This window comes from Actinocorallia aurea (genome assembly GCF_054783995.1).
Map to the genome: position 1 here is coordinate 385,840 of NZ_BAAGPQ010000015.1, position 56,092 is coordinate 441,931.

Consider the following 56,092-nt stretch of genomic DNA (forward strand, 5'->3'; position numbering starts at 1 on the left):
TGCGGCCGTCGGGCGTGAAGGCGATCGAGGAAGGATAGGAGCCCATCTCAAGGGTGCGCTCCTCCCGAAGGTCCGCGGAGACGTCGAGGAGGACCACCTCATCGAGTTCGGCGACGGCGAGGCTCTCGCTGTCCGGGGTGAAGGCGGGGGCCTTCAGGTCGTGCCCGCGAGACCGTTCGCCACGCCGCTTCCACTCGGCGGGATCCCAGAGGAAGACGGCGTCCTCGGTGGCCGTGGCCAGGGACTCCCCGTCGGGGCTGAAGGCGACGGCCACGACCTCGGCGTCATGTCGCAGCGGCGGACCCAGCGGCTTTCCCGTGGCCGGATCCCAGGCCCGCGCGGTGGAGTCGGCGCCCCCGGTGACCAGGACCGCGCCGTCGGGACTGAAGGCCAGCGACTCCAGCGACTGTTCGACGGGCTCGCTCAGGTCCCTGAGGTGCTCGCGCCGGGCGACGTCCCAGAACTCGACGCCGTACGGGTAGTTCGTGCTGAGGGCGATGGTCCGGCCGTCGGGACTGAAGGCGAGGTCCAGGACCGTGCTCCCGACCTGGAGCACGCCCGCGGAGACACCCGTCGCGACGGTCCACAGGATGACCTTCTCATCCCAGCTCCCGGTGGCCAGGAGCCGGCCGTCCGGGCTGAACGCCGCTGAGGTGATCTTCTCGGTGTGCCCCTTGAGCTCGGCGGCCGGCTCCGGTACGCGCTGCCACTTCGGATGGTCCTCCTCCCATGGGAGGTCGCATGCGGCCGTCAGGCCGACCGCGCCCAGACCGGCAAGGAAGGTTCTGCGCGACGGCCCGCCCCGGCGGGAGTCCTCTGCGTTCATCGGCTTCACGACCTCTCGTTTCGGGAGAGGCCGCGCTCCGGCCACGTGAGTCGAGCCCCGCCCGCTCCCCCCAGCCGGGAACCTAAGGCCCGCGCCCGTCCTCTCCACAGGGTCCGGTGTCCCGCCGGGGCCGGGAAAGGCCGAGGGCCCCGGTCGGGTGACCGGGGCCCTCGGGTTTCCTGAGAGCGGAGGAGCCGTCAGGAGTCGGTGGAGGTGCGGCGGCGCGGGAGGAGGAACAGGAGGGCGGCGCCGGTGAGGACGAGGGCGGAGGCGGCCAGGGCGAAGGTGGGGATGCCGTCCGGGCTGCCGGTCTGCGGGAGGGTGCCGGTGCCGTCACCCGTGCCCGTGCCCGTGCCCGTGCCGTCACCCGTGCCGGTGCCGGTGCCGGTTCCCGTGCCGGAGCCCGAACCCGAGGAGCCGAAGGTGATGGCGACCTTGGTGATGATGTTGGACGGGTTCATGAGGCTGGTGACACCGATGATGCAGGTGCCGGCGACGGTGCAGTCCTTGCCGCCGACGGTCTTCACGATGGTGATCTTGTTGCCCTTGGCCGGCGGCACCCACTTGCCGCTCGCGTCGGCCTTGCCGAGCAGCGAGCCGGTGAGGTTGCAGTCGTTCGGGCCCTTCACCGCGGTGAGGCACTGGCCGACGGCGACCGAGGCCAGGTTCGGGGTGAGGCCGGTGAGGGAGTTGACGGTGACGACGTCTCCCGCGGCCAAGCCGCTGGTCTTGCTGATGCTCAACTGCGCCGCGGCGGCGGAGGCGCTCGGCGCGAAGAGGAGCACCGCCGCGCCGGTGAGGGCGGCGAGCCTGCTGATCTTCATTTGATCCTCCTGAGTGACTGGTTCCTGGCGGCGACGACGGTGACGGCCACGAGCGCGAGGAACGTGGCGGCCCAGAGGGGCACCGAGGGCCCGGCGACGCCGTCCGGGTCTGATGCGGCAGCGTCAGACGCGCCTGGCAGCGCCGCCTCGGTGGAAGTGGTCTTGGGGGTGAAGGTGGCGCCCTCGAACATGATCGGCACCTTCACGGAGTTGGCCTTGAACACGCTCGACGGCACCTGGTCGGGGATGGGCCCGGCTCCGATGACGCACTGCTGCTTCACGCAGTCGTACTCCTTGAACTGCGCGTGCAGCTCAAGGGTGATCTTCTCCAGGTCGCCCTTGTCGTCGGCGTTGACGAACTTGGCGCCGTGTTCGAGGTCGCAGTGGTCGAGGCCGTTGGTGTACTCCTCGATGCACGGCCCCACGGCGATCCCGGTCAGGCCCGGCTTGAAGCCGCTGCCTTCGACCGTGATGGTCTGGCCTTCGGTGAGGTTCTCGGTCGCGCTGACCGTCAGCTTGGCGCCCTCCGCCGCTTGGGCGGGTCCGATCGGGGGCAGCGCCAGCACGGCCACGAGCGCGAGGAGCGGGATCCTTCTCATGATCGTCCTTGGTCCAGGCTCGCGGTGAGCTCTTCTTCGGTCGGCCGGGCGAGTTCGGCGTCGACGCGGCCCTTCTTGAGCAGGTGGGCGCGGGCGCCGAGCCCCGCGGCGAGCGGCACCGGCGGTTCGGCGAGCACGACGACGGCGCCCTTGGCGGCGAGGCGCTCCAGCACGGGGCCGAGCGTCGGCGCGCAGTACTGGGCGTCGACGAGCAGGACCCGCGGTTCGCGCAGCAGCGCCTCGGCGAGGCCGAGCAGGAGCCCGGCCATGCCGTCGAGGCCGGAGACGGGTTCGTCGCGGCGTTCGGCGAGTGCGGGGAACACGTCGAGCACCTGGCGGGCCCGCCACGGCTCGGCCCGGTCCGCGAGCCGTTCGGCGACGGTCCTGGTGTCCCCTTCGGCGACGATCGGGGCCCGGTGGGCGAGCCCGAGGTCGGCGCGTCGGCTCGCGGGCAGCCGGGTCAGGTCGGCCCCGTCGGACAGCAGCCTTCCGCCGCCCGCGGGGACGGTCCCGGCGACGAGCCCGAGGACGGACCGGGAGCCCTTGCCGTAGAAGGCGAGGACGTCTCCGGGCCGGGCGGTGAGGCTGATGCCGTCGATGACGCGGTCCCGGTCGCTGAGCCGCCACATCAGCAGCGGCGGCCCGTCCTGTTCGGCGGGCGGGGTGAGGCGCAGTTCGACCAGCGCGAGCACGAGGACGGGCAGCGCCGCGAGGGTCAGCGCGGTGCCGGATCCGGCGAACGTGCGCAGCAGCGGGTCGGCTCCGTAGGCGAGGAGCCCGCCGAGCAGCGCGAACGAGGCGGTGAGCGCCGCGCCGCGTCCTGCGGTCTGCCGGTCGAGCCCGGCGAGCGCGGCGATGGAGGCGGCGAACGTGATGGTGACGCCGACGCCGAGCAGCACCGCGTTCGGGCCTGTCGCGGTGAGCACCAGCCCGCCCGCGGCGAGGATCAGCAGGGACGCGATGTCGCCGGCCCAGCGGATCAGCGGGTAGGCCAGGGCGCATCCGGCGACGACGGCGATCAGCAGCGCCACGATCTGGTCGCTGCCGAACAGCTCGAAGCGGAACATCCACAGCCGCAGCGCGGGCAGGATGATCGCGCCGAGCGTCCAGCCGACGGCGCTGTAGGCGGGCAGCATCCGCCGCACCGGCCGCGAGTCCGACGGCGCGGGCGGCGCGCCCGGCACGAAGATCCCGGCGACCAGGGCGAGCGCCCCCGCCACGACGAGGCCGTTCAGCGGGTCGCTCGCGAACACCGCGGCGATGACCGCGGCCGCGGCCACGCCGACGAGGCCCGTGTGCCCGGCGCGTCTGCCGGGCCCGCCGCGGGTGAGCGCGAGGAGCGTCGGCGTGCAGGCCGCGATGACCATGACGAAGGTGGAGAACACCGCGACGACCGGCAGCATGGCCATGATCAGCAGTGAGACGCCCGGCGCCAGCGCGACCCCGTGCCGGAACCCGGTGCGGTGCTTGGCCTTCAGCAGCAGCGGCGCGAGCGCCATGCCGAGCAGGAGGCCCATGGCGGCCATGTAGCCGACGACCTGGCCGGGGATGTTCACCTCGGCGCCGAGTCCGTCGCCGAGCAGGACGAGCGAGGCCAGGCTGAGCGGGGCGACGGCCGCCGAGCCGACGAGCCGGGAGCGGCGGTCAGCGCGGCTCATCGGGACCTCCTTCAGGGTGGGCGGAGCTGGGGTCCGGCAGCGGGAGGGGCGCGGTGGCGCCGTCGGCCGCCAGGAACGCGTCGAGCGCGGCGGTGTCGAGCAGCGGCGGCCCGTCCAGATAGGTGAGCAGCGCGGCGCGGTCGATCACGAGGGTGTCGCCGTCGCCGCCGCGGGCGGTGCCCTCCAGGTGGGCGAGCAGCGCCGTCCGTTCGAGGTGGCGCGGGGCCGCAGGGGCTGAGGCCGGGGACGGTACGACCGCGGCCCCGCGGGTTCTGGGCCGTCTGCGGCGGATCGCGGCGCGCACTCCGGCGAGGAGGGCGAGCAGCGCGAGGAGGTTCACGCCGAAGAGCAGGTAGGGATAGGTGGTGAAGGAGACCTGGAACTCGGTCTGCCCGGCGAACCGGCCGCCGACGACGAACGAGCCGTAGGAGGCGGGCGGCAGTTCGACCGGCACCCGGAAGGTCGCGGTCGCGCCGGGCGCGATCGTGCCGGTGGGCGGCGCGGTCAGCGGCATGTCCGCGGTCGCGTCCGCGCCCCAGCCGACGACGAGAGGCGCGTCGGCCACCGGGTCGGGCGCGTTGTTGCGGACGGTCAGCACGAGCGTCCGGCGGGTCTTCCAGCCGAACAGCTCGCTCCACGTCCCGCCGCCGGTGAGCCGGGCGTCGACGAGGTCCACGCGGGTCGGCTGGGCGTCCTTGACGACCTCGGACGTCGGATGCCCGAGGACGGTGAAGGGCACGTCGACGATCATCCGGTCGGCCTTGGACGGGGTGGCCATCCGGATGACGCAGGGGCAGTCCACGGGGGGCGCCCCGATGGTGAGGCCGCCCGTGACGACCCCGTCGGGGCCGACGGGCGCGGTGACGGCCCCCGCGGCGTCGCAGTCGACCGAGCCGTTGACCGCGAGCCGCCCGCACACCGACAGGTGCACCAACGTCCCGGCGGGCCAGCCCGCACCGGTCACCTGGACGATCGTGCCGGGCGCGCCCTCGCCCGGCGAGGCGCTGCCGCCGGGGTCTGCCGAGGCGGGGACGGCCCAGAGGGCGGTCAGCAGTGCGGCGCTCGCGGCCAGCGCGGCGAGCAGGCGGGGCCCGGTCATGCTCTTCTCCGAGCGGTGAGGCGGCGGCGCAGCCGGACGGCTCCGAACACTGCGAGCGCCAGGACGGAAACGGCGACGACGGTCTGCCAGGGCAGGGTGGAGTAGCCGGTGCGGACGACGGACTGGACGCCCGCGCGGGTGGACAGCTCGGCGGTGACCGTCACCTTGTCGGCCGGGGGCGCCCCGTCCCACGGCAGTTCCAGGTCGAGCTTCTGGCCGGGCAGCAGTTCGGGGAGCGTCCGGGTGGAGAAGTCGCGCAGCACCCGCCCGAACAGCCCGGTCGCCTTGAGGTGGATCGACGGGGTGAGCCGGACGTTGCCGACGTTGGCGACCGTGTACTTGATGACGGTCCCCTTCGGCCCGCCCCAGGGCAGTTCGGGCTTCGTGTTCTCCACCCGCAGCCCGTCCAGCCGGACGCCGGGCACGAGGGTGCCGGTGACGCGCAGATAGATGCGGGCGCCGACGGCGCGGCGCAGCCCGATGGTGGCCCCGCTCGCCTGCTCGGCCCGCTCGATCGCCTTGTTGGCGACGACGACGCCCCCGATGTGCTCGCCGGGGGTGGCGTTGGCGGGGATCGTCACGGTGAAGGGGACGTCCAGGGCGCGGCCGGCGGGGACGCTGATCTCGTCGCTGCCGGTCTTGGTCCACAGGCCGACGTCCTTCTGCGCGTCCTCGGGGGTGCGCAGCGCGAAGGCGCCGTCCCGAGGCGTGTTGTACCCGTCTGCGGGATACACCTGGAACGTCATCTTCTTGTCGGTCTGGTTCCACACCCGGACGGTGTCGCGGATGACGTCGCCGGGGCGGCCTTCCAGGGAGAAGTACAGCCTCGGCGTCAGCGTCTTGCTGGTGGTCGCGGGTCCGACGGCCCAGGAGCCGTTGCCGGTCGGGGCCGGCTCGGCGTGGGCGGGAGCTCCCGGGAGCAGCGCGGCGCACAGGCCGAGGACGGCGGCGATCACGCGTTTCATGGGCACTCCCTTCTTTTGGTTCGGACCCCGCCAGGCGGGCGCGTTCGCCCGGCGGGGGGTCTCGGGGACAGGGGCTCGGGTCTAGGAGAGGGTCAACGTGAGGATCGCGTCGTACTCGCCCGTCGCGGTCGCGGCCGGGACGTTCAGGGACAGGTCGGCGCCCGCCTCGTAGGTGCCGCCGACGGGTCCGGTGGTGCTGTCGGTCGTCGAGCAGAGCAGCGCCCCGCCTTCGCCGAGCGCCCCGGGGCTGCCGGTGACGACGGGGGTGGAGCCGGGCTGCGCGCCGCAGCGGGGGGTCCAGGTGAGGTTTCCCGCGGCGATGGTCGCCCCGGCCTGGCCGGTGAAGTCGGTGAGGGTGCCGACGAGGGTCCAGCCGGTGGAGGCGCCGCGCGCGTCGGCGATGGTGACGGCGCGCAGGGCTCCGGTCGCGGTCTTGTTGGTGCCGTCGAGGGTGACCGCGGTCAGCGTGACCTCGCCCTGCTCCTTGCTGAGGGTGAGCGGCCCGCCGGTGACGGTCACGTTCACGTCCTGGGTGGTGCACTGGTCGGGTTCCTTGCCCGCGCAAGGGTCGACGGGCGCTGCGGCGGCCTTCACCTGGATCGCGACGAACTTGGTCGTGCGGTCGCGGATGACCTTCAGCTTGTAGGTGCCGTCGGCGGTGCCCTGCTTGACGGTGGCCGAGCCGAGGAGGTCGCCGGCGTCGTCGATGGAGGCGGTGACGTTCTCCAGGTTCTCGCCCGAGCAGGCCTTGCCCTGCGCGTCGCACAGGTGGACCTCGACGGGGCCCTTCTTCCAGCCGGAGCCCTTGAGCGCGATCGGCGTGCCGGGCGCGACGGTGACGGGGTCGGCGAGCAGGGTCACCGGGGCGCTCTCGCCGCGGACCTTGAGGGTGTAGATGACCGCGGTCTTCTTCGGCGCGCAGTCGATGTCGACGCTGATGCCGAAGGACGTCGCGGTGATGACGAGCTTGCCGGGCTTGAACTTGACGGTGCCGCCCGCCGACAGGGGCACGTCGGCGGAGACCTCGCCGATGGGCAGCTTCTGGCCCTTGGGCACGGGGCCCTTCTTCTGGCCGCCCGTCATGTCGTAGGAGCCGGTCTGCGCGCCGGAGGCGAGGAGCTTGACCGAGGTGCTCCAGGTCTCGATGTCAAGGGGCGCGACGGCTGGCAGCGGGGAGAAGTCCGCCTCTATCCTTGCGGTGTCGCCGACCCCTGCGGGCGAGGGCGGGCCGCTCGCCTTGATCCGCGCGCTGTACGTGAACGCCTTGTTGAAGATCTTGCACTGGTAGGTGACGGTGCCGTCGGTCGCGAAGGCAGGCTCGCCCGCGACGGTCATCGCGGCGACGGCGGGCGCCGCGACAGCCGTCGCCCCGGCCATGACGGCTCGCAGGGCGGCCTGTCTCTTCATCACGACGTCGGACTCCGATGTTTCGCTGGGGGAAACGAAGTTTCGCAAGTGCGCCCTAGCGAACCGCTGTCAAGGGACCGATGTCAAGGCTGCGACCGAAGGCGAAACGCAAACGTTTCATTCAACGGATCGCCGTTTCCCAATCACCGGACGGAGGGGCTACCGTCCCTCGACATGCGCACCGTCGTACGCCTGGTCGCAGAGTTCTGCGTCACCGCCGGCCTGATCCTCGCCCTCTTCGTCGCCCACCTCGTCTGGGGTACCGACGACTACACGCGCAGGGCCCAGAAGGGCCTCAACGACGAGCTCGACGAGCTGTGGCGCAAGCAGACGACCGTCGCCGCCGCCCAGCAGCCGGGCAGGCCGAAGCTCGTGGAGCAGGCGCCCGACGTCGGCGACGCCTTCGCCGTCCTGCGCATCCCGCGTTTCCAGGGCTGGCGCTACGCCGCCGTCGAGGGCGTCTCCAACGCCGAGCTCGCCAAGGGCCCCGGGCACTACCCGGGCACGCCCATGCCCGGGGAGAAGGGCAACACCGTCTTCTCCGGCCACCGCACCACCTACGGCGCGCCGTTCAACCGGCTCGGCGAGCTGGTGCCGGGCGACCAGATCCTCATCGACACCGCGACCAAGACCTACGTATACCGCGTGACGGGGTCGAAGATCGTGCTGCCGACGGACCTGTCGGTCATCGCCTCGGTCCCCGGCAAGCCCGGCGCGAAGGCCAGCAAGGCCTATCTGACGATGACGACCTGCCACCCGAAGTACTCGGCCGCCTACCGCCTCGTCATCTTCGCCGAACTGGCCCGCAGCGAACCCCGCGCCGCCGCTTAGCGAAACCCCTACGAGACCTCGCCCACCTTCCGGAACCTGTTCCCCACCGTGTAACGTCGTTTCCATTCGAGGCACGGGGGCGCGCTCCCCGCGTCCACCCCGCCCCCGCGAAGGAGCCGACCGACAGTGCTGTGGAACGACCTGGCCGGCGCCACGGTCCTCGACCTGGCCCAGCCGATGAAGACGGGGATGCCGCAATCCCCCAACCATCCCCCGTTCCGCATGCTCCTGGAACGCCGGCACGGCGACATGGTCCGGGCCGACGGCGGCTCCGCCGCCAACGAGATCATCATCACCGGCGGGCACGTCGGCACCCACGTGGACGCGCTCGCGCACGTCTCCCAGGACGGGCTCGTGCACGGCGGCTCCCCCGCCGTCGCCGACCACCGGGGATTCGCCGAGGGCGGCATCGACTCCTTCACCCCCTACGTCGGCCGGGGCGTCCTGCTCGACGTCGCCGCCGTCCACGGCGTGCCGGTGCTGCCCGCGGGCTACGAGGTCACCGTCGACGACCTGGAGAAGGCCGCCTCCGGGCTGGACATCCACCCGGGTGACGTCGTGCTCATCGGCACCGGCTGGTCCCGGCACTGGGACGAGCCGGAGAGGTTCATCGGCGCCCGCGACGGCGTCCCCGGGCCGGGCGCCGCCGCGGGCGCGTGGCTCGCCGGGCTCGGCGTGCGCGCCGCGGGCGGCGAGACCATCGCCTTCGAGCACCTCGCGCCCGGCAAGGGCCACGCCCTGCTGCCGGTGCACCGCATCCTGCTGGTCGAGTCGGGCATCAACATCATCGAGACGATGCGGCTGCTGCCGCTGCTGGAGTCGGGCGTCCGCGAGTTCCTCCTCGTGCTGAACCCCCTCCCCATCGTCGGCGCGACGGGCGCGCCCGTCCGTCCGCTGGCCGTGCTCGCCAACGGCACCGCGGGCCCGGCGGTGGCCGGTGAGTGAGAACGCCAAGACCCATGTCCAGGCGCTCGCGGAGTTCGCGGCGGCCTGCCGGGACGAAGGCATCCCCGCCGAGGTCGCCAAGGACGTCTCCGAGCGCATCCTGGACGTCGCGGGCAACTGCCTCGCCGGACGCGCCGAGGAGACCGCCGAGACGGACCCGGGCAACGCGGTCCTGAAGACCGCCTCCCGATGGGGGACCGGCGGGGCGTCCGAGGTGCTCGGCACCGACGTCGTCCTGCCCGCCCCGAACGCCGCCCTGGTGAACGGCACCTACGCGCACGCGCTGGACTTCGACGACACCCACCTGCCGTCGGTGCTGCACCCGAGCGCGTCCGTCGTGCCCGCGGCCCTCGCCGTCGCCCAGGAGGTCGGCGCGAGCGGCAGGGACCTCCTCGCCGCGGTCGCGGCGGGCATCGAGATCTGCGACCGGCTCGGCATGGCCTCCTATGACAAGGGCATCCGCAACTCGGTGTTCTTCGAGCGCGGCCAGCACGCCACGTCGATCTGCGGCACGCTCGGCGCCGCCGCCGCGGCGGCCCTGCTCTACGGGCTGGACGCCGGAGGCGTCGCCGACGCCGTCGGGATCGCCGCGAGCATGGGCTCCGGTGTGCTGGAGGCCAACCGGACGGGCGGCACCGTCAAGCGGATCCACTGCGGATGGGCGGCTCACGGGGGCGTCGCCGCCGCGGGGTTCGCCGCGGCCGGGGTGACCGGCCCGCCGACCGTCATCGAAGGGCGGTTCGGGTTCTTCCAGGCGTGGCTGAGCGGCCAGTACGACGCCGCCCCTCTGCTGGAAGGGCTGGGCAAGCGGTGGGAGACCACCCGGACCGTCTACAAGCCCTACCCGACCAACCACTTCACCCACCCGGCGATCGACTGCGCCCTCGCACTGCGCGCCCAAGGGCTCGACCCCGCCGACGTCGTCTCGATCGAGGCGGGCTTCCCGGCGCCGACGCTGCGGACCGTCGCCGAGCCGCCCGAGGACAAGGCCCGGCCGCGCTCGCCCTACCACGGCAAGTTCTCCGGCCCGTTCACCATCGCGACGGCCCTGCTGGGCGGCGGCGGCCTCGGCGTCTACCTCGACGACTTCGCCGAGGGCGCGCACGAGGACCCGGCCCGGCTCGCGCTCGCCGCGAAGGTCACCTGCTTCGCCGACGAGCGGGCGAGCGAGATCTTCCCCAACGCCTTCGCGGCGGTCCTGCGGGTCACCACCCGGGGCGGCGCGGTGCTGGAGCACCGGGTCGACTCCTCGCGCGGAGGGCCGGGCCATCCCCTGCCCGCCGCGGACCTGCGCGCGAAGTTCCTGCTCAACGCCGCCCGCGCGGTCGGCGAGCCCGCCGCCGAGGCCCTCGCCGCGGCGGTCACCGGGCTCGGCGACGCGCCGCGCGTCGGCCCCCTCACCTCCGGAGACTGACCATGGGACCACATCCGTACGGCTGGTGGATCGTCCTGCACATCGTGCTGTTCGTGTTCTGGCTCGGCGGCGACCTCGGCGTGTACTACTCCAGCAGGTTCGTCCTCAAGCCCGAACTCGCCCCGGCGTCCCGGGCGACGGCGCTGAACATCATGAGCGGCCTCGACCTCGGGCCGAAGATCACGCTCGTGCTGTTCCTGCCGTCGGGCGTCACGCTGATGGCGATGGACCCGCACGGCGCGAACATCGGCGGACACGAGATCTTCACGTGGCCCCTGGTGCTGCTCACCTGGCTGTTCGCGTTCGGCTGGCTGGCCGCGACGATCATCGACCACCGCACGCACGGCAAGTACCCGTGGGTGCGCAGGGCCGACTGGACGATCCGGATCGGGCTGATCGCCACCCTGTTCGGCATGGCGGGCTACACGTTCTTCGCGGCCGAGCCGTTCGGCGTCACCACCGAGCCGAAGTGGCTGGCGGGCAAGGTGTTCTTCTACGCCCTGGCGATCGCCTGCGGCCTGGGCATCCGGATCATGCTGCGCCCGTTCGGCCCGGCCTTCGGCGCGCTCATGCAGCACGGCAGCACCCCGGAGACCGAGTCGGTGCTGAAGCGCTCCATCGACGGCTGCGTGCCGTTCGTGTTCGGGATCTGGGCGAGCGTGCTCATCGCCGCGGTCCTCGGCGTGCTCAAGCCCGGCGCGAACCTCTGACCGGTGGGCGGACGTGCAAGCGCGGCGGCGCGGGGGCTCCCGCCCGCCGCGCCGCCCGGCGCCCGCCGCTCAGTGCTCGGGGAAGCCCAGCTGGGCCGAGACCCGGGACGCCGCGGCGATGAGGATCGGCGCGTACTCCTTCATATGGCTCTTGAAGCGGGTCGCGGGGCCGGAGACGCTGAGCACGGCCAGCACCCGCCCGTCGTGGTCGAAGACCGGCGCGGCGATGGAGCCGGCGCCCTCCTGGCGCTCGCCGAGCGAGGTCGCGTAGCCGCGCCTGCGGATGCCCGCGAGCTCGGTGCGCAGCGCGTCCTCGGCGACGATGGTCTTGTCGGTGAGGGCGTTGAGGGGGTGGCGCGCGAGGTATCCGGAGACCTCGGCCTCGTCCAGGAAGGCGAGGAACGCCTTCGAGGAGCTGCCCGCGTGCAGCGGGTAGGGGATGCCGAGGCTGACCTCCATCCTCAGCTCCTGGTTGGGCACCGCCTGGTCGACGTACATCCGGGTGTCGCCGCGGCGCACCGACAGGGTCGCGGTCTCGCCCGTCTGGCGGGACAGCAGCCGCAGTTCCGGGCCGACCATCGCGCGCAGGTCCATCCGCGCCATGTAGGCGCGGCCGAGCGAGATGGCGGCGTGGCCCAGCGCGTAGCGCCGGGTCACCGGGTCGACGGTGATGAGCTCCTTGCTGCGCAACGCGGTGAGGATGCGGTGGACGGCGGCCTTGGTGAGCCCCAGCTCCGTCGCGATCTCGGTGACCCCGAGGTCCGGCCGCGTACTGCGGCCGAAGAGCAGCAGCACGTCCATCGCACGCTCCACGGCGGCGATCGATCGGCTCTGGCCCTCGGGCTCTTCGCCGGGCTTCGACGCGGTCCTCGGCACGGTTCAACTCCTCCTCAGATGATCCGACGGAGGCAGTGTAGGCCAGAACGTTTCCTTATGGGAAACATCACGGGAAACGCGTTGACACCCGCTCTTCGACGTTGTTACCTTCTGCGGGACAGTGTTTCCATAAGCGAAACGAGGGGGGCTCAGGTGGCGGTCGACGCCGAGACCTTCAGATCCGTGCTCGGCCAGTGGCCCACCGGCGTGGTCCTGGTGACCACCACCTCCGGTGAGACCTGGCACGGCATGACGGCCAGCTCGTTCTCCAGCGTGAGCCTCGATCCGCCGCTCGTCCTGGTGTGCCTGGACAAGAACCTGTACAGCCACCGGCTCATCTCCGAGAGCGGGCTGTTCGGGATCAGCATCCTCGGCCGCGACCAGGCGGACCTCGGGCAGGCTTTCGCCGGGAGACTCGCGCCCGAAGAGCGCTTCGCGGGCCACGACTGGGCCACCGCCGCCACCGGCGCCCCGGTCCTCGCCAACGCGCTCGGCTGGCTGGACTGCCGGGTCGTACACGCCTATCCGGGCGGCGACCACACCATCTTCGTGGGCGAGGTGCTGGCCGCCGAGACCCCGCGCGCGACAGGCCCGCTGCTGTTCCACTCCCGGTCCTGGGGCCAGCTCGCCGACCCGCTGCCCGCCGAGATCGGCCTCGCCGACACCGGTCTGGCCGCGGCGCTGGAGCGGCGCGGGCTGCCGTCGGAGGACCTGCTGCGGGCCGTCCAGAAGGCGGGCCTGCGCACCCGGATCGGCGCGGCGCCCTTCCCGGACGCCTCCTTGCACTCGGCCCTCGTGGACGGGCAGGACGACGTGCTCCCCGAGACCGGAACCGTCGAGTTCCGCTACCGGGACGCCGGCGGCGCGGACCGGCTGGTGAGCGCGGCGCGCGCCAAGGGCGCCCAGGCCGTCGGCCGCGTCCCGGACGCCTTCTCGCCGGGCAACCGCGACGCCTCCGTGGCGGCCGTGGCCGATCTCGTCGCCGCGGGCTGCGCCGAGATCGCCCTCGACGAGGGCGCGGAACCCGCCTCGCCGCTGCACCTGCGCGAGCTGCTCCGCGACGCCGTCGCCGTGGCTGGCGACGTGCCGCTGCGGGTGCGGCTCGCCGAGAACGCCGGGCTCGGCCTGGCCAACGCGCTCACCGCCATGAAGAGCGGTGTGCGCCACTTCGACGTCACTCTCGGAGGGCTCGACGACGGCCTGTGCGCCGTCGACGTGCTCTTCCTCGCGACCCGGCTGGACGTGGCCAGCGCCGCCGACCGGGACGCCCTGGTCGCGGCGGCGGCCGACCTGGAGACGGCATACGGGTCTCCCCTGCCCGGCCGTACCTATCGACTCGGAAGGACCTCGATATGACACTCATTGCCGAAAAGCTGCTGACCAAGCTCACCGACGCCGAGAAGGCGCGGATGGAGAAGGTCGAGAGCGTGCTTCCCGCGCTGCGCGAGGCTGCGGCCAAGGCCGACGAACTCGGCGAGTTCCCGATCGGGCACATCGCCCTCATGCGCGAGGCGGGCATCCTCGGGCTCATCGTGCCCGAGGAGTTCGGCGGCCTCGGCGGCGGCCTGCGCGACCTGGCCGGGGCCACCTTCACGCTCGGCTCGGCCTGCCCGTCGACGGCGCTCGCCTACTTCTTCCACAACACCAGCGCCTCGCGCGGCCTGCTCCCCTTGGAGGCGATCGAGGCAGGGCTGTTCTCCGAGGAGGAGAACCCGGTCGTCGAGGCGTTCGCCAAGAAGGTCCTCACCCTGATGGCCGGCGGCACCTGGCTGGCGAACTTCGCCAGCGAGGAGGTCAAGAGCTCCAGCGCCAACATCGCCATCGCGACGACGGCCGAGCCCGTCGAGGGCGGCTGGAAGCTCAACGGCGTCAAGTCCTTCGGCTGCGCCACCGGCGTCGCCGACATCTACCTCGTCACGGCCAAGGTCGCGGACACCACCGACGCGAACGGCCTGTCGCTGTTCCTGGTCAAGCGCGAGTCCCCCGGCGTCGCCTCCCGCGACAAGTGGAACGGCCTGGGCATGCGCGCCTCGGCCAACGACGGCATCACCCTCACCGACGTGTTCGTCGCCGAGGAGGACGCCCTCACCGTCCCCGGCTCGTTCGTGAAGATGCTCCAGATGAGCCGCGGCAGCTTCGTCGGCAACCAGCTCGCCATCATGGCGAACTACCTGGGCGCGGCCCAGGGCGTCTACGACTACGCGCTGGAGCGCCTCACCGGCAAGCGCTTCGCCGACACCGGCAAGTCCATCGCCAGCTCCCCCATGCACCAGGTGATCATCGGCGAGATGACCGAGCGCCTGGAGACCGGCTACCACTGGCTGCGCCGCCAGCTCGAACTGGAGACCTCCGAGCCGCCGCTGCTGCCGAAGGCCGACGTGTACCGTCAGTGGCGGCTGGCCAAGGGGAGCATCTCCGAGGCCTGCTTCGACGTCGTCGTCGGCGCGTTCAAGGCCTGCGGCACCTCCGCCGCCACCATGGACGGCGTGATCGGCCGCGGTCTGCGCGACCTGTCGATGGCGCTGGTCATGACGTTCCCGCCCGAGCGGGGCAGGCTGGAGGCCGCTTCGATGATCACCGACGACCGCGAGAACGAGCTGTTCGCGAGCGTGAACAAGTGACGCCGAACCCCTTGCGCGACCTCGTCGCCGGGCAGTGGCGCGACGCGGAGATCGAACTCGCCCTCGTCCGGGAGAACCCCCTCACCGGCGAGAGGCTCGGCCCGGCCCTGGCCACCTCCCCCGCGCGGGTCGAGGAGGCGCTCGCCGCCGCCGACGCCGTCCAGGACGCCTGGGCGGCGACCACGCCGGAAGAGCGCGCGACCGCCCTGGAGGCCGTCGCCGCCGCGCTGGAGCCGCGCGTCGCGGAGATCGCGGCGCTGGAGTCCTTCGCCACCGGCGTGCCGATCCGGCAGACCCTGCCGCTCGGCATGATCATCACCGGCTCGTTCCTGCTGGCCGCGGGCCAGCTCCGCGAGGGCTGGCTGACCCGCACCCTCCAGCGCGAGGACGGCCGCGACACCGAGGTGCTGCTGCTGCCCTGGGGCCCGGCCCTGTGCCTGACCCCGTGGAACGCGCCCGCGCCGATGGGCGCGCACAAGGTCGCCAACGCGCTCGCCGCGGGCTGCCCGGCGATCCTCAAGGCCAGCGAGTACGTGCCCTACGGCAGCCAGCTCATGGCCGAGGTCATCGACGGGGCCCTGCGCGAGGCGGGCGTCCCGGACGGGGTGTTCCAGTTCGTCCAGGGCGACGCCTCGGTCGGCGGGAAGCTCACCCTCGACGCCCGGGTCCGCGCGGTGTCGTTCACCGGCGGGGCCAAGGGCGGCGCGGCGGTCGCGGCGGCGTGCGGCGCGGGCGTGAAGCCGGTCCAGCTGGAGCTGGGCGGCAACAACCCGCTCGTCATCCTGCCGGGCACCGACACCGCGGTCGCCGCGCGCGCCGCGGTCGACCTCCTGACCACGCTGAACGGCCAGTGGTGCCGCGCGTTGGGCAGGCTCATCGTCCCGGCCGAGGACCACGACGCGATCGTCGCGGCCGTCCTCGACCGGCTCGCGACGCTGAAGCCGGGCGACCCGCTCGACGAGGCGACGGACTTCGGGCCGCTCGTCCACTCGGCGCACCGCACCCTCGTGGAGGCGCAGCGCGCGGAGCTGGGCGGCACGGTCCACACGTCGCTGAAGGTCGCCGAGGAAGGCAACTTCCTGTCTCCGGCGCTCGTCACCGGGGTGCCCGCGGACAAGGCGGTCGAGGAGATCTTCGGCCCGGTCGCGACGGTCCATCCCTACGGGACGGTCGAGGAGGCTCTCGCGCTCGCCAACGGCACCTCCTACGGGCTTGAGGCCTACGTGTTCGGGCCCGACGAGCAGGAGGCCCTCGCCGTCGCGCGGAAGGTGCGCGCGGGCGAGGTGAAGGTGAACGGCTCCAGCATCATGAGCCTCCACCTGTTCGCCCCCCGCCCCGCCTGGGGCCGCTCGGGCCTCGGCGAGGAGGGCACCGCCGAGACGCTGCGGTTCTTCACCAACCCCCGGGTCGTCGGCACCGAGGGCGGCTTCGCGCTGCACTCGCGGGAGGCGTGATGCGCGTCGTCATCGCCGGGGCCGGGCCCGTCGGACTGACCGCGGCCGTCGGGCTGGCCCGCCGCGGGTTCGCGGTGACCGTCCTGGAGGCCGGACCGGGCCTCGCGGCCGAGTCCCGCGCCTCGACCTACCACCCGCCGACGCTGGAGATGCTCGCCGACCTCGGCGCGCTCGACCGGCTGATGGCGCGGGGCCTGGTGTCGCACACGTTCCAGTACCGGGAGCGGAGCGGCGGCGTCGTCGCCGAACTGGACCTGCGGCTGCTCTCGCACGACACGCCGTACCCGTACCGGGTGCAGTGCGAGCAGAGCAAGCTGACGCCGATCCTCCTGGACATGCTCCGGGAAGAAGGCGGCGAGGTCGTCTTCGACGCTCCCGTCGTGGACGTCGTGCAGGATTCCGAGACCGCCACCGCGATCACCGAGGACGGCGCCCGCTACACGGGCGACTGGCTGATCGGCGCCGACGGGGCGAGTTCGCGCGTCCGCAAGGCCCTCAACGTCGAGTTCGAGGGGATCACCTACCCCGAGCGGTTCCTGGTCGCCTCCACCGAGGAGGACCTGGAGACGCTCATCCCGGGGATCGCCGCGGTGAACTACGTGTTCGACCCCGAGGAGTGGCTGGTCCTGCTGCGCACGCCGGACCACTGGCGGGTGCTGTTCCCCACGCCCGACGACACCCCCGACGAGGTGGAGCTGGCCCGGCTGCCCGAGCGGCTGCGCGGCGTCGCCGACACCGAGTGGAAGGTCGCCCACTCGACCCTCTACCGGGTGCACCAGCGGGTCGCGTCGGACTTCCGGACGGGGCGGGCCGTGCTCATCGGCGACGCCGCCCACGTCAACAACCCGCTGGGCGGGATGGGCCTCAACAGCGGCATCCACGACGCCGTGGCGATCACCGCCGCGCTCGGCGCGGTCGCGGCCGGCGAGGGCACCGGGCCGCTGGACGAGGCGTGCGCGAAGCGCCGCGACGTGGCCAAGTCGTTCGTGCAGAAGATCACCCACTCCAACTGGGAACAGCTGCGCGATCCGGACACCCACAAGGCGGGCCTGCGCGAGCTGGCGGCCGACCCCGTCCGCCAGCGGGCGCACCTCCTGCGCACCTCGATGATCGCCTCGCTGCGCTCCGTCGAAGGCGTGGCGTGAGCGGCTCGATCACGGTCGAGAACCCGAGCCGGATCGGCGAGACCGTCGGGGAGGTCGCCGTCTCCTCGGCGGCGGACGTCGACGCGGCGGTCCGCGCGGCCGACGCGGCGCAGCGCTCCTTCGCCGCGCTCCCGGTCGCCGAGCGGGTGGCGGTGCTGGAGCGGGTCGCGGGCTCCCTGGAGGACGATGAGGCGCTCGCCGGGCTGCTCGCCCGCGAGAGCGGCAAGCCCCTCGCGGACTGCCGCGGCGAGATCCGGTTCGCGGGCGTCTACCTGAGGTGGGTCGCCTCCCGGGCGCAAGGGGTGCTGGCCGACGCCGTCACCGACGATCCTTCCGGGCGGCTGCTGCTGCGGCGGCGGCCGTTCGGGGTCGTCGGCGCGATCACCCCGTGGAACGCGCCGGTCATCCTCACCCTGCTCAAGGTCGGCCCGGCGCTCGCGGCGGGCAACGCCATCGTGGTGAAGCCCTCTCCGCTGGCCCCGCTGGCGATCGCGCGGATCCTCGCGCGGTTCCCCGACGGGCTCGTGCACGCGGTGCACGGCGAGGCCGACGCGGGCGTCGCGCTGGTGTCGCATCCACTGGTCCGCAAGGTCGCCTTCACCGGTGGCGAGGCCGCCGGGCGCGCCATCGGGGCGCTGGCCGGCCGGGCGCTCAGCCCCGTCGTGCTGGAGCTCGGCGGCAACGACCCCGCGGTGTTCCTGGCCGACGCCGACCTCTCCGACGCGGCCATGGACCGGCTCGTCATGGGGTCGTTCCAGAGCGCGGGCCAGGTGTGCATGGCCGCCAAGCGGCTGTACGTGCCGGAGTCCCGGTTCGCCGAGTTCCGGGACGCCTACGTCGCGGCGGCGGCCCGGACCGTCGTCCTCGGCGACGCGCTCGGGCCGGACACCACGGTCGGCCCGGTCATCAGCGCGGCGGCGGCCGAGCGGCTGCGCGGCCTTGCGGCACTGGGCGAGCCCATCCCCCTCGGGCGGGTCGCGGTGGACCTCGACCGGGGCCACTACGTGCGCCCGACCCTGCTCACCGGACTCGACGACGCCTCCCCCGTCGTCGCCGACGAGCAGTTCGGGCCCGTAGTGCCCGTCCTGACCTACCGGGACGAAGAGGACGTCCTCGCCCGGGCCAACGCGGGCGAGCTCGGACTCGGCGCGTCGGTCTGGTCGGCCGACGAGGACCGCGCCTTCGCGTTCGCCCGGCGCTTCGAGGCCGGGTTCACCTTCGTCAACACCCACGGCCGGACCGGCATGGCCCTGCGCGCGCCCTTCGGCGGCGTGAAGCGCTCCGGCTTCGGCCGCGAGTACGGCGACGAGGGCATCGCCGAATACGCGCAGACGTGCGCGGTGCACCTCCCCGCGGCCTTCCGCGCGGGTGGGGCCGGCATGGGCGCCGCCGCCTATCCCGTCTGACCCTCCGAGACTCCCGGCCGTTCGAACGCGCCCGTTCGGCCGGGAACCCCGGTTGTGCCCTCACCAGGGCACACCGGGCAAGAGCCCCGGACACACGGCCTCATCGTGTGCCGGGGCTCGCCCCTTCCAGGCAGGAAGGCCGGGGCTACGCGCGCGTCAGCGTCACCGGAAGGGTCTTGAAACCGCGCAGGGCGAGGCCGGACGCGCGGACGGGGTCGCCGGCGGGCTCCAGGGACGGGTAGGCGGCGCTGTAGAGGCGCTCCAGGACCACCTGGGCCTCGACCCTGGCCAGGTGAGCCCCGAGGCAGAAGTGGACTCCCGAGGCGAACGAGAGGTGCACGGGGGCCTGCCTGCGGACGTCGAGGGCGTCGGGCCGCTCGGCGATCGCCGGATCGTGGTTCGCCGCGCCGATGACCGTCACGACGACCTCGCCGGGCCGCATCCGCGCGCCCGCGAAGTCGGTCTCCTCCAGCACCGCGCGCAGGTCGATCTGGACGGGCGAGTCGAACCGCAGGAACTCCTCGACCGCCGACGGGACGAGCCCCGGGTCGGCGCGCAGGATCGCCTCCTGGTCGGGCCGGGAGAACAGCGCCGAGGCCGCGTTCCCGAGCAGGTTCGTGGTGGTGACGAAGCCCGCGGTGAACAGCAGCAGCGCGGTGGAGATCATCTCGTCGCGGGTCAGCCGCTCGCCTTCGGGCGCGGTCGCGAGGCGGGACAGCAGATCGTCCCCGGGACGGGCGGCCTTGTCTTCGAGGAGGGCGCCGAAATAGTCGCCGAGGTCCTCGCGCGCCTTCATCGCGGCGCGGAACCCGTCGGCTCCCTCGTCGGCCTCCATGAGCGACAGCATCGTGCGCACCTGCGCGGTGAACGGCTCCCGGTTCTCCTCGGGCACCCCGAGCAGGTCGGAGATGACGTTGACGGGCAGCGGCAGCGCGAGCCCTTCGAGGAAGTCGGCGCCGGGCCGCTCCGCCAGCCCCGCGAGCAGCTCGTCGGCGCGCCGGGCGATCTGCGGCCGCAGCTCCTCCACGTGCCGGTTGGTGAAGGCGGCGCTGACCGCGCGCCGCAGCCGCGTGTGCTCGGGCGGGTTGGTGATGAGCATGGTCCGCCCGTACCTCTGGCGGGCCTTGCGGACCTCGTCGCCGATCTCGGCGGCCATCCCGAAGCCCAGCTGCTCGTCGCCCTTGCCGAACGCCCGGTGCCGCAGCGCCGCGTCGCAGTCGGCGAACCGGGACAGCACCAGCGCCCCGTCGCCGGAGCGCAGGACGGGCGCGGCCTCCCGCAGCCGCCGGTAGGCCGGATAGGGGTCTTCGGGAGGCGCGGTGAACACTCCCTTGAACAGCTCGTCGACTTCCGGATCGCTGATCGGCCCCGCCTGCGTCGTCATGCCTCCAGCGTTTCCATCCGATCACAGCGAGTCAACTAAGAGGAGGCCACCTAGACCCCAAGCCTCTCGCGACGCCTTGATCCCATCGTTACCGAACCGCGTTCCAGCCCCTGGTTGACCACCGGGTCACTTCGGGCGCTAATGAGGGCCAAGAAACGGCGACGTCGTTTCGCATCACGGAACGTTGGGAGTGTGCTCCATGCGCTTGGCCGCTCTTCTGTCCTCGGCCGCCCTCGCCGCCGCCGTCCTGGCCCCCGCCTCCTCCGCCTCGGCGGTCGCGGTCACCAGGGTCCAGACCACCGTCAAGATCAGCTGCGCCTTCACCACCCTCGACCAGCCGGCCGACTGGTACCTGCCGGCCGGGACCCCCAAGGGCCTCGTCTGGCTCCAGCACGGGTTCGCCCGCTCCAAGAACGCGGTCGCCGACCTCGCGGGCAAGTACGCCGCCCAGGGCTACGTCGCGTTCGCGCCGAGCCTGCCCATCGCCAACCTCTTCGGCTGCACGCTCCAGAACCTCGGCAACAACACCGACTTCATGGCGAACATCGGCAAGCTGTTCGGCCAGGCCGCCAGCTCCGGCGGCCAACTCGCCACGAGCTTCGCCAAGGCCAAGGCCGCGGCGAACCGGCCCGAGCTGACCCTGCCGACCAAGCTGGTCTTCTCCGGCCACTCCGCGGGCGGCGAGGCCGTCACCTACGTGGCGAACCGGGTCCGCACCGACTACCCGGCGACCTTCGCGAACCTGCGCGGCCTGGTCCTGCTCGACCCGGTCAACGCGGTGATCGGCTCGAACCTCAAGACCGGCCTCCAGGGCCTCAACACCACCACCAAGCCGATCCTCACCGTCTCCGGCGCGGACGGCACCTGCAACAGCTCCGGGTCCGGCACCGACCTCGTCCAGGCCGAGCTGGACCGGCCGTTCGTCGGGGCCCGGCTGACCACGGGATCGCACGTCGACGCCGAAGGCGCGTCCACCGACGCGATCGGCACCCTCGCCTGCGGCACCTCGAACCCCGCCAACGTCGCCATCCTCCAGAGCCTGGCCGTCACCTGGCTGACCGACCAGTTCGAGGGCACGACCACCGCCGCCTACTACCCGGGCGGCTCCTACTACGACAGCAAGATCGCCTCCGGCGAGCTCCAGACGCTGGCCGGTTCCTGATCCCCGAGAACACCCGAAGGCCGCCGCGGGAAAACACCGCGGCGGCCTTCGCCTTGCCCGGACGCGCTCCCGCGGGGGTTCCCGCGGGAGGCGCCTCAGAAGTCGACGGTCGCGCGGGAGGCCAGGCGCGGCCGGAGCCAGCCCGCGACCTCCAGGTGCGCGGGGTGCTCCTGGTAGCCCTTGAGCTCGTCCAGGTCGGCGTGCTCGGTGAGCAGGACGAGGTCCCAGGAGACCGCGGCGCGCACCACGTCGATGCCGACGGTCAGCTTCCGGATCTGCGGTACACCGGGTACGAGACCCTCCAGCAGCTCCTTCGCCTTGGCCGCGTCGGCGGGGTCGGTGAACTTCATCAGGACGACATGGGTCAGCAAGGCGGCTCTCCAGCTCTCCGGAATCTCTTCCCAACGGGTGGCACTGATTGTATGTTTTGGAAACAGCGTTTCGCTAGAGGAACCAGGAGGGCTCACCATGTCGGCCAAGTTGCGGGTCGCGGCGGTCCAGTTCGCCGCCGGCGAGGACGTGGAGGCCAACCTCGCGGCCTGTCTCCGGATGATCGACGCCGCCGCCGCGGAGGGCGCGGAACTCATCGTGCTACCGGAGTTTTGCAATCATTTGTCCTGGTATGAAAGCCGAGTTACGGCTCACCGTAAAGCCTGCACGCTGGACGGCCCCTTCCTCCAGGCGATCGCCGAGCGCGCGGCCCGCCACGGCGCGTACGTCAAGCTCAACGTGACACTGGCCCGCGAGGGCGGCCGGACCACCGCGACCAGCCTCCTGTACAGCCCCGAAGGCGAACTGCTCGGCCAGTCCGACAAGCTCACCCTCATGGGCGCCGAAGGCGACCACCTCAATCCCGGCGAGGCCCCCGGCCCCATCGTCGAGACGCCCGTCGGCAGGATCGGCCTGTACGCCTGCATGGAGGGCGTCACCGCCGACGTCACCCGCGACCTGTCCGTGCGCGGCGCGCAGCTCCTGCTGAACAGCCTCAACTCCTTCGCCACCGACGAGGCGAGCCTGCACATCCCCGTCCGCGCCGCCGAGAACAAGGTGTGGGTGATCGCCGCCAACAAGGTCGGCTCCCTGCTGCCCGAGGCGCACCTGCCCGCGATCGCCGAGAAGCTCGGCGTCCCCGAGGAGTGGCTGCACGGCGCGGGCGAAAGCCAGATCGTCGCCCCCGACGGCACCGTCCTGGCCCGCGCGCCGCGCACCGGCGAGGCCGTGGCCGTCGCCGACATCGACGTCTCGGCCGCCGACCTGAAGGTGCGCGGCGACGGCACCGACATCCTCGCCCGCCGCCGCCCCGAGCTGTACGGGCCGATCGCCTCCGCGCCCGTCGCGCGCACCGCGCCGGCCGGGGCCGAGGCCGCCAAGGTCGCCGTGGTCGCCTCCGCCGACCCGCTCGCGAAGGCCGCCGAGGCCGCCGCCGCGGGCGCCGAGCTGATCGTGCTCCCGGAACTCGCCTTCGGCGACGCCGAGCGGGACGAGGTCGCCGCCGACCTCGCCAAGGCGCTGTCCGGAACCTCCGCCCACGCCGTCACCAGCGTCCGGGACGGCGACGCGCACGTCGGCCTCGTGGTGTCCGCCGAGGGCGAGGCCGGGGCCCAGCTCCAGCTGCACGCCTCGGCCCGCACCCCGTGGGCGACCCGGCTGGGCGAGGCCGTGGAGGTCTTCACGCTGCCGTTCGGCCGCCTCGCCGTCGTCGTCGGCGACGACGCGGTGACGCCCGAGACGTTCCGGCTCGCCGCGATCGCCGACGCCGACGTGGTGGCCGTGCCGCGCGCCTCGGGCGAGGCGTGGGAGACCGAGCTGGGCCTTCCCGAGCGGGCCGCGGAGAACCGGCTGAACGTCGTCTCGGCCTGGACCGAGGGCGGCCAGGTCCTCGACCTCACCGGCGACTTCACCCTCTGGACGGCCTGGGAGGGCCCGTTCACCGGCCGGATCAGCCACCCGATCATCACCGAGACGGGCCTGGGCGTCACCTACGCGGTCGTGCACCCCGCGCAGGCCGTCAACCGCTTCGTCTCCAAGAACACCGACCTCGTGAACGGCCGCGCCTGGCACTCCCTCGCCGGCCTGACCGCTCCGGTTTCATGAGCGGTCAGGCATTGAGCGGTCCAACCTGAGCGGCACGTCCCGATCGGCGCGGCCCGATCGGGACGGAAACCGCACCGTAACGCCGTGAGCGTTGACAGCTCACCCCTGCGGCTCAAGAATGGAAACAGTGTTTCCCCTAGCGAACCAAAACCCTCCGAACCAGGACGGACGATACAGATGAGCAGCGAGACCATCCAGTCCGTCGAGCAGATGCTCGACAGCCGGCCCGTCACCGACGTGACGGTCACGTTCGAGCGCTACCAGGCCCTGCTCCTGGAGCTCAAGGCCAAGATCGACGCGCGGTTCGAGACCACCCGCGACCCGTCGACCCTGGAGCTGGAGTCCTACGGGACCTACCCCGAGGGTCCCGGCGGACGCGTCTCGGCCTACTCCGGCCCCGAGATCGACTGGATGGTGCACTCCTGGCTCGGCAACCCCGCCGCCAGCTTCGCCAACCTCCACCTGACGGTCTGGCTCGGCCCGCACATCCGCGTCCCCCACCTCGGCATCGCCCTGCTCGTCTGGCCCGAGGGCTGGTTCTACGTCGACTCCGTCCCGCGCGTCTCCCTCGTCATCGACGGCGAGTACTACGACAAGTACTACGCGCCCGTCAACGAGCCGTGGCTGAAGTTCAAGGACGACAACCCCGAGTTCACCTGGTTCACCAGCCCCGCCGCCTTCATCCGCACCAGCCTCTCCCCCACCGCCAACTGCTACTCCTTCCCGCTGTCGGAGGACAACCTCCAGGCCGTCGAGAAGTGGGCGCGCGAGCACGTCGACCGCTGGCTCGCCTGGGTCGACGAGGCCGAGGAGGTCCCCGAGGACGAGCGGGCGGCGCTGCGCGAGACCGACCTGACGATCCGCCGCAACATCGCCGAGCGCGACCCCGCCAACTCCATGGGCGTCCGCTTCTTCGGCGAGGAGCTCACCGAGAAGCTCGTCCGCGCCCTGTGGGGCGGCGACCGGGAACTGCCCCGCCCGTGAGCACCCTCATCAGGTCCCTCTGGACGGCGGCCCGCACCCACGGCGAGCCGCCGTTCGACACCGCGCACCTCAAGGTCTACTACCCGGCCATCGCCGAGGGCACCGACGCCGAAAGGCTCAGCGGAGTCTTCCCGCCCGCGCCCGGCAAGTTCCCCGTCGTCGTCTTCATCTCCGGCGTCAACGTCGCCCAGGACTCCTACCGGACCCTCGCGATCGAGATCGCCAAGGCCGGCTACATCGTGGCCACCTTCGACCGGATCGCCGAACTGTTCGGCGGCCAGGTCGGACTGACCCCCGGCGTCGACCTGGAGGCCGCCAAGCCCGGCACGTACGGCACCCGGCCCACCTGCCCCGCCGTCCCCGCGATCCTCGACGCGCTCGCCGGGGTCGACCTGCTCAAGGACGCGATCGACCTCGACCGGGTCGCGCTCGGCGGCCACTCCGCGGGCGGCACCGTCGCCCTCCAGTCCGCCAGGTTCTTCCCCGGCATCAAGGCGGTGTTCGGCTACGGCACGCACACCATGGTCGCCACCATGCTCGGCTGGCCCGCCGGAACCGTGCTGCCCGCCCAGGTCGACACCCCCGTCTTCCTCGCCGTCGGCGACCGCGACGGCGTCATCCTCGGCAGCAGCGACCGCTACGGGCAGGACGGCAACGCCGACCCCGTCAGCCGGACCTTCACCGAGGCGCTCCCCGGCACCGGCCACTACCTGGCCGTCCTGGAGGGAGCCAACCACTTCACGGTCGCCGACCCCGTCGATCCGACCGCCGCGCGGGCCTTCCTCGACATGGAGCCCTCAAGGGACCCGGCCAAGAGCAGGCGCGACTACCTGGAAGTGCTCACCGCCTTCCTGGACGCCCTCCTCAAGGACGACCCAGAACCACTGGAGCGAGTGCGGAAGAACCCGCCGGGCTCCGTAGAACTGCTGGAGCGATAGATGCTGAAGAACTTTTGGTACGCGGTCGAGTTCTCGCACGAGATCACGACGAAGCCGAAGAAGATCACCTGCCTGGGCCAGGATTTCGTGATCTACCGGACGTCCAAGGGCCAGGTCGTCTGCCTGTCCGACCTGTGCGCCCACCGCGGCGCGGCCCTGTCGGGCGGCTGGATCAAGGACGACTGCGTGGTCTGCCCCTACCACGGCTGGGAGTTCGAGCCCGGCGGCGAGTGCACCAAGATCCCGGCCAACCTCGAAGGCCGCGGCATCCCCAAGAAGGCCCGCGTCGACTCCTACCCGACCGAGGAGCGCTACGGGCTCGTCTGGGCCTTCCTCGGCGACCTGCCCGAGGAGGAGCGCCCGCCGATCCCCGTCTGGCCCGAGTTCGACGACCTGAAGAAGGACGGCGGCCGGTGGAAGCCGGTCTACGGGGAGTACCTCTGGAACTCCAACTACGAGCGCATCCTTGAGAACGGCTGCGACATCTCCCACACCCCGTTCGTCCACGCGGGCGCGTTCGGCAACCCCGAGCGCCCCGAGGTGGAGGAGTACGAGGTGAACATGCCCGACGAGTGGTCGGCGTTCGCCACCGTCCGGCTGTACCCGCCCAAGCCCAAGGGCATCTGGGGCAAGATCACCGGCGGGAGCAACAAGAACCTCAAGGAGCGCCCGCCGGTCGAGACCAGCGCCGGCTGGATGCTGCCCAACATGATCAAGCTGCACGTGCGGCTGCCGATGGGCAACATCATCATCTACGACAGCAACGTGCCGATCAGCGAGACCCAGACCCTCGTGAAGTTCGTCGCCCTGCGCGACTTCTTCACCGCCGACTGGGCCGACGCCAACGCGCTCAAGCGCATCTACCGGATCTTCGAGCAGGACGCCCCCGTCGTCGACGGCACCCGCCCCGAGCTGCTGCCCGCCGACCTCGCCGCCGAACTGCACGTCAAGTCCGACCTCATCGCCGTGCACTACCGCCGCCGCCGCCAGGAACTCGCCGACAAGGGCTGGATGCTCGGCGACGAGGACCGCATCGTGGGCGACGTGCCGCGCCGCGAGGCCACCGTCATCGCCTCGCCCGCCCGCAAGAACAACCCCGCGCTCGCCCGTGCCTGGGTGCACAAGGCCCGCGGCGAGCACCCCCGCGTCGACGACTCCATCATCGCCGGCGAAGCCGAAGCCAAGGAAGGGCAGCAGTGACCTCTCTCCCCAAGGCCCTGTTCGACCGGACCCTCGCCAAGATCGAGGAGATCGACGACCTCAAGCTCGTCCTGGCCGAGGACCTGGCCGGATCGTTCGGGCCCGACCCCGTCGGACGGCTCGAGGTCCGGACGGGCACGAAGCTGGCCAAGGTCGTCTCGATCGGGCTCGTCGTGCCGCAGATCGGCATGGACAGCCACATGATCTTCGCGTTCCTGCCGTCGGACTCGCCCGTCCCGCACTTCACGCTCGACTCCGTCTCGGCCGGCGGGCAGCTCGCCTTCCACCTCGACCTCGTCCCGCGCGCCGACCTCGCCGCCCACCTCGACTACCTCGACGCCGCCTTCGAGCCGCTGACGCCCGCGTTCGACCGGTCGAAGGAGGTCTTCGGGGCCTCGCGCGCCGCGATCGGGCCGCGCCAGTACGCGATGATGTCGTCCTGGATGCTCGTGCACCGCGCCGACGAGGAGCAGTTCAAGGAGGTCGACACCTTCGTCGACGACTACTTCGGCCACTGGAAGTCCCTGGTCGAAGGCGGCTTCTCCGACGCGGTCCTCGCCACCCTCCACGACACCGACCTCGCCGCCCGCGACGCCCTCAACCGCTCCTACCTGTTCAGCCCCGAGGTCGACCCGGTGTGGGCGAACGTCACCCGGCTCGTCGGCCAGGAGGCCTCCGACCGGCTGCGCGCGCACCTCATCAGCAACGAGGTCGACCTGTGAGCGAACCCAGCGAGTGGCAGACCCGCATCGCCGGCGAGTGGCACGGACGGCCCTCGCTGTTCGACGGCCAGGGCGTCTGGTGCGGGTACGAGGACATCCGCCGCTCCTCGGTCTTCGAGGACGGCAAGACCATGTACTACATGGACGGCGGCCTCGAAGGCGGCGGGAAGCTCGCCGGGCAGTTCCGGCTCGGCGCGCCCTTCGCCTTCGGCGTCATCGACTCCGACGCCGACCGCGTCTACACCGGCCCCGACTTCTACGGCACCGGCCAGCCTTACGGCGGCTTCGTCGACGCCCACTACTACGGGCCCGGCTGGCAGGTCGACCTCAACACCTGGAACCACAACCTGCCCGACGGCGAGACCCAGGTCTACTCGTCGGTGCTGTACCAGGGCTGGACCGTCGTCGGCTGCTTCAACGGCGTGTACAAGCGGCCGTCGTCGCCCGACTACGACATCCCCGCCCACCTGGCGGCCGAGACCCGCAACGGGCCCGTCCCGTTCATCCTGCCGACGAAGCAGGCCGGCGGGTACGAGGGCGTCTGCGAGCTGTGGGGACCCGACCAGAAGCTCATCGGGGACGTCACCGTGACGCTGGAGCTGGAGCCGATCGACCTGCTGCGCACCCGCGCGCACGTCACCTGGTCCGGCGCGATCGAGCGGTCCTACACCGTCGAGCAGCGGCGCGACGGGACCAAGCTGTTCTACGAGGGCCCCGAGGCATGGGGGAACTCCCAGGCCTTCGGGCGGGCGAACTTCCCCAGCGTCCACTTCACCGACATCGTCAAGATCAAGGGCCGCGAGTTCATGATCGACGCGACGCCCGGGATGAGCGCGGGCCAGACCCTCGCCGTCAACTACGAGGTGTTCGAGGGCAACCGGCTGTCCGGCGTCATCCACGGAGTCCTGACATGGCGGTAGTCGTCGTCACCGGAGGCACCCGGGGCATCGGGCGCGGCATCGCCAAGGAGCTGATCGCACGCGGCGCGACCGTCGTCATCTGCGGACGCTCCGGCGTCGACGAGGCGGCGGCCGAACTCGGCGCGACCGGGGTCGTGTGCGACATGACCGACCGCGCCCAGGTCGAGGCCCTGTGGGAGAAGGCCGCCGCACTCGGCCCGGTCGCCCACTGGGTGAACAACGCGGGCGTCACCACCTCCCGCAAGCACCTCGCCGACCTGCCCGTGGCCGAACTGGAGACCGTCGTCTCCGCCAACCTGCTCGGCGTGATGAACGGCAGCGCCGTCGCCGTCAAGCACATGCTCGCGCAGGGCTCCGGCACCGTCTGGAACATGGAGGGCTTCGGCAGCGACGGCCGCACCATGCCCAACCTCACCGCCTACGGCGCCACCAAGCGCGCGGTCACCTACGTGACCGACAGCCTGGCCAAGGAGCTGAAGGACACCCCGGTGAAGGCCGCGCACCTGTCCCCCGGCATGGTCCTCACCGACCTGCTGACCAACGACTACACGCCCGAGGAACTGGAGAAGACCAAGAAGATCTTCAACATCCTCGCCGACAAGGTCGAGACCGTCACCCCGTTCCTCGCCGAGGGCATCCTCAAGGGCGTCAAGAACGGCGGCCGGGTCGCGTGGCTGACCGGCGGCAAGATCGCCTTCCGGTTCGCCACGGCGGGCTTCCGCAAGCGGGACCTGTTCTCATGAGCCAGATCGAGTACACCGTCCCCTTGGCGGCCGAGGACTTCGTGCCGGTGGCGCTCACCGTCACCGGCGTCCTGCTGCTGTCCAAACTGGACGACCTCGACACCCGCCTGGTCCGCACGGCGGCACTGCTGCTCGGACTGGGCGGGTTCGCCAAATGCGGCTGGAAACTCCTCATCGCCGCCACCGACATCGACCTCTGGGTGATGCCACTGCTGCTGTTCCCGCTGCTGTCGGCAGGGTTCCTCACCCTCGTCAAGGCACTGGAGCCGCGGCTGCCCATCGCCGCCGCTGCGGGCGTCTGGATGGCGGGCCTCGCCACCTCGTTCGCGATCGGCGACACGCTGCCGATGCTCGTCCTCACCATCGGCACCAGCACCGCGGCGGCGGTGTACCTGTTCCGGCGGCACAAGCTGTTCCTGCTGTGGATCGCCGGACAGTACGCGCTCGGCCCCCTCGGCGGCCAGGAGCACCAGACGATCACCCTCCAGTGGATCGAGCAGTCGATCAACACCGCGTCCCAGGCGGTCTTCGCCTTCGCCGCCTGGCGCGTGCTCACCCTCCAAGAGGCCAAGAAACAGGAGACCCCGGCATGACCGACGCACTCGGCTGGCGCCGCAAGTTCGGCGTCATCGCGCCCTCGACCAACACCATCGTCGAGCCCGACTTCTACCGGATGGGCGTCCCGGGCGTCACGTCCCACTTCTCCCGCATCCACATCCGCGACCAGAACATGGCCGGCGACGAGGGCATGGAACGGCTCCTCGACCAGATCCGCGACGAGATCGGCGCCTCCTGCGAACGCGTCATGACGTGCGAGCCCGACTACATGGTCATGGGCATGTCCGCCGAGACGTTCTGGGGCGGCGTCGAGGGCAACCGCCAGTTCGTCAAGCAGATCCACGACCTCACCGGCCTCCAGGTCGCGACCGGCGCGGAGGCCTGCGAGCGGGCCCTCAAGCTGTACGGGGCGCGCCGCATCGGCGTCGTCACCCCCTACCAGCCCGTCGGCGACGCCAACGTCAGGACCTTCTTCTCCGAACTCGGCTTCGAGGTCGACAAGATCATCGGCCTGAAGTGCCCGACCGCCGTGTCGATCGCCCACGTCACCGAGGACGAACTGCGCGCCGCCGTCAAGGAACTCGCCGCCGGCGAGGTCGACGCCGTCATCCAGTGCGGCACCAACCTCTCCATGGTCGGCCTCGCCGACGAGGCCGAACGCTGGCTCGGCCTGCCCGTCATCGCCATCAACGCCGCCACCTGGTGGATGGCCCTGCGCGAGAACGGCATCACCGACCGCGTCGAGGGCGCCGGCAGCCTCCTGCGCGACCACTGACCCACCCCGGCCTCACGCAGGCCGCCAGGCGGCCTTCCCGCGCCCCCTGACCGGCGGTGGGCCCCTCCACGCCCCCCGGAGGCCCACCGCCCCCCTCAAGCCCCCTCCCGGGGGCTTTTCCGCTTCCAGGCCTACCTCCAGGCGAGGCGCACCGCGTGAGGGCGCGCCGCAGGTCTCCCGCCGCGCCCGTGGTTCAGCGGCTCCAGAGTTCGGTGTGCTCGATCCCCAACTCGCGCAGCAGCCCCCCGAGCACCACGACCGACAACCCCAGCACGTTGTTGCTGTCGCCGTCCATCCCCTCGACGAACCAGGCCCCGATCCCGTCGATGGTGAACGCCCCCGCCACCGCCGAAGGCTCCCCCGAAGCAACATAAGCCCGGATCTCCGCCTCGGAGGGCTCCGCGAACCGCACCACGGTCGACCCCACCGCCGTGGCCTCCCGCCCCGTCGCCCCGTCGATCACACAGTGCCCGGTGCGCAGCACCCCGCTCTTCCCCCTCCGCTCCAACCACCACCCCACAGCCTCCTCATCACTCTTCGGCTTCCCCAGCCCCCGCCCCTCGAACTCCAGCAACGAATCGCACCCGATCACCACAGCATCCCCCACCTCCTTGGCAACCGCCCGAGCCTTGCTCACCGCCAACACCTCCACCAACTCCCCCACAGACCCAGCCCGCACCCCATCCTCATCCACCCCACTGACAAAAACCTCGACCCCCACCCCGGCCCGCTCCAAAATCCCCCGCCGAGTCTTAGAGGCCGACCCCAAAACCACCCTGCGCATACCCACACCCCTTCGTCGATTTTCCATCTCGAACCGGCACACCACTTTCCCGGCATGGACGCCGTGTCCCCCACATCCCTTATCACGGCGCGGAGCCCCGTCCAGGTGAAGCCGAGCATGCCACCGCGCTCCTCCGCCCGCATCCGCGCCCCAAGGGCTCGGTCACCGCCGCCGTGGCGACGTTTCAAGGCCATGCCGAAGCGCACCCACGCCACGGCGTCCACCGAACGGATCCTGGCCTCTCCCCATCGACGCCCTGCGGTCGCTCACACGTCCTGGAGCACGAGGAGGCGCCCGAGGCTGCCAAGTCCAGGCGAGCCCGCTGGCTGTGGTGACAGAACGGTATCGGTCGCGAGATTCTCCGCGGAATCATCTTTTTTCGTGTCCGTTCGGTCACCGGGGGCGACTATGTTGGGGACATGTCCCCCCGACAAGGTTCTTCCGGTGCCGGTGTGAGCGGTGAGCCGGATCTCGATGGTGGTGTCGAAGGCGGCGTGCGGAAGGCGGCTCCGCCCACGGCGGTGCAGTTCCGGCCGGCGGCCGAGGATGCGCGGGCCAGGGCGGAGGAGGGCGGGCCCGTGCCGCCCGCGCCGCTGCCGCTGCATCCGGCGGCCGCGCAGTACCTGCCCTACCGGGCGGCGCAGCCGTTCGCGCCGTGGCCCGCGGCGACGGCGGTGGCGCGGCGGCCCGCGTCCTGGGGTTCGCGGCGGGCCCGGATCGAGGAGCTGGAGGCCGAGAACGCGCACCTGCGCGCCTGGGTCGCCCACCTCGGCGGCGCCGAGCCGCTGCACCTGGTCATGGAGACCGACAGGCTGCGGCGCGAACTCAGCGCCCTGCACCACGCGGTGCACACCGCGCGGGCCGAGCTGACCGCCACGCACGCGGCGCTCACCCACAACACGGCGGCGCTCACCCGGAACACGTCCGCGCCGACCGCGCCGCCGACCCCGTCCGGCGACGCCTCCAGAACACCGAGCCCTTTCCGTCGCATCACCCTGCCGTCGCGGCGCAGGACGTCCCCCGACGCCACCTGACGCCGTCCGCGGCCTCGACCTCGGCGCGCCGCACCCCGCCGTCCGGGCCCGTCCGCACGGTCCCGGGCGACGCGGCGCGCCGCAGGAGGGGCGGCCGGGAAGCCAGCCTCAGCTCCCCGACCGCCCCGCACGCCGTCAGGGCGTCCGCGGCCCGGCCTCCTCCGCTTCACGGGCGGTGAGCGCGCGGTGGAACGGAGCGCAGAGCAGGGCCGTGCCGGCGAGGGCCGCGGCCGTCCACGCCGGACCGGTCGCCGCGGCGTCGAGCGTGCTCGCGGCGAGGACGGGACCCGCCGCCGCGCCGACGTTCAGGGACGCCGTGGCGTAGGACCCCGCCATGGTCGGCGCTCCGGCGGCCTCGTAGAGGACGCGGGCGATGAGCGTGCTCCCGACCGCGAAGGCGAGCCCGCCCTGCGCGAACATCAGCACGAGCAGGGCCGCCGGGTGCGGCGCGGCGAGCGCGAACGCCGCCCAACCGAGCGGCAGGAGCGGCCCGCAGACGGCGAGAACTGCCGTGGGACGGGTGTCAGACAGCCGTCCGGCGAAGGCGACGCCCGCGAACGAACCCGCCCCGAACAGCACGAACGCGCCGGGCACCCACAACGGCCCGAGTCCCGCCGCCTCCGTGACGACCGGCGCGAGGAACGTGAAGGCGCCGAACGTCCCCGCGGTGACCAGGGCCGTGGCCGTCAGGACGACGGCGAGGCCGGGCCGCCGCAGTTCGGCGAGTTCCCTGCCGAGCCGGGGCCCGGCGGGCGCGTCTGCCCTGCCGTCCGGGACGCCGCGCAGCACCCCTAGCGCGACCGGCGCGCACACCAGCGCGACCGCCCAGAACGCGGCCCGCCAGCCGAGCAGCGCCCCGAGCAGCGCCCCGCCCGGCACCCCCGCGACGGTCGCCGCAGTGGTGCCGCCCAGCAGCACCGCCAGGGCCCTGCCCTTCCGGTCGGCGGGGACGAGCGCGATCGCCGCCGTCAACGCGACCGCGAGGAACCCGGCGTTCGCGAGCGCCGCGACGACCCGGCTGAGCAGCAGCACGGAGAGGTCGTCCGCGACGGCCCCGACGACGTGGGCCGCGCAGAAGACGCCGAGAAGGGCCGGCAGGGCGATGCGGCGCGGCCACCGGCGGGCCAGGGCCGCCGTCAGGGGCGCGCCCGCCGCCATGCCGACGGCGAACGCCGAGGTGAGCAGGCCCGCGTCCGCGACGGGCACGTCCAGATCGGCGGCGATGTCCGGGAGCAGCCCGGCGAGCATGAACTCCGACGTGCCCATGGCGAACACCGCCACGGCGAGAAGGTAGAGCGAGAAAGGCATCGAGAGATCCCGAGGTGAGAAGAGACGTGGAAACGTCGTCTGGTCACCGCGGTCAGCGCCCTGTCCCGCGCCTCAGCGCCGGGACGAAAGGACACGCTTCACTGTTCTCAGGGGGCTGACGGGTGACCGAGAGCCCCCACCCTGGATGCCTCAGGACCGGCCATGCCGCCAAGCTAGCACGTGCTCAGACACCCTCGCGGTTGATGCTCTGGAGGGAGCTCACCCAGCCCTCGTTCACCAGGTCGCGGCGCAGGAGACGCAGCGAGCGCGGCAGGCGGCCCACCTCGGACGGCTGCCTGCCGAGCCGCAGCGCGCCGATGTACTCGACCTCCCAGACGTGGGGCACCGCCGCGCCGAGGGACTCCCGCAACTGGCGCAGGTCGCGTGGAAGGCGGCCCGGCGCCCACGAGTTGAGGACCAGGCCGAGAAGGTTGATCCCGTTCCTGAGGGCGGGATGCTCGGCGTGCTGGCGGGCCGCGACATGGACGGCCCGCATGCCCGGCGCGTCCGGATGGGCGACCAGCACCACGTTGGCGCGCCCCGTTTGGGGGACGGGCCAGCACCGGCCCGCGTCGCGCATCCCGAGCAGCGACGCGAGCGTCGTCGCCCCGGCCCCGCCGTGGCAACCGACGAGCCAGATCGCCTGGGCCCTGTCGTCGCGCACCTCCCGCGCCGGAAGCCCCGGATGCGGGCGTCGGACCGTTCCGCGTATCGGCACCTTCCCGCCTCTCCCGACCGCGCCCAGCATTTAAACGTCCACACGCATGAACGAACACTCCACTTTTTGCGTTAACGCCTTTTCGGCGGACCGGCGCATCGGCATCATGCGGCAAAGGCGAACTATCGCCCCCCATGCTTCCAAAGTTTCCCCCGGAAGAACATCCGGGAACCATGATCTTTCCGTCGGGACACCCCTTCCCGGACGACCTCCGGCCGCACCACTCCATCCATTTGCGCCGACGTCCATTCTGTCGCGCCCCTGACAAACCTGACCCGATCTGCAGAAACGCCGCGGCGCCGTACCGAAACCGCCCATCCCGTGCTCCACCGGGCCCGGTCCAGCGCCGACACGCCCGTCAGAACCGGTAATGCGGCAGACACAACGACACCCCGCCCACCGCCGCCCTCCCCCGCCGGCGACCCCATCCACCGCGCCGAAACCCCGCCGAGGCCCCGGACGACGGAATGGCGCTCCCCCGCGGACCCCGAACCGACCGCGTTCCCCGGAAAACGGCAACACCTTCCCAGGCGGCACCTTCTGCCGGAAAGAAGCGCCCGATAAGCGTGCCGACCGCCGTGCCGCCCGAACCCGCATCGTCGCCGTCGCAATACTTCCCGTGACGGCGTCGCGTTACCGCAGATAATTGCGCCGCGACCGGCGCCGCCGGGCACCGCCCGGCGCATTTCCGCCGCCCTCGCCCGACGCGCGATCCCTTTTTCGGACGGAAGAATCCGCCCAGGGCGAGGCGGCCGGAATGCGCGCTCCGCGCACCACCGCGCGCCAGGCGGCCCGCATGTCGCCGTTCCGGTTCCCGCCGCCCCCGCATCCGACCGTTCGCGCGCGAGCCGCCGCACGCCGCCGCGAAGCCTGCTAACGCAAAGAACCTCAAAGGGTTTTGTCGCTTTTCAAGCGATCATTCCGTTTTATTGGAGAAATTCCACGGCGCGACCCCCGCCCGCGAGGGGCGCGGTCAGGCGAAGAGCGGGCGGCGGGAGCGCAGCGAGTCGGCGATCTCGTGGCCCAGGGGACGCCCCGCGGCGTCGAGGAGTTCGGGGACGAGAAGGGTCCCGGCCTCGCGCGGGTCGGCGACGCCGTGGACGGTCGCGCCCGCCGCGACGGCGACCGTGCCGGAGACCGGCGCGCGGAAGTCGAGGTGAAAGTCCGAGGTGGCGACCGCCAGCTGGAACTCGGCGGGACCGTGCGCGCGCAGGAAGCCGCCTCCCGGGCCCTCGTGCGCGCCCACCACCGCGCCGCGCACGTCGAGCGCTCCCCGCACCGCCACCTCCGGCCCGCCGTGCAGCAGCACGTTGCGCGCCCGCAGCCGTCCGGTGACGAGGAAGAACACCCCGAACCCGTCGGTCGCCCAGTCGAGGTCGCCCCGGACGGACAGGTCGCCGTCCACGACGACGTGGTGGACGGGGTGGTCGACGAAGTCGGACACCAGGTCGTCGTCGATCTCCAGATCCCCGACGAAGCAGCGGATCTCCTCCGCGCGCCGCCCCGGATACGGGTAGCCGAAATCCGCGCTCAGCCGATACGCGTCCTCGGCGCTGCCCGCCGACATCACTTCGAACATGCGTGCGCCTCCCGGTGACCACCGTACCGGCCCCGGGCGGCCCCATGGGCCGCTTCCCCGCAGACGGCGCGGGCGCCTGCTCCGGGATGCCGCGGGCGCCTCGCCGCCTCAGCGGGCGAGGACCGCGACGCGGCGCGGCCCGGGTGCGTGCACGCGCTCGGGCAGCGGTGGACCTTCCAGGTGACGGGCCCGGTCCGGGCTCCTCCGCGGACCGGCCCGGACTCAGAGGCGTCCGGCCAGGGACACCTTGCGCAGGAAGTCGCGGGTGCGCTGCTCGCGGGGATCGTCGAAGATCTGGGCCGGCGGCCCCTGCTCCAGGATGCCGCCGCCGTGCAGGAAGCAGATCCGGGAGGAGATCTCGCGGGCGAACCCCATCTCGTGCGTGGTGAGCAGCATCGTCATCCCGCTTTCGGCGAGGTCGCGGACCATGTCCAGGACCTCGATGACCAGTTCCGGGTCGAGCGCGGAGGTGATCTCGTCGAGCAGGAGGATGCGGGGGCTCATCAGCATCGTGCGGGCGATCGCCGCGCGCTGCTGCTGGCCGCCGGACATCCGGTCGGGATAGGACCCCGCCTTGTCGGCGAGCCCGACCCTCCCCAGCATCGCCATGGCCCGCTCCTCGGCCTCGGCCTTCGTGCACAGGCCCGTCTTCACCGGCGCGAGGACGGCGTTCTGCAGGACGGTCATGTGCGGGAACAGGTTGAAGCTCTGGAAGACCATGCCGACCTGCCGCCGCAGCCGCACGAGATCCACCCCGGGGCCGGAGACGACGTCCCCGTCCACCGCGATCTCGCCGCCGTCGATCGCCTCCAGCCCGTTGACGCACCGCAGCAGCGTGGACTTGCCGCACCCGGACGCGCCGATCAGGCTGATCACCTCGTGCGCGGCGACGTCCAGGTCGACGCCGTGCAGCACGGTGTGGTCCCCGTAGGACTTGGTGACGCCGCGCAGTTCGATGAGCGGGCTCATGAGGACTTCCTTCCGCCGCGCGCCAGCAGGTAGTCGACGAACCGGGTCTGCGGGATGGTGATGACCACGAACAGCAGGCAGACGACGGTGACCGAGGACAGGTTGTAGTAGTTGGCGGAGTAGATCTTGGCCTGGGCGAACGCGTCGATGATGCCGACGACGTTCACCAGCGCGGTGTCCTTCTGCAGGGCGACGAACGCGCCGAGCAGCGGCGGGACGATCCGGCGGACGGCCTGCGGCAGGATCACGTACCGCAGGGTGTGCGCGCGGGACAGGCCGAGCGAGAGCGCCGCCGACTCCTGGCTGGGGTGGATCGACTCGATGGCCGACCGGTACAGCTCGGCGTTGTAGGCGCTGTAGGTGAGGGTGAGGGCGACGATCGCGTAGACGACGGGCGGCGCGTCGCTGAGCACCGGGATACCGGCCAGCGGGATGCCGAACGCCACGAGGTAGATCACCACGATGGCCGGCAGGCCGCGGAACAGGTCGATGTAGGCGACGGCGAGCAGGCGCAGCGGCCTGCCGCCCTTGCCGGGGGCGAGCCGGGCGAGCGCCAGCAGCAGGCCGAGCACCAGCACCAGCGCCTCGGCGACGACGGCGATGAGCACGTTGTACCAGAGCGCCTTGGCCGTCTCGGCGAAGCTGGTCCGCATCAGGTCCCAGCGCAGGAACGTCTCGCGGACGACCCCGTCGCTGACGGTGAGGAAGAAGACGAGCGCGAGGAGGCACAGGCAGAAGCCCGCGACGCCCAGCGCGGTCCACGACGAGTCCCGGGACCCGGCCGCGGCCTTGCGGGCCTCGCTGATCCGCCCGCCGGACAGCGCCTTCGCCGCCGCCGCCGAACCGCGCAGCCCCTGCCACGCCGGGATGCCGACGACGACCACGGCGACCACGGCCGCCGCCAGGACGACCACCGAGCCCGTCTCCAGCCGGTGCACCGCGCCGGCCGTCACCGCGACGGTCGCCGCGACGGTCAGGGCGGCGCCCGTCCAGGCCGCGATGTTGAGCGGCCGGGACCTGGGCGGCGGCACGGGCGCCTTCGCGCCCACGGGGATCTCGACGGAGGCCGTCACGACGCGGACCACACGGGCAGGTCGTCGGGGTTGCCGCCGAGGAACGACTCGAACTGCTCGGTGAAGATCCGGTCGAGCGTCCCGTCGGCCTTCATCTCACCGATGATCTCGTTGACGACCGAGGTGTTGGCCGACCCCTTCGGCAGCATCACCGCCGCGTCACCGCCGACCTCGTACTGGCCGACCACCTTGACCGAGTCGCCGATCTGCTGCGCGTTGAGCATCACGAGGGTGGTGTCGAGGATGACGGCGTCGATCTGCTTCGCGCGAAGGGCCGTCATCATGTCGTTGATCGACTGGTACTGGCTCGCCTTCTGCGCCGGCCGGAGCTCCTCGTTGACGAACGCGTCCTGGACGGAGCCGAGCAGGATGCCGATCTTGGCGTCCTTGATCGTCGTGGCGTCCAGGGTGCTGTCGGACCGGACGAGGACGCCGCTCTTGACGTTCAGGTACGGGTCGGTGAAGTCCGCGACCTTCTCGCGCTCCGGCGTCTTGTAGAGCTGGTAGATCGTCAGGTCGTAGTCCTTCGTGCGGCCGCTGACCAGGGCGTCGAAGGAGACGTTCTTCAGCTCGAGGCCGGGGACGCCGCCGCGGTTGGCGATCTCCGCGGCCAGGCAGTAGGAGTAGCCGCTCTTCACGCCCTGCGGGGTGTCTCCGTTGTAGTCGCCGGGCGCGGGCAGGGCGGCCTGGATGGTGAGGACGCCGTCGTCCACGGTGGTGAGCTTGTGCGAGCCGTACTCGCCGCTCACCTTGCACTCACCGTAGGACGGGGCGCCGTCGGCGGCCGTGCGGGAGTCCGATCCTCCGCAGGCGGTGAGCAGTCCGAGGCCCAGGGCAGTGACGCCGAGCAGGCCCGCGACCCGGGTGGTGATGACCGACATGGTTCTTCTCCTGTGGAACTAGGGGGACGGAGGAGGTCAGATGCTGCGGGAGCCGACGACCTGGCCGAGGTCGAAGTCGAACTCCTGGGTGTCCACGCGGGCGGCGAGGACGCGGATCTCACCGAGCGGGCCGAAGGGGTCACGGGGGCCGTCCGTGAGCGTGAGGGTACCTTCGGCCCGGAAGCTCGAGTGCAGGACGCTGTTGGGGTAGTCGACCCGGATGACCTGCGCGATCTCCGGCTTGGAGGCGTGGTCCCGGGCGAGGTTGCGCACCTGGAGGTTGCACACGCCCATGTCCGGCACGTTCAGCTCGGCGGGCCAGGCGCCGGCCTGCTCGGGGTGCACGGTGATCTCCGAGCGGATCAGGACGTCGCCGTGGCGGCGGCACTCCAGGTCGAAGCGCTCGGGGGTCTGCTCCCAGGTGAACTCGCCGCCCTTCTTGGGCCAGGGCCACATCTCGCGGCCCGCGGCGAGGCCCATGTCGATGTCGATGTACTCCAGCGAGCAGAACTTGCCGACGTGCTCCTCGAAGCGGCAGGGCACGTTGAACGCGACGTTGTGGGAGCCCTTGTAGCCGTCGACGTCGCCGATGAGCAGCCAGCTCACGACGACGAAGTCGCCGATGGGCTCCAGCGGCTCGGGCAGCAGGCGGCGGGTGACGCCCTCCTCGACGCCGCAGAGCAGCATCACGCGGGTGCAGTCGCGGAAGTGGTGCGGGGCGGGGTGGTACAGCGGGGTGGACCAGTCGGGGATGGTGATGGCGGTGGGGGACGACACGGGATCGGGCTCCAAAATCGAAATGGACTCTATTTTGATTTCGGGTAGTCTGGGGCATGGAAGCTCCCCGCGTCAAGAGGTGTCTTCGCAGGTGATCGTCCACATGGCCGCCCCGTGATCGCGAAGGGAGGAGCCGCAGATCGAGGCCGCTAAGGTGGTCCGGAGCCCGGAGGACATGACGTGAGCCACAGCCCGTTGATCGACCTCGCGGCGGCGATGCGCCGCCCGCCGACGCAGGAGCGCAGCAAGGCGAAGGTCCGCGCGATCCTCGACGCGGCCGACGAACTGCTCGGCGAGGTCGGCTACGAGGCGCTCGTGGCCACGCCGTGGCCGATCATCGAGCGGGCCGGCGTCACGACCGGCGTCTTCTACCACTACTTCGAGGGCGGCGAGGCGGTCCTGGAGGCGCTGGGGCTGCGCTACTTCCAGAGCGCGGGCGAACTGGTCGACGCGCTCGCCGGGCGCGCCTACCCCGACTGGGAGTCCGTGGTCGACGCCGTCGTCGACACCTACGCCGGGTTCTACGGGCGCCCGTCGGTCCGGGAGCTGTGGCTGAACAACCGCCTGACCACGGTGGCCAAGGAGGCCGGCCGGGAGGTCAACGACTACATCTACCGCACCATCACCGACCTGCTCCAGAGCGCCTCCGACGGCGCCCTCCGCCTCACCCCCATGGGCGCTCGCATCACCAACAGCATCGGCGACCAGCTCCTCCGCCTCGTGGACGACGAGTCCGAACCCGCCCGCACCGAGATGATCCGCGAAGTGAAGATCGCCATGCGCAGCTACTGCCGCAGCTTCCTCACCGGCCCCGACCGCCCCTGACCCCGCTCCCGGCCCGAGCCCCCGGGAACTCCGCCGCGAGGGCCGGGTCCAGCCGCGGGCGACGCGCCGCACCACAGCGGCCTGGAAGCGCGTCCCGCGCAGGCGAAGCCAGGCGAGCGGTCTTCGCAGCGACGGCGCGGGGTCAGGTGGGCTCGGGGGCGGGGGGCCGGGGGCGGCGAGGGGACTGCGCGGCGGCCGCGCGGGTGTCGCGGTCGGCGAGGATCGCCTCGAAGACGGCGGCGAGTTCGGCGGCGTCCTCGCCCGCGTGGTGGGTGTGCGGCAGCCCGGTGATCTTGAGCTTCTGCTTGATGACGCTCTTGCGGGTGCTCACCCACTCGTCGCCGGTGAGGCCCATCCAGTAGCTGCGCAGGTCGATTCCGGCTCCGCTGGCGTTGAACGGGCTGCGGCCCAGGAAGCGCACGAAGTACCAGTGCAGGTACATGCCGTCGAAGACCGCGGGGCCGGCGAGGAAGACGGGCCGGCCCTCGCGGCGCAGCCCGTGGATCCACGCGGCGGCCGCGGCCATCGCCTCCTTCGCGGGCGGCGCCTCGCGCAGCAGCCTGTCGCGGTCGAGCCCGCTGACCGCCAGGGCCGCGGGCTCGAACTCCGCCGAGATCGGCCGGATCTCGGTGTAGAACCGCAGATCGGGCCGGCCCACCACCGCCATGCCCAGCGACAGCATGCTGTACGGCCCTGGAATGGGCCCGTCGGCCTCGACGTCCACGGCCACATAGAACTCCGGCAACGACGACATCCCGCCAACCTAGATCGCACCTCCCCACCCCCGCAAAGCCTTTTCACCCCCCTGTCCGCCCCCGCTCCCGCACCTGCACGACCCGCACTCGCGAAGGCCCCACCTCACCGGGAAGCGCGGATCGCGCACCGCATCCGCCCCCCGGACTACGCGAACCCCGACGTACGTCCGCGCCTCGCGGAGCGGGTGAACCCCAGGGTGCGTCCGCGCCCCCTGGGGCACGGGGCCCGGCGTACTTCGCGCCTGGAGGAGGGAGGGAACGTCGGGGTGTGTCCGGGTCTCGGGGTGTGTCCGGGTCTTGGAGGGGCTCGGGGTGGGCGGGTGGGTCAGCGGACGCCGCGTGGGCGGAACTGGACGCTGATGCGGGGGCCTGTGGCGTGGGCGGATTTGGGGACGGCGTGCTCCCAGGTGCGCTGACAGGAGCCGCCCATGACGAGGAGGTCGCCGTGGGCCAGTTCGCGGCGCAGGGTGGGGCCACTGTGGTCGGCCGGACGCAGCAGCAGCGGGCGTGGGGCGCCCAGGACGAGCAGGGCGACCATGGTGTCCTCGGTCTTGCCGCGGCCGATGCGATCGCCGTGCCAGGCGACGCTGTCGCGGCCGTCGCGGTAGTAGCACAGCCCGACGGTGCGGAACGGCTCGCCCAGCTCCGCGGCGTAGTGCGCGCTGAGGCGATCGCGCAGATCGTCGAGGATCGGCAGGGGCAGCGGCTCGTGCTCGCCGTAGTAGCGGGTCAGCCTGGGGACGGCGACGACCTTCTCGTACATCACGCGCTCCTCGGCCTGCCATGGCACGGCCGACTCCAGCTCCTCGAAGAGCGTGGCCGAGCCCGACAGCCAGCCCGGCCGCATGTCGATCCAAGCCCCGTGGGACAGCTCGGTGCGCCGGACCGCGGGGCCCAGCTCGCCCGGACGGGGCTCATCCGCCAGGTCGAAAAGGGAACCCTGAAGCATCATGCGGCCCACTCTAAACCCCGAACACCCGTTCTAGCAAACATGTGTTCGATCCATCGTCGCAGCTCAGCGCGCTAGGCGGCCCTTCGAAGGCCACGGAACCGCACGCGGAACCCACACGTGAAACCCGGGCGCCGAGCGGCCGTCACCGCGGCGCGGCGAGACGGCGCTGCTCCTCGGCCACGACGGTGCGGGCGAGGTCGGCGTCGGAGAGGTCGACGGCCTCAGGTGCGGCGTCGGCGACGTCGCTGCGCCGGGCGTAGGCGTCGAAGACCCTGTCCTTGACCGCGAGCAGCGCCAGCATCCGCTCGTCCACGGAGTCGGGCGCGAGCAGCCGGTGCACCTGGACGGTGCGGACCTGGCCCATCCGGTGGGCCCGCGCGACGGCCTGCCTCTCCAGCGCGGGTTTGACCTGCGGCTCGCACAGGACCACGACGGAGGCGGCCTGGAGGTTGAGCCCGACCCCGCCCGCCTGGATCTGGGCGAGCAGGACCGCGTGGCCGTCCACCGCGGTGAACGCGTCGACGAACTCCTGGCGCCGCACGGCCGCGACGTCTCCGGAGATCGGGCCGAGCGCGCGCGGTACCGCCTCCCCGACCTTGGCGAGCACGTCCTTGAAGTAGGAGAAGACGACGACCTTGTGCCCGCTCTCGGCGGCCTCGGCGATGATCTCCTTGAGCCGCTCCAGCTTCGCCGACCTTCCCGGGTCCGCGTACGCGGCCCGTCGCATGGCCATGAAGTTCCCCGCCTGCACGGCCTCCCTGTAGGCGGCGAGGTCCGCGCGGCTGAACTCCTCCCATTCGTCGGTGTGCACGAGTTCCGGCAGCTCGGCGAGCACGTCCTCCTGGTTGCGCCGCAGGTAGGCCGGTCCGACGGCCCGGCGGAAGGCCTGCGCGCCGGCGACGGCGTCCTCGGCGTCCAGCGTCAGCTCGGGCTGGAGCATGGTGACGAGGTTGCGGAACTCCGCGACGCGGTTCTCCATCGGCGTCCCGGTGAGGAAGAGCACCCTCTCGGCCTTCTCCGCCCAGGACGCGACGGCCTTGGCCCGCCGGGTCTCCGGGTTCTTCACGTAGTGGGCCTCGTCGACGACGAGCATCGCGACGGGTGCGGCGCTCAAAGCGTGCAGCCCGTCGACGGTGGTCACCGCCACTCCCCCGGTGTCCCGCCACTCCGCGATGGCTTGCGCCCTGCCCGGACCGTGTGCCTTGTAGGGCTTCAGGGTGCTGTGCCGGGCGATCTCGCGTGTCCAGTTGACCAGGACGCTCGCCGGGCAGGCGACGAGGAAGTGCGCGGCCCCTTCGGCGCTCAGGTGGGCGAGGGCCGCTATCGCCTGGACGGTCTTGCCGAGGCCCATCTCGTCGCCGAGGACGACCCTCCGCTGCGCGAGGGCGAAGCGGGCGCCGAACTCCTGGTAGCCGCGGAGGGTGACCCTGCGGTGGGCGGCGTCGAGGGGCTGGGCGTTGACGCGCTCGGCGATCTCGTGCGGGAGGAAGCCCTCGGCTCGCGCGCGGTCGGGGACCGTGCCGGAGAGGTCGGCAAGGAGTGCGTAGTAGGCGGGCGCCTGGATCTCGAAGTCGATCCAGGCGGCCGTCGCGTCGGCGGGGTGCCGGGCGAGGTCGAGGGCGGCGTCCGCGACGAGGCGGGGCGCGTCCCCGTCGGCGGCGGCCTCGGCCAGGCTGGCCAGCGCGGCGCGGGCGAGGCCGCGGCGCCGTGATCCGGCGAAGAACCTGCGCAGGCGGCCGCGCGCGGGGGCGGCGTCGGCGAGGGCCGGGCCGAGGGCGCGGTCGAGCGCACGGGCGGCCTCGACCGCGCGCGGCAGGTCGGGGCCCGCGGCCACCAGGCGGTGCAGGGCCGCCACCAGGACCGTCTGCCGCGCCTCGCGGTCGTCGGCGTCGATCCGCACCGCGACGCTCTCGGCGACGGCCGCCGCGACCTGCTTGGCGGCCGCGGTGATCTGCCGTTCGGTCTGCGGGCCGACGCCGGGCACCTGCTGGAGGTCGTACGGGCGCGCGTCCAGCACGTCGAGGACCGTCGTGTACCCGGCCTCCTCCAGGCCGCCCAGGCGCAGCCGTCCTTCGGTGACGTCCTTGAGCCGGGCGACGGGGATGCCCGCGAGTTCTCCCCTGGCCTTCTCCTCCCGCAAGGGCGCCAGCGCGCTGTGCACCTCGGCCAGCGCGCGCTCGTGCTCCTCCAGGAGTCCTCGGGCGATCGCGTGCGTCCGGCCCGTGGTGTCGAGGATCGCCCTGATCTCGCCCGCCGGGGGCCAGCCGTCCGCCATGCCCACGATTATTCACATTCTGCGCGGCCGCGCGCGGAACTCGACCACCCAGCGTGTTACCACAAGAGAAACGCTATTCCACAGTACGAAACATGTGGTATTCAGAGGCGACCTCTCCTCATCCCCTATGGAGGTGGCGCCCATGCGCCCTGTTCGCCGTCTCGCCCTGCCGCTCGCGGTGGGGCTCGCCTGCGGTGCGGCACTCCCGGCCTCGGCCGGAGGAGCCCGCCCGGCCCTCAAGCCCACCGACCCGCCCGCACCCGCCTCCTTCACCCGGCACGTGGTGGACGGAGCCCTCCAGGGCGCGGCCTTCTCCGTCGCGTCCGACGTGTCCGGCGACCGCCGTCCCGAGATCGTCGCCACCGGGTTCGGCACGATCGTCCCCGGCGGGCCCGCCCCGTCCGGGGAGGTCGCGGTCTACAAGGCGGGCCGCGACATCGACACCTGGAGCAAGGAGCGCGTCTTCGGCCCCGAAGCGGGAATCGCCTACCCGAACGAGCCTTCCGTCGCCGACTTCGACCGCGACGGCGACGCCGACATCGCCGTCCCCGGGGGCTTCTTCCAGTGCGCGCCCGCCAAGTGCGGCTCGCTCACCTGGTGGGAGCAGACCCGCAAGGGCTGGGCGCGGCACGATCTCGTCGCCCCCGGCACGCAGCCGCTCTTCTACCACGGCGCCGTGCCCGTGGACTTCGACCGCGACGGGCGGCTCGACCTCGTCACGATCGGCGAGTCCTTCCCCGCGCCCGTCGCGATGCTGCCGGGGCAGGCCCCCGCGAACGCCTGGGTCCAGGTCTTCAGGGGCGTGCGCGGCGGCGGCTTCGCCACCGAGCCGGTCACCCTCGGCGCGGGAGGCGGCGCGCTGCCCGAGGTCGCCGACATCGACCGCGACGGCGACCTCGACGTCGCCAGCGCCCAGTACTTCCAGTCCGGCGCGTCCTACGTCTGGCTGGAGAACCTGGGCAAGGGCGTCTACACGACGCACACGATCGACACCACGCAGGGCAGGTCGATCCAGATCAAGCTGGTGCGGAACCTGCGCGGCGACCGCAAGAACGTCTGGGTGGCCTCCAACCACACCAACACCGCCTTCCCGCCCGGCTCCTCGGACCCGGCGTCCCAGGTCGTCACCTACGAGGTGCCGAAGGACCCGCGCCAGGCCTGGACGCCGACCGCGATCTCCGCCGGCATCACCGCCCGGCCCCGTCCGGGCCAGGCCGCCCCCGGCGTCATCGGCGACGGCGACATCGACGGGGACGGCGACATCGACATCGCGGTCTCCGGCGACGGCGACCCGCGCCTGTTCTGGCTGGAGCAGCGCGGCGACGGGTCCTTCGCGACCCACGTCCTCGCCGAGGGCCACGGCCAGGCGGGCGGCGCGATCGTCGCCGACCTCGACCGGGACCGCCGCAACGACCTCGCCTTCTCGGTCTACGAGCTGAACTCGGTCGTGGTGTTCACCCGCTCGGGCGGCGGACGGTTCCCCGCCGCGTCCTGATCGGCCCGGCACCCCCGGGAACCCCGGGGGTGCCGGTGATCGCGGAAAGTGTCAGACCCCGGTCGTAGTGTGGACGCATGGCTCGATCGAACGAGGCGGCGGCCGAAGCGCTGAACGAGTACGCGGAGCTCTTCGCCCTGGACGGCGGCGACGCCTTCCGGGTGCGCAGCTACCAGAAGGCGGCGAAGGCGATCGCGGGGCATCCACGCGATCTCCGCGAGATCACCGTCCGCGACGTGCCGGGCGTCGGCGAGGCGATCGCCAAGAAGGTCGAGGAGTTCCTGGCGCGCGGCAGCTTCCGCCAGCTCGACGCCCTGCGCGCCAAGGTGCCCGATGGCGTGCGCCGCCTCACCCGCATCCCCACCCTCGGCCCGAAGACCGCCCTGTTCCTCTACCGGGAGCTCGGCATCGACTCCGCCGACGCGCTGGCCGACGCGATCGCGGCCGGGCGGCTCAAGGGCGTCAAGGGCATGGGCCCCAAGACCGTCGAGAACCTCCTCGCGGGCATCGAGCAGATGCGCAGTTCCGGCGGCCGGGTGCACCGCGGCATCGCCTTCGACCTCGCCCAGCAGGTCATCTCCGTGCTCGGCGCCCAGTCCAGCCCGCCTGAGCGGATCGCCTACGCCGGGTCGCTGCGCCGGATGCGCGAGACCATCGGCGACATCGACGTCCTCGCCGTCGGCTCACCCCGCCTGATGGAGGCGCTCAAGGCGCAGCCGTTCGTGGCCGAGGTCGTCGCCTCCGGCGACAAGAAGACCTCGGTGCGCACCGACCGCGGCCTCCAGATCGACCTGCGGCTGGTCCCCGCGGAGTCCTGGGGCGCGGCGCTGGTCTACTTCACCGGCGGCAAGGACCACAACGTGCGGCTGCGCGAGATCGCGGTGCGCAAGGGCTGGAAGCTGTCGGAGTACGGCCTGTTCGAGGGCGAGCGCGTCATCGCCGCGGCCACCGAGGAGGACATCTACGCGGCCCTCGGCATGCAGTGGGTGCCGCCGCCGCTGCGCGAGGACCAGGGCGAGGTCGAGGCGGCGCTCAGGCACGAGCTGCCGGAGCTGGTGCAGGCGGCCGACCTCAAGGGCGATCTGCACACGCACACGAACCTCACCGACGGCGTGGCGTCGCTGGAGGAGATGCTCGCCGCCGCCGCGGACCTCGGCCACGCCTACTACGCGGTCACCGACCACGCGCCCGATCTGGCGATGCAGCGGATGACGCTCGACAAGGCGCTGGAGCAGCGGGCCGCGCTGGAGGCGCTCCAGGCGAAGTACCCGACCATGCGGCTGCTGCACGGCACGGAGCTGAACATCGGCCCGGACGGCTCGGTCGACTGGCCGCTGGAGGTCCTGGAAGGATTCGACATCCGCGTCGCGAGCGTCCATTCGCACTTCACCCAGCCGCGCGAGGAGATGACCCGCAGGTTCATCGCGGCCTGCGAGAACCCCGGCGTGCACATCATCGGCCACCCCACCACGCGCAAGATAGGCAAGCGCCCGCCCGTCGACGCCGATTGGGACGCCGTGTTCGACGCTGCCGCCCGCACCGGCACGATCCTGGAGATCGACTCCTTCCCCGACCGCGCGGACCTCCCCTCGGACCTGGTGCGGCGGGCCCGGCACCGGGGCGTCAGGTTCTCCATCGACAGCGACGCGCACGCCGTCCCGCACCTGGGCAACCAGCACTTCGGCGTCGGGATCGCCCAGCGGGCCGGCCTCACCGCCGAAGACGTGGTCAACACCTGGCCGGTCGAGAGGCTGCTGGCGCACCTGGCCGCCCCCGTCTGAAGGAGCACGGGGCGGATCGGCATGGCGTGCGGCGCACGTCCTGCTGACCCGCCGTGGCGGGACGGGTGCGGGACGCGACAGCCGCGCCGTCCTAGGATCGCCGGGCATGGCGCACGGGTGGCATCGCAGGATGGGCGGGCGGGATCCCGAGGAGGAGCACCGGGCTTCGACCCCGCTGGAGCTGTTCTTCGACCTGTGCTTCGTGGTGGCGGTGGCGCAGGCGGGAACGGCGCTGCACCATGCGATCGGCGAAGGGCACGTCGCGCACGGCGTCGGCGCCTACCTCATGGTCTTCTTCGCCATCTGGTGGGCCTGGATGAACTTCACCTGGTTCGCCTCCGCCTACGACACCGACGACGTCCCCTACCGCCTCACCGTCCTCGTCCAGATCACCGGCTCCCTCATCATCGCCGCGGGCGTGCCCAGGGCTTTCGAGTCCGAGGACTTCACGGTCATCGTCCTCGGCTACGTGGTGATGCGCACCGCGCTCATCGCGCAGTGGCTGCGCGCGGCGGCCGAGCATCCGGACGGGCGCGCGACGGCCCTGCGGTGCGCCGCCGGGCTGTTCGTCGTGCAGTGCCTGTGGGTGGCCTTCCTGTGGGTGCCGCACTCCCTCATCGGCTACGCCTGGGCGGTGTGCGCGCTGCTCGACCTCGCGGTGCCGATCGCCGCCTCCCAGGGCGGCACGTCCTGGCACCGGGAGCACATCGCCGAGCGGTACGGGCTGTTCACGCTGATCGTGCTCGGCGAGTCCGTGGGAGCGGCGACCCTGGCTTTCCAGGCCGCCTTCGCGACCGGCCGCACGGCCGAGCTCGTCGTCACCGCGCTCGGCGGGGTGCTGGTGATGGCCTCGCTGTGGTGGCTGTACTTCTCGCGGGACTCGGCGGTGCTGCTCACCTCGACGCGCGCCTCGTTCGTGTGGGGATACGGGCATTACGTGGTGTTCGCCGCCAGTGCCGCGGTCGGCGCGGGGCTGTCGGTCGTGGCCGCGCGCGCCGAGGGCGAGGCGGAGGTCTCCGCGCCGCTCGCGGCGGCCTCGGTGACGCTGCCCGTGGCCGTGTTCGTCGTCATGCTGTGGTTCCTGCACCGCCGCGCGGGCGGCACCGCCCTGCCCGCCCTCCTCGCGGCGGCGCTGGTGCTCGCCGCGACGTTCACGCCCGCCCCCGTCCTCGTCTGCGGCCTGCTCCTCGCGGCGCTCGTCGCGCTGCGCGAGATCCAGCACTCCCGTGAGGGACCCCGCGAAAGCACCGTTTCAGGGCAGGCTTGAGACCTGCGACCGACGCGGGCGGGCGGCCGAGGTCAGGCGGTTTGGCGGGGTTCGCGGTGGTCGGTGTGCCGCGCCTAGGATGGCGGGCCATGGCTTACGCGTGGCACAAGCGCATGCGGGCCCGGGACCTCGCCGAGGAGCACCGGGCCGCGACACCGCTGGAACTGTTCTTCGACCTGTGCTTCATCGTCGCCGTCGCGCAGGCGGGGACCGCACTGCACCACGCGATCGGCGAAGGGCACGTCGCGCACGGCGTCGGCGCCTACCTCATGATCTTCTTCGCCATCTGGTGGGCCTGGATGAACTTCACCTGGTTCGCCTCCGCCTACGACACCGACGACGTCCCCTACCGCCTCACCGTCCTCGTCCAGATCACCGGCTCCCTCATCATGGCGGCCGGGGTGTCCCGCGCCTTCGACGAGAACGACTTCACCATCATGATCGTCGGTTATGTGGTGATGCGCACCGCGCTCATCGGGCAGTGGCTGCGCGCGGCGGCGGCCGACCCGGACGGCCGGGCCACCGCGCTGCGCATGGCGGGCGGCCTGTTCGCCGTGCAGACCCTGTGGGTGGCTTTCCTCTTCGTCCCCGAAGGGGTGCGCACGCCCGTCTGGATCGCCTTCGCCGTCCTGGACGTCGGCGTGCCGATCCTCGCCGAACGGGCGGGGCGCACGCACTGGCATCCGCGGCACATCGCCGAGCGGTACGGCCTGTTCACCCTCATCATGCTGGGCGAGTCGATGGCCGCGGCGACGCTCGCGTTCAAGGCGGCGTTCGAGACGGGCTCCAGCGGCAGGCTGATCGTGACGGGGATCGGAGGGGTCGTCATCATGAGCGCGCTGTGGTGGCTGTACTTCTCACGCGACGCCTCGGAGCGCCTGACGGACACCCGCGCGGGTTTCCTCTGGGGCTACGGCCATTACGCGGTCTTCGCCGCGAGCGCCGCGGTCGGGGCGGGCCTCTCGCTCGTCGCGGCCCACCTGGAGCACGAGACCCACATCTCGGACGAACTCGCCGCGGCGTCCGTCACGGTCCCCGTCGCCGTCTTCCTGGTCGCCCTCTGGGTCCTGCACCATGACCTCACCGAGCCGTACCTCCCCCTCGCCGTCACCGTCTCCCTCGTCCTGGCGACGACCTTCACCCCCGCCGCCATCCCCCTGACAGGCCTCTGCCTAACCCTCCTGGTCGCTTACAAGGAGTTCCACTCCGCCCGCACCCCCGACCCCACCCCGGCCCCCGAACCCACCTGACCACCCCACCCGAGCAACCGCCGGACACCGCTCACACCACCGGTTCCCAGGGAGCGCCGAAGGCGCGGCTGAGCGCGGATTGCTCCCAGGGAGCGCCGCCAGGCGCGACCACACGCGGGTTGTTTCCAGGGAGCGCCGAAGGCGCGGCCGCTCACGTGATCGGGCGCCCCTGGGCTGCCCCGTAGGCCCCCAGGGCCGAAGGGGCAGCCCAGGGCGCGAAAGCGCCCGATCACAGCCTTGCCGCAGGCCCCCAGGGCCGGAGGCAAGGCCAGCAAACACAGCGCGAAAGCGCCCGATCACCGCCCTACCGCAGGCCCCCAGGGCCGGAGGCAAGGCCAAAAACTCAGCGTCCGAGGTCGCCGGCTCTGTGGTGGCGGCGGCAGAGGACCTTGTAGCGGATTTCTGCGGTGTCGTCGGTGTCGGCTATGACGACCTGTTCGCCGGCGCGGACGAGTTCGCCGCCGACGGTGCGGGCGTTGAGCTGGCCGGGACGGCCGCACCAGCAGAGGACTTCGACCTGGAGGCGGGAGACCTCGTCGGCGAGTTCGAAGAGGCGGCGGGTGGCGGGGAAGAGTTCGGCGCGGAAGTCGGAGGCGAGGCCGAAGGCGTAGACGTCGATGTCGCATTCGTCGACGAGGTCGGCGAGTTGTTCGATCTGTTCGACGGTGTAGAACTGCACTTCGTCGCAGACGACGTAGTCGAGGCGGGGTTGGGCGCCGCGGACGAGTTCGCCGAGGTCGGTGTCGTCGCCGACTTCGTGGGCGTCGCCGTCGAGGCCGATGCGGCTGGTGACGCGGGGTCCGCCGGATCTGTCGTGTTTGGTCAGAACGAGCCCGCGCCTGCCCTGCCTGCGGTGGTTGTAGTTGATCTGCAGTGCGAGGGTGGATTTGCCGCAGTCCATCGGCCCGTAGAAGAACTTGAGGACCGCGTCGCGGTGGAGTCCGCTGACTCCCGCGGGCGGGACCGATGACAATGCCGACAGATCACTCACGGGGTGTCAGTCTAGAAGGCGTCGGCCGTGGGTGGGACTCGGGTTCAGGTGAAGCCGGGGAGATGGGTGGCCGCTTCGTCGCGGAATGCGGCGGTTCCGCCCAGTGCGCCGAGGACGGCGAGGAGGGCGGGCAGGAGGTGGGCGGTCTGGCGGAGTTCGGGGGGCAGGGCCAGGTGGCGGGCCGCGGTGAGCATCGCTGGGGTGATCGCCTCGGTGACCCGGTCGGCGACCCAGCGAGGGCTGAAGGTGAAGGTCTCCTCGCGGACGACGGCGGCCAGGGAGCGCAGGAGTTCGGTGAAGGGCCTGAGGTCGGTGTCGGTCCCGCTGTGCGCGATCGCGTGGTCCCGGACGGCGGCGGCGATCCTGGGCGGTCCTCCGTCCGCGGCGGCGCGGGCGAGGGGGCCGAGGGCGGCGGGGTGCGGGTCGCCGACCGCGCCGAAGTCGAGGACGCCGAGCCGCCCGTCGGGCAGGAGGCGGAAGTTGGCGGGGTCGGGGTCGAGGTGGAGCAGACCGCAGCGGGCGGGCGCGGCGAGGGCGAACCGGAACAGCAGGACGGACGCGCGGTCGCGTTCGGTGCGGGTGCCGCGCCGGGCGACGGCGACCAGAGGACGCCCGCCGAGCCATTCGGTGACGAGGCAGGATCCGGCCTGGGCGACGACGGCGGGGACGCGGAAGTCGGGATCTTCGGCGTAGGCGGCGGCGAACGCCCGCTGTGCGGCGGCTTCGCGCGCGGTGTCGAGTTCCCGCGCGAGCACGGCGAGCAGCCCGGAGGTGACGGATCCGGCGCGCGGCAGCAGGACCGCGGTGAGCGGGGACAGCCGGTCGAGTTGGCGGAGGTCGTGCGCGAGGGCTTGGCGTGCGCCGGGGAACTGGAGTTTGACGGCGACCTCGCGGCCGTCGTGCCAGACGGCGCGGTGGACCTGGCCGTGGGTGGCGAGGGCGGCGGGCCGGTCGGCGAAGGACCGGAACAGGCCCGTCCAGTCGGGGCCGAGGTCGCGCGCGAGTTCCTGGTGGACGGCGCCCGGCAGCATCACGGCCGCCGCGCCCCGCAGCCGGGTCAGCGCGGCGCGGTAGGACGGCCCGGCCCCTTCGGGCAGGAGCCCTTCATACAGGGGCAGGACCCGCGCCATCCGGGTGACGCAAACGCGCAGTTCGCTCAGCACCTCGAACAGATGCCGGGTGATCCTCTCCTGAAGATCGTCTTCGCGCATCGCGCTTGGAGCATACCCGTCTAAACTTCCCCGGACACGGACTTGCCGACAGGCCGACTCGCGGGAGGGCGAAGTGGGGGGAACGACGGTCGTCGCCGACATGGCCGAGACCCTGGCGGGCCGGATCGTCGCCGGGGCCTATCCTGCCGGGACGCTCGCCCCGTCGGTCCGGCAGCTCGCCGCGGAGTTCTCGGTGAACCGGGCCACGGCTCAGCTCGTCCTGGTCCGGCTGGAGGCTGCGCGGCTGGTGGAGGCGCACCGGGGCAAGGGCTTCGTCGTGCGGGATCTCGGCCGGGACGGCGGGCTGGAGGTCTGCCGGGTGGTGCTGCGGCACGCGCGGCAGATCCCGGACACCGCGGTGGCCGTGTTCACCGGGACCTTGGAGCTCTACCACGACGTGCTGACGCGCTCGGCCCGGATCGTCGCGGCCCGGCCCGCCTCCTACGACCATCGCGCGGCGGTCTCCGCGCTGTCCCGGTTCGAGGGGCTGAGCACGCGGGGCGCGGCTCCCGCGGAGCTCCTGGGCGCCGAGCTCGCCATCGCCCGCGCGATCACCGCGGCCGCGGCCCGCCCGGTCCGGATCGCGCTGCTGAACTCGGTGGCCGAGATCCTGCGCGAGCTGCCGGAGGCGGCCGCCGCGCACTATCCGGCGGGGCCGAACGGGCATGTGCTGCTGTGGCGGACGCTGGTGACGGGCTGGGCGGGCGGCGTCGTGCCGACCGCCGCCGAGCTGGATCTGCTGGACGACGTGCTGGAGCTGCGGCTGCGCCAGGTCGGCGACAGGTTCGCCACGCTGCTGCGCGGGTCCGGCGGCACCGCCCTTCGGGCGTGACGACCGCGGGCGTGAGCGCCGCGGGCGCGAGGGCCGCGGGCGCGAGCGCGCCGGAGCGCGGACGCGATCGCGCGCCCGCGCTCCGGCCCTGTCGTCAGACAGCCGTCAGGCGGCCGACTATTCTTCCCGGTTCGCCGGAGGCATGGCCATCGGGCGGTCGTCCCGGGAGGAGCGTTTCTCCTGCTTCTGAGCGCGCGTAGCCTTGAGTGCGGCCTTCTTCGCCTTGCCGGACGTCTTGGCCGGCTTCTTCCTGTCACCCATGATGGTCCCCCGATCTTTGGGGCGCCCGATTTCGGGCGCAAGGTCCACGTTGCCTGGACTCGTCCCGAAACGACATCCACAGCAGACAAAGAACGGACAAACGGTGCACAACCCCGAGATCATCTGCTCCGCCAAGGACTGCCGTGCCGAGGCCTCCTGGGCCCTGCGCTGGAACAACCCCAAGCTGCACACCCCCGAGCGGCGCAAGGTCTGGACGGCGTGCGACGACCACCGCGGAAGCCTCAGCGAGTTCCTGGACCGGCGCGACTTCCTCAAGGACGTCGTCCCGGTGGGCGACCTCGCGCCCACCGACGGCTGAAGGCCGGGCGCCGCGCGACGGGCTTCAGCCTTCGGCGGGCTTGCGGGCGAGGGCGAGCGCGCTCAGCCGACGCGCCGCGTCCTCAGGGTCGGCGCCCTGCCCGACGGCCACGCCGAGCAGGTAGGCGGTCAGCGGCGCGGCGGGCCTGGCGACGGAGTGGGCGACGTCCCGGGTGAGATCGAGCACCAGGTCGGTGTCCAGGAGCGCCGGGTCGAGGCCCAGTTCCGCGCTCGCCTCGGCCAGCCAGTCCTTCATCGGAGCCTCTCCTCGGCGCGTGCCAGGTCCTCGGGGGTGTCGCAGTCCGACCAATGCGCCTCGGCCGCGACGCGGACGGGGCCGAGCGGGTCGAGCAGGCCGCGCAAGGAACCGCCCGCGTACGTCTCCAGGGCGACCCGCAGCGTGTCGGTCCGCCACGCCCCGGTCAGCCACTGGTCCCGGCCCCCGGCGTCCACCAGGACGGCGTTGGGATGCGCCAGGAGCCCCGCGACGACCGGGGCGGTGAGAAAGGGCAGGTCGGCCGCGAGCAGGACGGTCCGGGGGGCTGAGACGATCTGGAGGCCCGCGCGCAGCGCCGGCACGGGCCCGGAGCCGGGCGGGTCCTCATGGACGAACACCGCCTCCATGCCGGGCCGCACGGGCCCGACCACGATCGTGCGCGAGGCGTCGGCGACGGCGCTCGCCACCCGCTCGATCAGCGGCACACCGCCGACCATGGCGCCGGGCTTGTCCTGTCCGCCGAACCTGCGCGCGGCCCCTCCGGCGAGGATCACGGCGTCGAAGGGCTCGCCGGGGCTTCCCGCACCGTCCGTCTGAGATGTGCTCACAAGTCCACCCCTTCCCGGATCTCGGGCGGGTCAGCCGCCGATCGCCGACATCGGGCGGTCCGGCTGGAGGAAGGACGGGTCGTCGATCCCGTGGCCCGGCATCTTGGACAGGACCGCGGCAGCCCAGCGTTCGGCGATCTCCTCGTCCGAGGCCCCGCCGCGCAGCGCCGCCCGCAGGTCGGACTCCTCGCGGGCGAACAGGCAGTTGCGGATCTGCCCGTCGGCCGTCAGCCGGACCCTGTCGCACGACCCGCAGAAGGGCCGGGTGACCGAGGCGATGACGCCGACGCGCCCGCGCAGGCCCTCGCCGTCCACCGCGAAGCGTTCGGCGGGCGCGCTCCCCCGGTCCGCCGAAGGCAGCGGGGTGAGGGTGAAGGCGGTCGCCAGCAGGGCCTGGAGCTCGTCGGCGGTGACCATCTCCCGCCGGTCCCAGCCGTGCTGGGCGTCCAGCGGCATCTGCTCGATGAAGCGCAGTTCGTACCCGCGCTCCAGGCAGAACCGCAGGAGCGGGACCGCCGCGTCCTCGTTGACCCCGCGCAGGATCACCGCGTTGACCTTGACGGGGGTGAGCCCCGCCTCCGCCGCCGCGGCCATGCCGTCCAGGACGTCGGGAAGCCTGTCGCGATGCGCGAGCCTGCGGAAGACCTCGCGGTCGAGGGTGTCCAGGGAGACGTTGACGCGCGCCAGGCCCGCCTCCTTCAGCCCCGAGGCGACCTTGGCGAGGCCGATCCCGTTGGTGGTGAGGGAGACCTCCGGCCGCGGCTCCAGCGCGGCCACCCGCTCGACGATCCCGACGATGCCGCGGCGCAGCAGCGGCTCGCCGCCGGTGAGCCGGACCTCGGTGATGCCGAGGCGCTCGACGCCGATCGCGACGAGCCTGACGACCTCGTCGTCGGTGAGCACGTCGGGCTTGGGCAGCCAGTCGAGGCCCTCGGGCGGCATGCAATAGGAGCAGCGCAGATTGCACCGGTCGGTGAGCGAGACCCGCAAGTCGGTGGCCTGCCTGCCGTGCCGGTCGAGCAACCGCACCCCGAACCACCCCTCTCGCCTGCGAATCCCCCCAGCATAGGCGTTGGGCGGAACGCGCGGCGTCCTAGCCCGCGCGGCGGCGCGCGCGGTAGGCCGCGACGTGGGCGCGGTTGCCGCAGGTGCGGCTGTCGCAGAAGCGGCGGCAGCGGTTGCGCGACAGGTCCACCAGGACCCGGTCGCAGCCTTCGGCGGCGCACGAGCTCAGCCGGTCCAGCTCCCCCGCCGCGGCGACGTAGGCGAGCGCCATCCCGCAGTCGACGGCCAGGTGCTCGCCTATGCGGGATCCGGGCGCGAAGTAGTGCACGTGCCAGCCGTGCCCGTCGTGGTCGGTGAGGTAGGGAGCGGTGCCCACCTCGGCGAGCAGTCCGTTGATCAGCGGCACCGCCCGCGCCGTCTCGCCGGCGTCGAAGATCTCCCGGAACCGCGTGCGCAGCGCGCGCACCGCGGCGAGGTCGGCGTCCGTCAGCGGCGGCACGTCGCTGGCCCCGGTGCCGTCCACGAACGCCGCCAGCGCGGGGAGATCGGGCAGCCCCTCGGCACCGTCCGCCGCACTGTTGACCAGATCCACCATGACGTCGAGGGCGTGCTCGGTGTCGTGGGTGAAAATCATGGCTCGCAGTGTAGTGCGCGAACGCGCCTCAG

The 56,092-nt window shown here is 72.3% G+C and carries 55 protein-coding genes (2 of these 55 running past the window's edge); 27 read left to right on the forward strand and 28 right to left on the reverse strand.

What is annotated here, in order from left to right; all coding sequences use genetic code 11:
- The 7 genes from ACYVOM_RS21580 to ACYVOM_RS21610 all read right to left on the reverse strand — a co-directional run.
- Positions 1–826, reverse strand: partial view of a WD40 repeat domain-containing protein gene (locus ACYVOM_RS21580; protein WP_460305246.1) — the 5' portion only. 179 nt of this gene lie to the left of the window's left edge; 826 of the gene's 1,005 nt are visible here — the first part of the coding sequence; its start codon is at positions 824–826; the stop codon falls past the left edge of the window.
- Between the two features lie 197 nt (positions 827–1,023).
- Entirely contained in the window at positions 1,024–1,650 is a 627-nt protein-coding gene (locus ACYVOM_RS21585; RefSeq protein WP_460305247.1) for a neocarzinostatin apoprotein domain-containing protein, read from the reverse strand.
- The gene (locus ACYVOM_RS21590; protein WP_460305248.1) at positions 1,647–2,249 is read right to left on the reverse strand and encodes a neocarzinostatin apoprotein domain-containing protein; all 603 of its coding nucleotides are present in this window, start codon (positions 2,247–2,249) and stop codon (positions 1,647–1,649) included. Before ACYVOM_RS21590 ends, ACYVOM_RS21585 begins: the two co-directional genes overlap by 4 nt.
- Positions 2,246–3,907, reverse strand: a complete 1,662-nt coding sequence (locus tag ACYVOM_RS21595; RefSeq protein ID WP_460305249.1) for a P-loop NTPase family protein — start codon at positions 3,905–3,907, stop codon at positions 2,246–2,248. The genes ACYVOM_RS21590 and ACYVOM_RS21595 overlap by 4 nt, the downstream gene beginning before the upstream one ends.
- On the reverse strand, positions 3,894–5,006 hold the full coding sequence (locus ACYVOM_RS21600) for a hypothetical protein (RefSeq protein WP_460305250.1): 1,113 nt from the start codon (positions 5,004–5,006) through the stop codon (positions 3,894–3,896). Before ACYVOM_RS21600 ends, ACYVOM_RS21595 begins: the two co-directional genes overlap by 14 nt.
- Positions 5,003–5,971 carry a WxL protein peptidoglycan domain-containing protein gene (locus ACYVOM_RS21605; protein ID WP_460305251.1) on the reverse strand — a complete coding sequence of 323 codons (969 nt, stop codon included), beginning with the start codon at positions 5,969–5,971 and terminating at the stop codon, positions 5,003–5,005. The genes ACYVOM_RS21600 and ACYVOM_RS21605 overlap by 4 nt, the downstream gene beginning before the upstream one ends.
- An 81-nt stretch (positions 5,972–6,052) precedes the next feature.
- The gene (locus ACYVOM_RS21610; protein WP_460305252.1) at positions 6,053–7,381 is read right to left on the reverse strand and encodes a WxL domain-containing protein; all 1,329 of its coding nucleotides are present in this window, start codon (positions 7,379–7,381) and stop codon (positions 6,053–6,055) included.
- A 171-nt stretch (positions 7,382–7,552) separates the two neighbouring features.
- Between ACYVOM_RS21610 and ACYVOM_RS21615 the strand changes: the two genes are divergently transcribed.
- The 4 genes from ACYVOM_RS21615 (at position 7,553) to ACYVOM_RS21630 (ending at position 11,278) form a co-directional block, all read left to right on the forward strand.
- Entirely contained in the window at positions 7,553–8,209 is a 657-nt protein-coding gene (locus ACYVOM_RS21615; RefSeq protein ID WP_460305253.1) for a class E sortase, read from the forward strand.
- Positions 8,210–8,335: 126 nt separating this feature from the next.
- Positions 8,336–9,154 carry a cyclase family protein gene (locus ACYVOM_RS21620; protein ID WP_460305254.1) on the forward strand — a complete coding sequence of 273 codons (819 nt, stop codon included), beginning with the start codon at positions 8,336–8,338 and terminating at the stop codon, positions 9,152–9,154.
- Complete coding sequence (locus ACYVOM_RS21625) at positions 9,147–10,568, forward strand: MmgE/PrpD family protein (protein ID WP_460305255.1); 1,422 nt, start codon at positions 9,147–9,149, stop codon at positions 10,566–10,568. The genes ACYVOM_RS21620 and ACYVOM_RS21625 overlap by 8 nt, the downstream gene beginning before the upstream one ends.
- A 2-nt stretch (positions 10,569–10,570) precedes the next feature.
- Positions 10,571–11,278, forward strand: a complete 708-nt coding sequence (locus ACYVOM_RS21630; RefSeq protein ID WP_460305256.1) for a hypothetical protein — start codon at positions 10,571–10,573, stop codon at positions 11,276–11,278.
- Between the two features lie 69 nt (positions 11,279–11,347).
- On the opposite strand, the gene ACYVOM_RS21635 is transcribed toward ACYVOM_RS21630, so the two are convergent.
- Positions 11,348–12,154, reverse strand: coding sequence for an IclR family transcriptional regulator (locus ACYVOM_RS21635; RefSeq protein WP_460305257.1), 807 nt, complete (start codon positions 12,152–12,154; stop codon positions 11,348–11,350).
- Positions 12,155–12,307: 153 nt separating this feature from the next.
- On the opposite strand from ACYVOM_RS21635, the gene ACYVOM_RS21640 reads away from it, so the two are divergent.
- Genes ACYVOM_RS21640 through ACYVOM_RS21660 form a run of 5 tightly spaced genes read left to right on the forward strand, consistent with a single transcriptional unit; the run spans position 12,308 to position 18,780 of the window.
- The gene (locus ACYVOM_RS21640) at positions 12,308–13,510 is read left to right on the forward strand and encodes a flavin reductase family protein (RefSeq protein WP_460305258.1); all 1,203 of its coding nucleotides are present in this window, start codon (positions 12,308–12,310) and stop codon (positions 13,508–13,510) included.
- The gene (locus ACYVOM_RS21645; RefSeq protein WP_460305259.1) at positions 13,507–14,775 is read left to right on the forward strand and encodes an acyl-CoA dehydrogenase family protein; all 1,269 of its coding nucleotides are present in this window, start codon (positions 13,507–13,509) and stop codon (positions 14,773–14,775) included. Before ACYVOM_RS21640 ends, ACYVOM_RS21645 begins: the two co-directional genes overlap by 4 nt.
- Positions 14,772–16,229, forward strand: a complete 1,458-nt coding sequence (locus ACYVOM_RS21650; protein WP_460305260.1) for an aldehyde dehydrogenase family protein — start codon at positions 14,772–14,774, stop codon at positions 16,227–16,229. Before ACYVOM_RS21645 ends, ACYVOM_RS21650 begins: the two co-directional genes overlap by 4 nt.
- Entirely contained in the window at positions 16,229–17,374 is a 1,146-nt protein-coding gene (locus ACYVOM_RS21655) for an FAD-dependent oxidoreductase (protein ID WP_460305261.1), read from the forward strand. The genes ACYVOM_RS21650 and ACYVOM_RS21655 overlap by 1 nt, the downstream gene beginning before the upstream one ends.
- Positions 17,371–18,780, forward strand: a complete 1,410-nt coding sequence (locus ACYVOM_RS21660; protein ID WP_460305262.1) for an aldehyde dehydrogenase family protein — start codon at positions 17,371–17,373, stop codon at positions 18,778–18,780. Before ACYVOM_RS21655 ends, ACYVOM_RS21660 begins: the two co-directional genes overlap by 4 nt.
- Before the next feature lie 145 nt (positions 18,781–18,925).
- Here the strand turns inward: ACYVOM_RS21660 and ACYVOM_RS21665 are convergent, their stop codons facing one another.
- A complete protein-coding gene (locus ACYVOM_RS21665) occupies positions 18,926–20,164 on the reverse strand; it encodes a cytochrome P450 (RefSeq protein ID WP_460305263.1) in 1,239 nt (412 codons plus the stop codon).
- A gap of 199 nt (positions 20,165–20,363) precedes the next feature.
- On the opposite strand from ACYVOM_RS21665, the gene ACYVOM_RS21670 reads away from it, so the two are divergent.
- Positions 20,364–21,326 (forward strand): alpha/beta fold hydrolase, encoded by a 963-nt coding sequence (locus tag ACYVOM_RS21670; protein ID WP_460305264.1) that lies wholly within the window; start codon positions 20,364–20,366, stop codon positions 21,324–21,326.
- A 95-nt stretch (positions 21,327–21,421) separates the two neighbouring features.
- Here ACYVOM_RS21670 and ACYVOM_RS21675 read toward each other — a convergent pair whose 3' ends face one another.
- Positions 21,422–21,697: a Dabb family protein gene (locus tag ACYVOM_RS21675; RefSeq protein ID WP_460305265.1), complete on the reverse strand. Its 276-nt coding sequence runs from the start codon at positions 21,695–21,697 to the stop codon at positions 21,422–21,424.
- Positions 21,698–21,794: 97 nt separating this feature from the next.
- On the opposite strand from ACYVOM_RS21675, the gene ACYVOM_RS21680 reads away from it, so the two are divergent.
- The 9 genes from ACYVOM_RS21680 (at position 21,795) to ACYVOM_RS21720 (ending at position 30,260) form a co-directional block, all read left to right on the forward strand.
- Complete coding sequence (locus ACYVOM_RS21680) at positions 21,795–23,420, forward strand: nitrilase-related carbon-nitrogen hydrolase (protein ID WP_460305266.1); 1,626 nt, start codon at positions 21,795–21,797, stop codon at positions 23,418–23,420.
- Between the two features lie 177 nt (positions 23,421–23,597).
- Positions 23,598–24,404 carry an oxidoreductase gene (locus ACYVOM_RS21685; RefSeq protein ID WP_460305267.1) on the forward strand — a complete coding sequence of 269 codons (807 nt, stop codon included), beginning with the start codon at positions 23,598–23,600 and terminating at the stop codon, positions 24,402–24,404.
- Positions 24,401–25,342, forward strand: a complete 942-nt coding sequence (locus ACYVOM_RS21690; protein ID WP_460305268.1) for an alpha/beta hydrolase family protein — start codon at positions 24,401–24,403, stop codon at positions 25,340–25,342. Before ACYVOM_RS21685 ends, ACYVOM_RS21690 begins: the two co-directional genes overlap by 4 nt.
- Complete coding sequence (locus ACYVOM_RS21695) at positions 25,343–26,542, forward strand: aromatic ring-hydroxylating dioxygenase subunit alpha (RefSeq protein WP_460305269.1); 1,200 nt, start codon at positions 25,343–25,345, stop codon at positions 26,540–26,542.
- Positions 26,539–27,264: a hypothetical protein gene (locus ACYVOM_RS21700; protein ID WP_460305270.1), complete on the forward strand. Its 726-nt coding sequence runs from the start codon at positions 26,539–26,541 to the stop codon at positions 27,262–27,264. The genes ACYVOM_RS21695 and ACYVOM_RS21700 overlap by 4 nt, the downstream gene beginning before the upstream one ends.
- Positions 27,261–28,184 (forward strand): hypothetical protein, encoded by a 924-nt coding sequence (locus ACYVOM_RS21705; RefSeq protein ID WP_460305271.1) that lies wholly within the window; start codon positions 27,261–27,263, stop codon positions 28,182–28,184. Before ACYVOM_RS21700 ends, ACYVOM_RS21705 begins: the two co-directional genes overlap by 4 nt.
- Positions 28,175–28,927, forward strand: coding sequence for an SDR family oxidoreductase (locus ACYVOM_RS21710; RefSeq protein WP_460305272.1), 753 nt, complete (start codon positions 28,175–28,177; stop codon positions 28,925–28,927). Before ACYVOM_RS21705 ends, ACYVOM_RS21710 begins: the two co-directional genes overlap by 10 nt.
- On the forward strand, positions 28,924–29,520 hold the full coding sequence (locus ACYVOM_RS21715; RefSeq protein WP_460305273.1) for a hypothetical protein: 597 nt from the start codon (positions 28,924–28,926) through the stop codon (positions 29,518–29,520). Before ACYVOM_RS21710 ends, ACYVOM_RS21715 begins: the two co-directional genes overlap by 4 nt.
- Positions 29,517–30,260 (forward strand): maleate cis-trans isomerase family protein, encoded by a 744-nt coding sequence (locus ACYVOM_RS21720; protein WP_460305274.1) that lies wholly within the window; start codon positions 29,517–29,519, stop codon positions 30,258–30,260. Before ACYVOM_RS21715 ends, ACYVOM_RS21720 begins: the two co-directional genes overlap by 4 nt.
- Positions 30,261–30,453: 193 nt before the next feature.
- Here the strand turns inward: ACYVOM_RS21720 and ACYVOM_RS21725 are convergent, their stop codons facing one another.
- Positions 30,454–31,044: a Maf family protein gene (locus ACYVOM_RS21725; RefSeq protein ID WP_460305275.1), complete on the reverse strand. Its 591-nt coding sequence runs from the start codon at positions 31,042–31,044 to the stop codon at positions 30,454–30,456.
- A gap of 452 nt (positions 31,045–31,496) precedes the next feature.
- On the opposite strand from ACYVOM_RS21725, the gene ACYVOM_RS21730 reads away from it, so the two are divergent.
- Positions 31,497–32,078, forward strand: a complete 582-nt coding sequence (locus ACYVOM_RS21730) for a hypothetical protein (RefSeq protein WP_460305276.1) — start codon at positions 31,497–31,499, stop codon at positions 32,076–32,078.
- A 135-nt stretch (positions 32,079–32,213) separates the two neighbouring features.
- Here ACYVOM_RS21730 and ACYVOM_RS21735 read toward each other — a convergent pair whose 3' ends face one another.
- The 7 genes from ACYVOM_RS21735 to ACYVOM_RS21765 form a co-directional block, all read right to left on the reverse strand.
- Positions 32,214–33,386, reverse strand: coding sequence for a Cmx/CmrA family chloramphenicol efflux MFS transporter (locus ACYVOM_RS21735; protein WP_460305277.1), 1,173 nt, complete (start codon positions 33,384–33,386; stop codon positions 32,214–32,216).
- A 184-nt stretch (positions 33,387–33,570) separates the two neighbouring features.
- Positions 33,571–34,050 carry a DUF6668 family protein gene (locus tag ACYVOM_RS21740; protein ID WP_460305278.1) on the reverse strand — a complete coding sequence of 160 codons (480 nt, stop codon included), beginning with the start codon at positions 34,048–34,050 and terminating at the stop codon, positions 33,571–33,573.
- Between the two features lie 1,027 nt (positions 34,051–35,077).
- Complete coding sequence (locus ACYVOM_RS21745) at positions 35,078–35,683, reverse strand: hypothetical protein (protein WP_460305279.1); 606 nt, start codon at positions 35,681–35,683, stop codon at positions 35,078–35,080.
- 222 nt (positions 35,684–35,905) lie between these two features.
- Positions 35,906–36,652, reverse strand: a complete 747-nt coding sequence (locus ACYVOM_RS21750; protein ID WP_460305280.1) for an amino acid ABC transporter ATP-binding protein — start codon at positions 36,650–36,652, stop codon at positions 35,906–35,908.
- Entirely contained in the window at positions 36,649–37,725 is a 1,077-nt protein-coding gene (locus ACYVOM_RS21755) for an amino acid ABC transporter permease (RefSeq protein WP_460305281.1), read from the reverse strand. Before ACYVOM_RS21755 ends, ACYVOM_RS21750 begins: the two co-directional genes overlap by 4 nt.
- Complete coding sequence (locus tag ACYVOM_RS21760; protein WP_460305282.1) at positions 37,722–38,606, reverse strand: ABC transporter substrate-binding protein; 885 nt, start codon at positions 38,604–38,606, stop codon at positions 37,722–37,724. Before ACYVOM_RS21760 ends, ACYVOM_RS21755 begins: the two co-directional genes overlap by 4 nt.
- 36 nt (positions 38,607–38,642) lie before the next feature.
- Positions 38,643–39,383 (reverse strand): acetoacetate decarboxylase family protein, encoded by a 741-nt coding sequence (locus tag ACYVOM_RS21765; protein WP_460305283.1) that lies wholly within the window; start codon positions 39,381–39,383, stop codon positions 38,643–38,645.
- A 180-nt stretch (positions 39,384–39,563) separates the two neighbouring features.
- On the opposite strand from ACYVOM_RS21765, the gene ACYVOM_RS21770 reads away from it, so the two are divergent.
- Entirely contained in the window at positions 39,564–40,208 is a 645-nt protein-coding gene (locus ACYVOM_RS21770) for a TetR/AcrR family transcriptional regulator (protein ID WP_460305284.1), read from the forward strand.
- Between the two features lie 142 nt (positions 40,209–40,350).
- On the opposite strand, the gene ACYVOM_RS21775 is transcribed toward ACYVOM_RS21770, so the two are convergent.
- From ACYVOM_RS21775 to ACYVOM_RS21785, 3 genes are all read right to left on the reverse strand, one after another.
- Complete coding sequence (locus ACYVOM_RS21775; protein ID WP_460305285.1) at positions 40,351–40,962, reverse strand: exonuclease; 612 nt, start codon at positions 40,960–40,962, stop codon at positions 40,351–40,353.
- Between the two features lie 326 nt (positions 40,963–41,288).
- A complete protein-coding gene (locus ACYVOM_RS21780; protein WP_460305286.1) occupies positions 41,289–41,915 on the reverse strand; it encodes an alpha-ketoglutarate-dependent dioxygenase AlkB in 627 nt (208 codons plus the stop codon).
- A 142-nt stretch (positions 41,916–42,057) separates the two neighbouring features.
- Positions 42,058–44,190: a DEAD/DEAH box helicase gene (locus ACYVOM_RS21785; protein ID WP_460305287.1), complete on the reverse strand. Its 2,133-nt coding sequence runs from the start codon at positions 44,188–44,190 to the stop codon at positions 42,058–42,060.
- A 142-nt stretch (positions 44,191–44,332) separates the two neighbouring features.
- On the opposite strand from ACYVOM_RS21785, the gene ACYVOM_RS21790 reads away from it, so the two are divergent.
- The 4 genes from ACYVOM_RS21790 to ACYVOM_RS21805 all read left to right on the forward strand — a co-directional run bounded on the left by ACYVOM_RS21790 (position 44,333) and on the right by ACYVOM_RS21805 (position 49,983).
- Positions 44,333–45,685: an FG-GAP repeat domain-containing protein gene (locus ACYVOM_RS21790; protein WP_460305288.1), complete on the forward strand. Its 1,353-nt coding sequence runs from the start codon at positions 44,333–44,335 to the stop codon at positions 45,683–45,685.
- A gap of 77 nt (positions 45,686–45,762) precedes the next feature.
- Positions 45,763–47,466 (forward strand): DNA polymerase/3'-5' exonuclease PolX, encoded by a 1,704-nt coding sequence (gene polX / locus ACYVOM_RS21795; protein ID WP_460305289.1) that lies wholly within the window; start codon positions 45,763–45,765, stop codon positions 47,464–47,466.
- 106 nt (positions 47,467–47,572) lie between these two features.
- Positions 47,573–48,733 carry a low temperature requirement protein A gene (locus ACYVOM_RS21800; protein WP_460305290.1) on the forward strand — a complete coding sequence of 387 codons (1,161 nt, stop codon included), beginning with the start codon at positions 47,573–47,575 and terminating at the stop codon, positions 48,731–48,733.
- An 89-nt stretch (positions 48,734–48,822) separates the two neighbouring features.
- Positions 48,823–49,983 (forward strand): low temperature requirement protein A, encoded by a 1,161-nt coding sequence (locus tag ACYVOM_RS21805; protein WP_460305291.1) that lies wholly within the window; start codon positions 48,823–48,825, stop codon positions 49,981–49,983.
- Between the two features lie 343 nt (positions 49,984–50,326).
- Here the strand turns inward: ACYVOM_RS21805 and ACYVOM_RS21810 are convergent, their stop codons facing one another.
- Together ACYVOM_RS21810 and ACYVOM_RS21815 are read right to left on the reverse strand one after the other, a co-directional pair.
- Positions 50,327–50,974, reverse strand: coding sequence for a thymidine kinase (locus ACYVOM_RS21810; protein ID WP_460305292.1), 648 nt, complete (start codon positions 50,972–50,974; stop codon positions 50,327–50,329).
- 44 nt (positions 50,975–51,018) lie between these two features.
- Entirely contained in the window at positions 51,019–52,185 is a 1,167-nt protein-coding gene (locus ACYVOM_RS21815; protein ID WP_460305293.1) for an AarF/UbiB family protein, read from the reverse strand.
- A 73-nt stretch (positions 52,186–52,258) separates the two neighbouring features.
- Here ACYVOM_RS21815 and ACYVOM_RS21820 point away from each other — a divergent pair, with 73 nt between their 5' ends.
- On the forward strand, positions 52,259–53,017 hold the full coding sequence (locus ACYVOM_RS21820) for a winged helix-turn-helix domain-containing protein (protein WP_460305294.1): 759 nt from the start codon (positions 52,259–52,261) through the stop codon (positions 53,015–53,017).
- Between the two features lie 364 nt (positions 53,018–53,381).
- Positions 53,382–53,597 (forward strand): hypothetical protein, encoded by a 216-nt coding sequence (locus ACYVOM_RS21825; protein ID WP_460305295.1) that lies wholly within the window; start codon positions 53,382–53,384, stop codon positions 53,595–53,597.
- A 24-nt stretch (positions 53,598–53,621) separates the two neighbouring features.
- Here ACYVOM_RS21825 and ACYVOM_RS21830 read toward each other — a convergent pair whose 3' ends face one another.
- From ACYVOM_RS21830 to ACYVOM_RS21850, 5 genes are all read right to left on the reverse strand, one after another.
- Complete coding sequence (locus ACYVOM_RS21830; RefSeq protein WP_460305296.1) at positions 53,622–53,852, reverse strand: DUF6457 domain-containing protein; 231 nt, start codon at positions 53,850–53,852, stop codon at positions 53,622–53,624.
- On the reverse strand, positions 53,849–54,421 hold the full coding sequence (gene mobA, locus ACYVOM_RS21835; RefSeq protein ID WP_460305297.1) for a molybdenum cofactor guanylyltransferase: 573 nt from the start codon (positions 54,419–54,421) through the stop codon (positions 53,849–53,851). Before mobA ends, ACYVOM_RS21830 begins: the two co-directional genes overlap by 4 nt.
- Before the next feature lie 30 nt (positions 54,422–54,451).
- The gene (moaA, locus tag ACYVOM_RS21840; protein WP_460305298.1) at positions 54,452–55,450 is read right to left on the reverse strand and encodes a GTP 3',8-cyclase MoaA; all 999 of its coding nucleotides are present in this window, start codon (positions 55,448–55,450) and stop codon (positions 54,452–54,454) included.
- 64 nt (positions 55,451–55,514) lie between these two features.
- A complete protein-coding gene (locus ACYVOM_RS21845; protein ID WP_460305299.1) occupies positions 55,515–56,060 on the reverse strand; it encodes a CGNR zinc finger domain-containing protein in 546 nt (181 codons plus the stop codon).
- A 28-nt stretch (positions 56,061–56,088) separates the two neighbouring features.
- On the reverse strand, positions 56,089–56,092 hold the final stretch of the coding sequence (locus ACYVOM_RS21850; protein ID WP_460305300.1) for a hypothetical protein. 566 nt of this gene lie beyond the right edge of the window; only the last 4 of its 570 coding nucleotides appear in the window; its start codon lies beyond the right edge, outside the window; the stop codon is at positions 56,089–56,091.

Coding starts and splice junctions, on each gene's coding strand:
- ACYVOM_RS21750 (WP_460305280.1), bottom strand. CDS start 36,652: ATGAGCCCGCTCATCGAACTGCGCGGCGTCACCAAGTCCTACGGGGAC.
- ACYVOM_RS21780 (WP_460305286.1), bottom strand. CDS start 41,915: ATGATGCTTCAGGGTTCCCTTTTCGACCTGGCGGATGAGCCCCGTCCG.
- ACYVOM_RS21665 (WP_460305263.1), bottom strand. CDS start 20,164: ATGACGACGCAGGCGGGGCCGATCAGCGATCCGGAAGTCGACGAGCTG.
- ACYVOM_RS21785 (WP_460305287.1), bottom strand. CDS start 44,190: ATGGCGGACGGCTGGCCCCCGGCGGGCGAGATCAGGGCGATCCTCGAC.
- polX (WP_460305289.1), top strand. CDS start 45,763: ATGGCTCGATCGAACGAGGCGGCGGCCGAAGCGCTGAACGAGTACGCG.
- ACYVOM_RS21695 (WP_460305269.1), top strand. CDS start 25,343: ATGCTGAAGAACTTTTGGTACGCGGTCGAGTTCTCGCACGAGATCACG.
- ACYVOM_RS21655 (WP_460305261.1), top strand. CDS start 16,229: ATGCGCGTCGTCATCGCCGGGGCCGGGCCCGTCGGACTGACCGCGGCC.
- ACYVOM_RS21680 (WP_460305266.1), top strand. CDS start 21,795: ATGTCGGCCAAGTTGCGGGTCGCGGCGGTCCAGTTCGCCGCCGGCGAG.
- ACYVOM_RS21615 (WP_460305253.1), top strand. CDS start 7,553: ATGCGCACCGTCGTACGCCTGGTCGCAGAGTTCTGCGTCACCGCCGGC.
- ACYVOM_RS21595 (WP_460305249.1), bottom strand. CDS start 3,907: ATGAGCCGCGCTGACCGCCGCTCCCGGCTCGTCGGCTCGGCGGCCGTC.
- ACYVOM_RS21600 (WP_460305250.1), bottom strand. CDS start 5,006: ATGACCGGGCCCCGCCTGCTCGCCGCGCTGGCCGCGAGCGCCGCACTG.
- ACYVOM_RS21830 (WP_460305296.1), bottom strand. CDS start 53,852: ATGAAGGACTGGCTGGCCGAGGCGAGCGCGGAACTGGGCCTCGACCCG.
- ACYVOM_RS21815 (WP_460305293.1), bottom strand. CDS start 52,185: ATGCGCGAAGACGATCTTCAGGAGAGGATCACCCGGCATCTGTTCGAG.
- ACYVOM_RS21685 (WP_460305267.1), top strand. CDS start 23,598: ATGAGCAGCGAGACCATCCAGTCCGTCGAGCAGATGCTCGACAGCCGG.
- ACYVOM_RS21630 (WP_460305256.1), top strand. CDS start 10,571: ATGGGACCACATCCGTACGGCTGGTGGATCGTCCTGCACATCGTGCTG.
- ACYVOM_RS21710 (WP_460305272.1), top strand. CDS start 28,175: ATGGCGGTAGTCGTCGTCACCGGAGGCACCCGGGGCATCGGGCGCGGC.
- ACYVOM_RS21670 (WP_460305264.1), top strand. CDS start 20,364: ATGCGCTTGGCCGCTCTTCTGTCCTCGGCCGCCCTCGCCGCCGCCGTC.
- ACYVOM_RS21745 (WP_460305279.1), bottom strand. CDS start 35,683: ATGTTCGAAGTGATGTCGGCGGGCAGCGCCGAGGACGCGTATCGGCTG.
- ACYVOM_RS21590 (WP_460305248.1), bottom strand. CDS start 2,249: ATGAGAAGGATCCCGCTCCTCGCGCTCGTGGCCGTGCTGGCGCTGCCC.
- ACYVOM_RS21800 (WP_460305290.1), top strand. CDS start 47,573: ATGGCGCACGGGTGGCATCGCAGGATGGGCGGGCGGGATCCCGAGGAG.
- ACYVOM_RS21760 (WP_460305282.1), bottom strand. CDS start 38,606: ATGTCGGTCATCACCACCCGGGTCGCGGGCCTGCTCGGCGTCACTGCC.
- ACYVOM_RS21645 (WP_460305259.1), top strand. CDS start 13,507: ATGACACTCATTGCCGAAAAGCTGCTGACCAAGCTCACCGACGCCGAG.
- ACYVOM_RS21605 (WP_460305251.1), bottom strand. CDS start 5,971: ATGAAACGCGTGATCGCCGCCGTCCTCGGCCTGTGCGCCGCGCTGCTC.
- ACYVOM_RS21805 (WP_460305291.1), top strand. CDS start 48,823: ATGGCTTACGCGTGGCACAAGCGCATGCGGGCCCGGGACCTCGCCGAG.
- ACYVOM_RS21585 (WP_460305247.1), bottom strand. CDS start 1,650: ATGAAGATCAGCAGGCTCGCCGCCCTCACCGGCGCGGCGGTGCTCCTC.
- ACYVOM_RS21725 (WP_460305275.1), bottom strand. CDS start 31,044: ATGCGCAGGGTGGTTTTGGGGTCGGCCTCTAAGACTCGGCGGGGGATT.
- ACYVOM_RS21790 (WP_460305288.1), top strand. CDS start 44,333: ATGCGCCCTGTTCGCCGTCTCGCCCTGCCGCTCGCGGTGGGGCTCGCC.
- ACYVOM_RS21845 (WP_460305299.1), bottom strand. CDS start 56,060: ATGATTTTCACCCACGACACCGAGCACGCCCTCGACGTCATGGTGGAT.
- ACYVOM_RS21775 (WP_460305285.1), bottom strand. CDS start 40,962: ATGTCGTCGTTGCCGGAGTTCTATGTGGCCGTGGACGTCGAGGCCGAC.
- ACYVOM_RS21715 (WP_460305273.1), top strand. CDS start 28,924: ATGAGCCAGATCGAGTACACCGTCCCCTTGGCGGCCGAGGACTTCGTG.
- ACYVOM_RS21735 (WP_460305277.1), bottom strand. CDS start 33,386: ATGCCTTTCTCGCTCTACCTTCTCGCCGTGGCGGTGTTCGCCATGGGC.
- ACYVOM_RS21720 (WP_460305274.1), top strand. CDS start 29,517: ATGACCGACGCACTCGGCTGGCGCCGCAAGTTCGGCGTCATCGCGCCC.